Annotated in this window: 53 protein-coding genes and 1 tRNA gene; 27 read left to right on the forward strand and 27 right to left on the reverse strand. The window is 66.5% G+C overall.

The window, feature by feature from the left end; translation table 11 throughout:
* The 6 genes from H5T74_09715 to H5T74_09740 form a co-directional block, all read left to right on the forward strand.
* Positions 1-176, forward strand: a 176-nt coding sequence (locus H5T74_09715) for a transposase (GenBank protein ID MBC7230650.1), incomplete at its 5' end; no start/stop codon positions are given.
* A 190-nt stretch (positions 177-366) separates the two neighbouring features.
* A complete protein-coding gene (locus tag H5T74_09720) occupies positions 367-1,566 on the forward strand; it encodes an alpha/beta fold hydrolase (GenBank protein ID MBC7230651.1) in 1,200 nt (399 codons plus the stop codon).
* Positions 1,567-1,899: 333 nt separating this feature from the next.
* Positions 1,900-2,064 (forward strand): hypothetical protein, encoded by a 165-nt coding sequence (locus tag H5T74_09725; protein MBC7230652.1) that lies wholly within the window; start codon positions 1,900-1,902, stop codon positions 2,062-2,064.
* Between the two features lie 28 nt (positions 2,065-2,092).
* The gene (locus H5T74_09730) at positions 2,093-2,206 is read left to right on the forward strand and encodes a hypothetical protein (protein MBC7230653.1); all 114 of its coding nucleotides are present in this window, start codon (positions 2,093-2,095) and stop codon (positions 2,204-2,206) included.
* On the forward strand, positions 2,190-2,813 hold the full coding sequence (locus tag H5T74_09735; protein MBC7230654.1) for an ATP-binding protein: 624 nt from the start codon (positions 2,190-2,192) through the stop codon (positions 2,811-2,813). The genes H5T74_09730 and H5T74_09735 overlap by 17 nt, the downstream gene beginning before the upstream one ends.
* Before the next feature lie 165 nt (positions 2,814-2,978).
* Positions 2,979-3,230: a hypothetical protein gene (locus H5T74_09740; GenBank protein ID MBC7230655.1), complete on the forward strand. Its 252-nt coding sequence runs from the start codon at positions 2,979-2,981 to the stop codon at positions 3,228-3,230.
* 230 nt (positions 3,231-3,460) lie between these two features.
* Here the strand turns inward: H5T74_09740 and H5T74_09745 are convergent, their stop codons facing one another.
* The 7 genes from H5T74_09745 to xth all read right to left on the reverse strand — a co-directional run bounded on the left by H5T74_09745 (position 3,461) and on the right by xth (position 10,164).
* Positions 3,461-4,648, reverse strand: coding sequence for an FAD-dependent monooxygenase (locus tag H5T74_09745; protein MBC7230656.1), 1,188 nt, complete (start codon positions 4,646-4,648; stop codon positions 3,461-3,463).
* A 387-nt stretch (positions 4,649-5,035) separates the two neighbouring features.
* A complete protein-coding gene (locus H5T74_09750) occupies positions 5,036-6,169 on the reverse strand; it encodes a hypothetical protein (GenBank protein ID MBC7230657.1) in 1,134 nt (377 codons plus the stop codon).
* 185 nt (positions 6,170-6,354) lie between these two features.
* Positions 6,355-6,981 (reverse strand): cobalamin B12-binding domain-containing protein, encoded by a 627-nt coding sequence (locus H5T74_09755; GenBank protein ID MBC7230658.1) that lies wholly within the window; start codon positions 6,979-6,981, stop codon positions 6,355-6,357.
* 136 nt (positions 6,982-7,117) lie between these two features.
* Positions 7,118-7,816 (reverse strand): cobalamin B12-binding domain-containing protein, encoded by a 699-nt coding sequence (locus tag H5T74_09760; GenBank protein MBC7230659.1) that lies wholly within the window; start codon positions 7,814-7,816, stop codon positions 7,118-7,120.
* A gap of 36 nt (positions 7,817-7,852) precedes the next feature.
* On the reverse strand, positions 7,853-8,599 hold the full coding sequence (locus H5T74_09765) for a GntR family transcriptional regulator (protein ID MBC7230660.1): 747 nt from the start codon (positions 8,597-8,599) through the stop codon (positions 7,853-7,855).
* 457 nt (positions 8,600-9,056) lie between these two features.
* On the reverse strand, positions 9,057-9,374 hold the full coding sequence (locus H5T74_09770) for a hypothetical protein (protein ID MBC7230661.1): 318 nt from the start codon (positions 9,372-9,374) through the stop codon (positions 9,057-9,059).
* A 16-nt stretch (positions 9,375-9,390) separates the two neighbouring features.
* The gene (xth, locus tag H5T74_09775) at positions 9,391-10,164 is read right to left on the reverse strand and encodes an exodeoxyribonuclease III (GenBank protein MBC7230662.1); all 774 of its coding nucleotides are present in this window, start codon (positions 10,162-10,164) and stop codon (positions 9,391-9,393) included.
* Between the two features lie 783 nt (positions 10,165-10,947).
* Between xth and H5T74_09780 the strand changes: the two genes are divergently transcribed.
* From H5T74_09780 to galK, 5 genes are all read left to right on the forward strand, one after another.
* On the forward strand, positions 10,948-12,939 hold the full coding sequence (locus tag H5T74_09780) for a PAS domain S-box protein (GenBank protein ID MBC7230663.1): 1,992 nt from the start codon (positions 10,948-10,950) through the stop codon (positions 12,937-12,939).
* 166 nt (positions 12,940-13,105) lie between these two features.
* Positions 13,106-13,855 carry a flavodoxin family protein gene (locus H5T74_09785; GenBank protein MBC7230664.1) on the forward strand — a complete coding sequence of 250 codons (750 nt, stop codon included), beginning with the start codon at positions 13,106-13,108 and terminating at the stop codon, positions 13,853-13,855.
* A 176-nt stretch (positions 13,856-14,031) separates the two neighbouring features.
* On the forward strand, positions 14,032-14,718 hold the full coding sequence (sfsA, locus tag H5T74_09790; GenBank protein ID MBC7230665.1) for a DNA/RNA nuclease SfsA: 687 nt from the start codon (positions 14,032-14,034) through the stop codon (positions 14,716-14,718).
* Between the two features lie 302 nt (positions 14,719-15,020).
* Positions 15,021-16,022, forward strand: a complete 1,002-nt coding sequence (gene galT / locus H5T74_09795) for a galactose-1-phosphate uridylyltransferase (GenBank protein ID MBC7230666.1) — start codon at positions 15,021-15,023, stop codon at positions 16,020-16,022.
* Positions 15,991-17,235 carry a galactokinase gene (gene galK, locus H5T74_09800; GenBank protein MBC7230667.1) on the forward strand — a complete coding sequence of 415 codons (1,245 nt, stop codon included), beginning with the start codon at positions 15,991-15,993 and terminating at the stop codon, positions 17,233-17,235. Before galT ends, galK begins: the two co-directional genes overlap by 32 nt.
* Positions 17,236-17,302: 67 nt before the next feature.
* Here the strand turns inward: galK and H5T74_09805 are convergent, their stop codons facing one another.
* Complete coding sequence (locus H5T74_09805) at positions 17,303-18,667, reverse strand: B12-binding domain-containing radical SAM protein (protein ID MBC7230668.1); 1,365 nt, start codon at positions 18,665-18,667, stop codon at positions 17,303-17,305.
* 401 nt (positions 18,668-19,068) lie between these two features.
* Between H5T74_09805 and H5T74_09810 the strand changes: the two genes are divergently transcribed.
* The 3 genes from H5T74_09810 to H5T74_09820 all read left to right on the forward strand — a co-directional run bounded on the left by H5T74_09810 (position 19,069) and on the right by H5T74_09820 (position 21,164).
* Positions 19,069-19,512 (forward strand): hypothetical protein, encoded by a 444-nt coding sequence (locus H5T74_09810; protein MBC7230669.1) that lies wholly within the window; start codon positions 19,069-19,071, stop codon positions 19,510-19,512.
* Positions 19,513-19,737: 225 nt separating this feature from the next.
* Entirely contained in the window at positions 19,738-20,019 is a 282-nt protein-coding gene (locus tag H5T74_09815) for a hypothetical protein (protein ID MBC7230670.1), read from the forward strand.
* Between the two features lie 59 nt (positions 20,020-20,078).
* On the forward strand, positions 20,079-21,164 hold the full coding sequence (locus H5T74_09820) for a 6-phosphofructokinase (protein MBC7230671.1): 1,086 nt from the start codon (positions 20,079-20,081) through the stop codon (positions 21,162-21,164).
* 51 nt (positions 21,165-21,215) lie between these two features.
* Here the strand turns inward: H5T74_09820 and H5T74_09825 are convergent, their stop codons facing one another.
* On the reverse strand, positions 21,216-22,775 hold the full coding sequence (locus H5T74_09825; protein MBC7230672.1) for an acyl-CoA dehydrogenase: 1,560 nt from the start codon (positions 22,773-22,775) through the stop codon (positions 21,216-21,218).
* A 45-nt stretch (positions 22,776-22,820) separates the two neighbouring features.
* Positions 22,821-23,210, reverse strand: coding sequence for a helix-turn-helix transcriptional regulator (locus H5T74_09830; protein ID MBC7230673.1), 390 nt, complete (start codon positions 23,208-23,210; stop codon positions 22,821-22,823).
* Between the two features lie 284 nt (positions 23,211-23,494).
* Between H5T74_09830 and H5T74_09835 the strand changes: the two genes are divergently transcribed.
* The gene (locus tag H5T74_09835) at positions 23,495-23,833 is read left to right on the forward strand and encodes a cupin domain-containing protein (protein MBC7230674.1); all 339 of its coding nucleotides are present in this window, start codon (positions 23,495-23,497) and stop codon (positions 23,831-23,833) included.
* A 237-nt stretch (positions 23,834-24,070) separates the two neighbouring features.
* Positions 24,071-25,978 carry an anaerobic carbon-monoxide dehydrogenase catalytic subunit gene (gene cooS / locus H5T74_09840; GenBank protein ID MBC7230675.1) on the forward strand — a complete coding sequence of 636 codons (1,908 nt, stop codon included), beginning with the start codon at positions 24,071-24,073 and terminating at the stop codon, positions 25,976-25,978.
* A 228-nt stretch (positions 25,979-26,206) separates the two neighbouring features.
* On the opposite strand, the gene H5T74_09845 is transcribed toward cooS, so the two are convergent.
* Positions 26,207-26,398, reverse strand: coding sequence for a hypothetical protein (locus tag H5T74_09845; GenBank protein MBC7230676.1), 192 nt, complete (start codon positions 26,396-26,398; stop codon positions 26,207-26,209).
* A gap of 411 nt (positions 26,399-26,809) precedes the next feature.
* Between H5T74_09845 and H5T74_09850 the strand changes: the two genes are divergently transcribed.
* Positions 26,810-27,871: a 4Fe-4S binding protein gene (locus H5T74_09850; GenBank protein MBC7230677.1), complete on the forward strand. Its 1,062-nt coding sequence runs from the start codon at positions 26,810-26,812 to the stop codon at positions 27,869-27,871.
* Positions 27,872-27,956: 85 nt separating this feature from the next.
* Here H5T74_09850 and H5T74_09855 read toward each other — a convergent pair.
* Positions 27,957-28,032 (reverse strand) — tRNA-Arg (locus H5T74_09855).
* A gap of 1,271 nt (positions 28,033-29,303) precedes the next feature.
* On the opposite strand from H5T74_09855, the gene H5T74_09860 reads away from it, so the two are divergent.
* The 4 genes from H5T74_09860 (at position 29,304) to H5T74_09875 (ending at position 32,171) form a co-directional block, all read left to right on the forward strand.
* Positions 29,304-29,984, forward strand: coding sequence for an energy-coupling factor ABC transporter permease (locus H5T74_09860; protein ID MBC7230678.1), 681 nt, complete (start codon positions 29,304-29,306; stop codon positions 29,982-29,984).
* A complete protein-coding gene (locus H5T74_09865; GenBank protein MBC7230679.1) occupies positions 29,984-30,376 on the forward strand; it encodes a PDGLE domain-containing protein in 393 nt (130 codons plus the stop codon). Before H5T74_09860 ends, H5T74_09865 begins: the two co-directional genes overlap by 1 nt.
* Before the next feature lie 81 nt (positions 30,377-30,457).
* Complete coding sequence (cbiQ, locus tag H5T74_09870) at positions 30,458-31,213, forward strand: cobalt ECF transporter T component CbiQ (GenBank protein MBC7230680.1); 756 nt, start codon at positions 30,458-30,460, stop codon at positions 31,211-31,213.
* 178 nt (positions 31,214-31,391) lie between these two features.
* Positions 31,392-32,171: an ABC transporter ATP-binding protein gene (locus tag H5T74_09875; protein MBC7230681.1), complete on the forward strand. Its 780-nt coding sequence runs from the start codon at positions 31,392-31,394 to the stop codon at positions 32,169-32,171.
* 130 nt (positions 32,172-32,301) lie between these two features.
* Here H5T74_09875 and H5T74_09880 read toward each other — a convergent pair whose 3' ends face one another.
* Positions 32,302-32,583 carry a hypothetical protein gene (locus H5T74_09880; GenBank protein MBC7230682.1) on the reverse strand — a complete coding sequence of 94 codons (282 nt, stop codon included), beginning with the start codon at positions 32,581-32,583 and terminating at the stop codon, positions 32,302-32,304.
* Between the two features lie 330 nt (positions 32,584-32,913).
* Positions 32,914-33,987 (reverse strand): radical SAM protein, encoded by a 1,074-nt coding sequence (locus tag H5T74_09885; protein MBC7230683.1) that lies wholly within the window; start codon positions 33,985-33,987, stop codon positions 32,914-32,916.
* 563 nt (positions 33,988-34,550) lie between these two features.
* Here H5T74_09885 and H5T74_09890 point away from each other — a divergent pair.
* Together H5T74_09890 and H5T74_09895 are read left to right on the forward strand one after the other, a co-directional pair.
* The gene (locus H5T74_09890; protein MBC7230684.1) at positions 34,551-35,102 is read left to right on the forward strand and encodes a hypothetical protein; all 552 of its coding nucleotides are present in this window, start codon (positions 34,551-34,553) and stop codon (positions 35,100-35,102) included.
* Between the two features lie 196 nt (positions 35,103-35,298).
* Positions 35,299-35,754 carry a hypothetical protein gene (locus H5T74_09895; GenBank protein ID MBC7230685.1) on the forward strand — a complete coding sequence of 152 codons (456 nt, stop codon included), beginning with the start codon at positions 35,299-35,301 and terminating at the stop codon, positions 35,752-35,754.
* Between the two features lie 203 nt (positions 35,755-35,957).
* Here H5T74_09895 and lon read toward each other — a convergent pair whose 3' ends face one another.
* The 7 genes from lon to xseA form a co-directional block, all read right to left on the reverse strand.
* Positions 35,958-38,474, reverse strand: a complete 2,517-nt coding sequence (gene lon / locus H5T74_09900) for an endopeptidase La (protein ID MBC7230686.1) — start codon at positions 38,472-38,474, stop codon at positions 35,958-35,960.
* A gap of 55 nt (positions 38,475-38,529) precedes the next feature.
* On the reverse strand, positions 38,530-38,979 hold the full coding sequence (locus H5T74_09905) for an Hsp20/alpha crystallin family protein (GenBank protein MBC7230687.1): 450 nt from the start codon (positions 38,977-38,979) through the stop codon (positions 38,530-38,532).
* A gap of 675 nt (positions 38,980-39,654) precedes the next feature.
* Positions 39,655-40,683, reverse strand: coding sequence for a BMP family ABC transporter substrate-binding protein (locus tag H5T74_09910; protein ID MBC7230688.1), 1,029 nt, complete (start codon positions 40,681-40,683; stop codon positions 39,655-39,657).
* Positions 40,684-40,756: 73 nt separating this feature from the next.
* On the reverse strand, positions 40,757-41,716 hold the full coding sequence (locus H5T74_09915) for a DMT family transporter (protein ID MBC7230689.1): 960 nt from the start codon (positions 41,714-41,716) through the stop codon (positions 40,757-40,759).
* Between the two features lie 75 nt (positions 41,717-41,791).
* Positions 41,792-43,132 (reverse strand): LCP family protein, encoded by a 1,341-nt coding sequence (locus H5T74_09920; protein ID MBC7230690.1) that lies wholly within the window; start codon positions 43,130-43,132, stop codon positions 41,792-41,794.
* Between the two features lie 210 nt (positions 43,133-43,342).
* Positions 43,343-43,567 carry an exodeoxyribonuclease VII small subunit gene (xseB, locus tag H5T74_09925; protein ID MBC7230691.1) on the reverse strand — a complete coding sequence of 75 codons (225 nt, stop codon included), beginning with the start codon at positions 43,565-43,567 and terminating at the stop codon, positions 43,343-43,345.
* Positions 43,568-43,867: 300 nt separating this feature from the next.
* On the reverse strand, positions 43,868-45,295 hold the full coding sequence (xseA, locus tag H5T74_09930; protein ID MBC7230692.1) for an exodeoxyribonuclease VII large subunit: 1,428 nt from the start codon (positions 45,293-45,295) through the stop codon (positions 43,868-43,870).
* 187 nt (positions 45,296-45,482) lie between these two features.
* On the opposite strand from xseA, the gene H5T74_09935 reads away from it, so the two are divergent.
* Positions 45,483-45,998, forward strand: coding sequence for a hypothetical protein (locus H5T74_09935; protein MBC7230693.1), 516 nt, complete (start codon positions 45,483-45,485; stop codon positions 45,996-45,998).
* A 257-nt stretch (positions 45,999-46,255) separates the two neighbouring features.
* On the opposite strand, the gene H5T74_09940 is transcribed toward H5T74_09935, so the two are convergent.
* From H5T74_09940 to H5T74_09950, 3 genes are read right to left on the reverse strand one after another with little or no spacing between them, the layout of a single operon-like run.
* On the reverse strand, positions 46,256-46,543 hold the full coding sequence (locus H5T74_09940; GenBank protein MBC7230694.1) for a hypothetical protein: 288 nt from the start codon (positions 46,541-46,543) through the stop codon (positions 46,256-46,258).
* A 5-nt stretch (positions 46,544-46,548) separates the two neighbouring features.
* Positions 46,549-48,486, reverse strand: coding sequence for a M23 family metallopeptidase (locus tag H5T74_09945; GenBank protein MBC7230695.1), 1,938 nt, complete (start codon positions 48,484-48,486; stop codon positions 46,549-46,551).
* A complete protein-coding gene (locus H5T74_09950; GenBank protein ID MBC7230696.1) occupies positions 48,487-50,133 on the reverse strand; it encodes a PASTA domain-containing protein in 1,647 nt (548 codons plus the stop codon). It abuts the gene before it with no gap.
* Between the two features lie 346 nt (positions 50,134-50,479).
* On the opposite strand from H5T74_09950, the gene H5T74_09955 reads away from it, so the two are divergent.
* Together H5T74_09955 and H5T74_09960 are read left to right on the forward strand one after the other, a co-directional pair.
* Complete coding sequence (locus H5T74_09955; protein MBC7230697.1) at positions 50,480-50,683, forward strand: hypothetical protein; 204 nt, start codon at positions 50,480-50,482, stop codon at positions 50,681-50,683.
* Positions 50,684-50,751: 68 nt separating this feature from the next.
* Positions 50,752-51,615, forward strand: coding sequence for an aminotransferase class IV (locus H5T74_09960; protein MBC7230698.1), 864 nt, complete (start codon positions 50,752-50,754; stop codon positions 51,613-51,615).
* Positions 51,616-52,411: 796 nt separating this feature from the next.
* Here the strand turns inward: H5T74_09960 and H5T74_09965 are convergent.
* The 3 genes from H5T74_09965 to H5T74_09975 all read right to left on the reverse strand — a co-directional run bounded on the left by H5T74_09965 (position 52,412) and on the right by H5T74_09975 (position 55,133).
* Positions 52,412-52,567 carry a hypothetical protein gene (locus tag H5T74_09965; GenBank protein MBC7230699.1) on the reverse strand — a complete coding sequence of 52 codons (156 nt, stop codon included), beginning with the start codon at positions 52,565-52,567 and terminating at the stop codon, positions 52,412-52,414.
* A gap of 510 nt (positions 52,568-53,077) precedes the next feature.
* Positions 53,078-54,478 (reverse strand): aminodeoxychorismate synthase component I, encoded by a 1,401-nt coding sequence (pabB, locus tag H5T74_09970; GenBank protein MBC7230700.1) that lies wholly within the window; start codon positions 54,476-54,478, stop codon positions 53,078-53,080.
* A 76-nt stretch (positions 54,479-54,554) separates the two neighbouring features.
* On the reverse strand, positions 54,555-55,133 hold the full coding sequence (locus H5T74_09975) for an aminodeoxychorismate/anthranilate synthase component II (protein MBC7230701.1): 579 nt from the start codon (positions 55,131-55,133) through the stop codon (positions 54,555-54,557).
* A 324-nt stretch (positions 55,134-55,457) separates the two neighbouring features.
* On the opposite strand from H5T74_09975, the gene H5T74_09980 reads away from it, so the two are divergent.
* Positions 55,458-57,056, forward strand: a complete 1,599-nt coding sequence (locus H5T74_09980; GenBank protein ID MBC7230702.1) for a carboxylesterase family protein — start codon at positions 55,458-55,460, stop codon at positions 57,054-57,056.
* Positions 57,057-57,099: the final 43 nt, after the last annotated feature.

The following is a 57,099-nucleotide window of genomic DNA, read 5'->3' on the forward strand; positions in this document are numbered from 1 at the left end:
TCTGGGCCTTCCGGGAGGGTTACACCGTAGAGGAGTTGAACGAGATCCTCGATGAGTGGAATCACCTGTACAATTACGAAAGACCCCACCAGAGCTTGGGGTATCTTACGCCCATGGAATTTCTCAAAAGATGGAGTGAAGGAAGCGAGGATAGGGCTTATGTGTCCACGATGTAGTGAACCAGCACATGGTCTTGAGATTCCGGAGATGAAGGAGTAGATTATCAATACGTCTCAAGTTGGCCGGTTTTCAAGTGGTGATTCGTGGCCGGTTTTAAGTGCCGAGTGACAGTGCGCGGGGGCGGGGGAGATGTCCCATGTCCGGGGCTGACCCCATGTCTGGTACGGGGATGAGAAGGAGGTAAAGATGGCTTACCGCGTTACGATGCGAAGGTTTTTTCTGCTCGCGGTACCCACCCTGGGGGGCGCGGCGCTGTGGCGCATAGCCGTTGAGCCCATGCCACGCGAGGACACAGGCTGCACGGCCTCTCTGGACACGCGGACGGAGACAGCGGTGACCGCCGACGGCATCGAGCTGAGGATGAAGCGCTACGCCAGGGAGGGAGCGCAGCCGGTACTCCTGGTCCACGGCTTCTTCGGGAACGGGCTGGAGTTCGATGTGCCCCACCGCGGGCACAACCTGGCCCTCTATCTGGCCGAGCACGGTTATGACGTCTGGATCTCCAGCTTCCGGGGATGCGGGAGAGAGCCCTACCGCTGCGGGGTGGGCGACTGGCGCCACAGCGTGGACCACCTCGCCGCCCTGGACGCCCCCGCCCTGGTGGACAGGATCAGGGAGTCCACGGGACGGCGCCCGATATGGATAGGCCACAGCATGGGAGGCATGGTCCTCTACATGTACCTGCAGGGTGTGAAATCCGCGGGAGGGGGCGGTGAGCTGCGCGTGTCCCTCGACCCCGAGGTGGCGGAGGAGCGCAACCGGGCCGTCCTGGGAGGGATAACCATCGGCAGCCCGCCCGGACTGCACCGCGGCGGCGGGGACTGGATAAGGGACCTCGAGCGAATGCCCTTCTTTCGCGCCCTCGCCGGGGCCCTCCTGCGCTGGCTCGCCGTCCAGGACCGGCTGTCCCCTCGCGTGCCGGCCAGCCGCATCGGAGAGATGGTGACCCGCTTCCCGCGCCTGGGGAGGGTGCTGGCGGTGCGGGGACCCGTCGCACGTTTCCTCTACAACGCGGACAACGTGGACCCCGACGCGGGATGGAGCCTGCTGAAGTGGGCCTCCGACAACGTGACCGCGCGCATGGCCGCGCAGATCGTCGCCCTCGCCAGGGACCCCGATTTCCGCGACTTCCACCGCGAGGTGAACTACACCGCCCACATGCAGGCCATCACCGCCCCCCTCTTCTTCATCACCGGCACGAAAGATTTCGTGGGGGACGAGAACGTGCGCCTGGACGCCTATGAGAAGGTGTCGTCTCAACCCAGGCGCTTCCAGTGCTACCGGGACTACGGGCACACCGACCTGGTGATGGGGAAACGCGTATGCGAAGAGGTCTACCCGGACATACTCTCCTGGATCGAGGAGCTATGCTCCCGGGGGAGGTAGCGTGCCCGGCCTCGATTCCGCTTTCTCCTCTCGCAGCCCGGAGTGTTCGGCCACCAGGATAGGGCGATGGAGGATTCCCTTCCTTGAGGGCATCAGACTCGGCTCAGGGAGATGATGCCCCACATCCCGACCGGCTCCACCACGCTGCAGAGCCCAGCCATTTCGAATACAATTACGTCATATTGTCATTATATTAAGAAAAACAATTACAGCGCGATGTCGCCGTGAGATCGCTCAACGGCCGTCCCGGGGCGCACCCCGACCTGGCGCCGGTCAGATAGGGGTCGCTTTGGTCATATGCACCTTCGAGCGGTGATCGGCTCAGGGTCCGAGTTGAGCGTTGTTAGGCTGGCGGGGGGATACGCGTTGGATATCTATTCCTTCAACCCCTGGTGGAGGACGGGCGGGGTGGATGCAGCCCTGGCCGGAAGAAGACGCCGGATCCTGAAAGATGTCCTCTCCTTCCTAGACCTCCGCCAGATGCAGATCCTTTTTTAGTCCACGCAGGGCCGGAAAGACGACCTTGATGTTCCAGCTCATCGACGAGCTGTTGAAGAGGAAGGTCCCTCCCTTCCACATCCTCTATTTTTTCCTTCGACGAGAGCAAGAGCAGCATCGAGGACTTGCTGGGCGCACATGAAGAGAGCGTGCTCGGCAGCCGCTTGTCCGAAGCGGGGCGCATATTCCTTTTCCTCGACGAGATACAGAAGCTCCCCGAATGGGCGGAAAAGATGAAAGTCCTCTATGATATGCATCCCCGGGTGAAGGTCTTCCTTTCGGGCTCCGCTTCTCCGGCCCTGGCCAGAGGAAGCAAGGAAAGCCTGGTCGGACGCTTCTTTGAATTCCGCATCGAGCCGCTTGATTTCGATGAATACCTGGGATTCACGGGCCTGGAGATCGACCGCAGGCGGGAGAAGGTATATGAGATGGAAATCAAGCGGGGCCTTCGGCACCATGCCCTCACCGGGGGTTTTATCGAAGCCCTGAGACTCGACGACCTGCAGAGGAGAAGATATTTCCGCGAAAGCCTGCTGGAACGCGTGATATTCAGGGATATTCCCGAGCAGTTTTCCGTGAGATCCACGGACTTGCCTTATCGCATGATGTCCATCTTCTGCGAGCACCCGGGGTTGCTGCTGGATTACAAAAACCTGGCAAGCGACCTGGGATACGACCAGAGGACCATCGCAGCACATGTTTCCTGCCTGGAGTATTCCCTTCTGGTGAAAAAGCTGTTCAATTATTAACCCGATCGTCTTACCAGTGAGAAGAAAGCCAGGAAACTCTATCCAACCAGTACCGCCTTCACGGCTGCCCTGTCGGGAGAAAGCGGTTTCGCAAGGCTAGCGGAGCAGTACTTCGCGAATACGCTCAAGGCGCATTTTTTCTGGCGTTCGCCTCAGAAAGACGAGGTGGACCTGGTGCTATCCCTGGACGATGAGGTCATTCCCGTAGAGATAAAGATGCGTGCGGACATCAAGGCAAGAGACGCCAGGTCCCTTTTCAAGTTCATGGCCAGATACGGAATCCCCAGGGGGCTTATGATTTCCCTCGATTCGGAGACGAGCTTCGACGACGGTGTAAGAAAGGTGGAGGTGATTCCTTACTGGAGGTATTGGACCATCAGAAGATGGATCGGCCACCTGCTGACACGCGGTACATGAAGCCATTTCGCATGGTAAATTCCCATGCAGGGAGCATGAATCCCGCACGAGGCACGAGTCCGTCTCGGACGCTTCCGTCGCTATCCAGCGCGCGACACGCCAAGCCTGGATGTGGCGGACGATATTCGAACCGGCCCGCCGTTGCGCGAGGTTCGTACGAGGAAATGACCGGGGTCCTCTCCTCGGTATGAAAACGCGGCGTGAGCGGGCAGCCGTCCGGATGCTGCATGTCAGGCGCGGAAATCGTAGGATCCACGCAGGAGGCGGCGCAGGGCGGTCTCCAGCGCCTCCCGGTTGAGGCCGGGCGCCACGCCCCCTCCCCGCTGCCAGGCCAGCACTCCCCGCAGGAAGCGTGCCTTCTCACCCAGCGAAAGGCGCCCCAGGGCGCGCCTGAGTTCGGGCCTCACTCCCCCGCGCAGCAGGGTGAGAAGGGACCACTCCCGCGCCGTGCGCTCCCGGTCGGCCGCGGTGGCCGCGCGGTAGAGGGCGCCGGGCGCCGACCTCCCGCACTCCGCCGCGGCCAGCCCCGCCAGCCGGCCTGTGGAGAGGGCGGAGGAGATGCCCTCCCCCAGGGAGTTCATGAACCCGGCCGCCTCCCCAGCCACCAGAACGCGCCCGGTCCCCAGGCAGAAGCGGTTGATGGCGGCGGGGAAGACGGCGCGGCACCCCAGGGTCATGACCGCCTCGCGGGAGCGGAACCCGAAATCCCTGCGCAGCATGGCCAGGAAGGCCGCGCGGGTGGGGCCGATCCGCTCCCCCCGCCGCACGGAGGTGTCCACCACCATGAGGTCGTCCTTGAAATAGCAGGCGGGGTAGACGCCGTACGCCGCGTCCATGAAGACGTGAAACACCCCTGGCTCCAGTTCCGTCTCGCAGCGGTGGTACTCGTGGCGGACGCAGATGTAGGGAGCGCCTTCGGGGAACCAGGGGTCGATCCTCCTCGTCACCATGGAGAGGCCTCCGTCCGCGGCGACGAGCGCCCTGGCGGTCAGCCTGCTCTGCCGGCCGTCCCGGACGCAGAGCACCTCCACCCGGTCGGACCATTCGCAGAAATCGACCAGCCTGGCCCCGTCCCATACCTCCGCTCCCGACGACTCGCACAGCCAGCGGTCGAAACGGTCGCGCCAAACGCTGAGCCCGTTCTCCTCCACCTCCAGGCGGAAGCCGCGATCGAGGTAGAGATTGATCCCGCGCACCTCGGAGGGGCGGCACATGACCTCCGCGGGGACGGGGGGGTAATGGGCTTGCAGGAACTCCCTCGCCTCCTTGAAGAGATACCCGGCGCAGGGCTTCAGGCGCGGCATCCTCTTCTTCTCCAGCAGGAGCACGCGCAGCCCGCCCTCCTTCGCAGCCTTCGCCGCCGCCGCTCCTGCGGGCCCACCTCCCACCACTACCAGGTCATAGTCGAATCCCCTCATCAAGGCTCCCTCCCCTCGCTGCGGAGCCCGCCCGGCGGCGCGCCCCGGGAAAGGCCGTGTATCGAGATGGCCGGCCGCTACCTCTGCCCCCGGCTTCCCCCGAACCGCACTGGGACACGCCGGCGGCCGGCCTTTTTTCGCGGGGAAACGTTTTCGCGCCCGGCTGCATGAAGCCACCTCAATCTACCACATCGCGGCGTGGCGCGTCTCCTCTTCCGCCCGCCGCCACGGAAGACCCCTCGGTGTTCTCCGGCCATGGCGCGCCCCCTTTCGAAACGCGGTGCCGGCCCCGGCGCTCCAGGGGACTCGTCCCCGCCCGTGAGCTGCAGAGGCCGCAAGCCCGCGCTCTCTGCCTTCTCCTCCACGGTCGCCGTCATGACCCGTGCCTCAGGGGCGGTACCTGTGCACCGACGCCAGCATGGTCCTGACGTTCTCCGGCCTGGCGTCCGCGGGTATGGTGCACCCGGAGCTGAGGATGAATCCCCCGTCCGCGCCCACCTCGGTGATCAGCCTGCGGCAATACTCGTCCACCTCCTCCGGGTCGCCCAGCTTGAGCAAGGCGGCGGGGACGTCCCCCATGATGCACATGTGGTCCCCCAGGACCTCCTTGGCCTTGAAGATGTCCGAGGCGCCGTCGAGGTTGAGGATGCACTTTCCCCGGGGCAGGTTCTTGAGGTAGGGGAAGAAGGCCGTCCAGTCGCTGTCGAAATGCAGCAGCGGGGTCACTCCCCTGCGCACCCAGAACTCGCACATCTCCTGCCACTCCGGGAGGGCGAATTCCTCGAACTGCCGGGGGCTGAGGCAGGAGGCGCTGGTGCGGGTGCCTCCCATGAACACCCGCTTGAGGCCGCTCATCCTCACCATCGCCGCTCCCTGCATCTGCATGGTCTTCATGAGGGCGCGGCTGGCGGCCTTGACCTCCTCGGGACGGCGGAACAGATCGAGGACGAAGTCGTTGAAGGAGCGCATGAAGAGGGAGATGTATTCCATGGGGGTGAAGACGATGTTGAAGGCCACCATGGACTCCACCCCCCTGCGCTGCCAGCGCCTCATGGACGACCGCACCTTCATGATGTCCGTCCCCGCCTGAGCGAAGACCTTGAGCATCCCTACGGGGTTCCCCAGCTCCGGGGTGCTTAGCTTCATCTTGTCCAGGATCCAGCGCAGGGGGCCGCGCTCCGCGATGAGGCGGTATTCCTCGGGCTCCATCACCGCCTTCTCCACGAACTGGAACTGCGCGTCCGCGGGCACTCCCCGCACGCCGGGCATGACTGGCGGGTTGGGGAAGATGAGCTGCATGATGCGCCCCAGTCCCGCGTAGGAGAGGTTCTGTCCGTCCACGCCGCCCAGGTCCCGCAGGGTCCTCTCCAGCGCCGCGTCCGCCTTCCCGATGTCGAAGAGCATCTCGTGCTGGGTGATGCCCGCGTAACGGGCGGCAAAAAAGTCCAGGATGGGAACCACCGGCACGCGATCCGGCTTCCCCAGGCGAACGGCGGTCTCGATGCGTTCGCGCGCGTCCATCTTCAACATCCTTCCTCTCTTGCCAGCCGGGCCTCGGCCGCCCGGCACCGCTTGACGTCTCGAACCGCTCACGGTCGACTTCCAGGACCTGCCATCACCTCGCGCCGCCCCCGCCTTGGTCCTGCCCGGCGGCAGCGAAAGGGAGGGTGCGCTCGCGAGCCCGCTTTCCTTGATGCTCGGCTAGCTCATGCTCCCAGGTAGAGGCTCGCTAGCCTCACCGCCTGGGCGGCGTCCGCGCCGAAGGCGTCGGCCCCAGCGTATTCCACCACCTTCTCGTTCACCGGGCCGCCGCCGAGGATGACCTTCACCCCGTCGCGCAGGCCGGCCTCCGCCACCGCCTCCACCGTCTCCTTCATGGAATCGAAGGCCAGGGTGAGCAGCCCCGAGAGCGCCAGCAGGCGCGCGCCCGTCTCCTCGAGCTTCCGCACGAAGGCGGCGGGCTCGACATCGACCCCCAGGTCGTGGACCTCGAACCCCTCGCAGCGCAGCAGGGTGGAGACGATGTTCTTCCCTATGTCGTGGATGTCACCCTTCACGGTGCCGATGACCACCGCGCCTTTTCCCGCCTCCTTGCCCGCCTGCAGGTGGGGCTCGATGAGCGCCACCGCCTCCTTGAAGATCTCGGCGGACATGATCAGCTCGGAGAGAAAGTACTCGCCGGCCTCGAAACGCCTTCCCACCTCGGACATCCCCTCCCTCAGGCCTTCCACCAGGGAGAGAGGATCGCCGCCCTCCTCCAGGGCCGCGCGTACCTCCGCCAGCGCCTCATCCTCCCTGAGCTCCGCCAGCAACACAGCGAGGGTCTCGCCCATGCGTTCACTCCTTTCCTTGCTCTCCTCACCCGTGCCCGCACACCCTGTACCCCGCGGAGCAGCGGGAGTGATGGCCGCTTCCTCTCGTCCTCGTCGCCGTGTCGTGACCGGACGCGCCGCCGGGGCGCGCCGGGGCTCACCTCGCCTCGGACGCTACGCCGTAGAAGGCCCTCGCGAACTCCAGCGCATCGCACGCCTCCCGTCCCCAGGCGTCGGCGCCCGCGAACTCGCATACCTTTCCCGTCACCGCCCCGCCCCCCAGCATGATCCTCACCCTCTCCCTGCAGCCGGCGCGCTCGAAGCCCCACACCGTCTCGCGCATGGCCTCGTAGGCGGGCGTGATGAGGGCGCTCATCCCCACCACCCGGGCTCCGCTCTTCTCCGCCGCCTCCACGAAACGCCAGGGCGCGACGTTCACCCCCAGGTCGATGACCTCGAAACCCGAGCAGCGCAGGAGGGAGCACACGATGTCCTTGCCGATATCGTGGACGTCCCCCAGCGGCGTCCCCATGACCACCCTGAGGTCCGACCCCCGCGCCCGCGTGCCCTGCAGGGCCCGGTCGACGAGGGCACCTATCTCGCTGAAGATCTCGCCCGACATGATCAGCCCGCTCAGGTAGTACTCATGCCTCTGGTAACGCCTCCCGACCTCGTCCATGCCCCGGCGGGCGGCCTCGACCACCCGCAACGGGTCCGCGCCCGCCGCCAGCATCTCCTCCGCCGCAGCCAGGGCCTCCTCCTCCCTCAGGCCAGATATGGCGAGGAGGAGCCTCTCCTCGGCGCAGCTTTCCCCGGCTTCCGCCCCGGGCGCCTGGATTTCCTTCACCAGGCGCAAGGCACGCCTCCTTCTCTCCATCCCTTCCTCACATCCTCACGTAGAACGGCACAGGGAACGGAATACGAACCTGTCTCCCCGGTAGATCATCCATCCCCATGCCACCCTGCGGTCATTGGCCGTCCACACCAGCTGTTCCATGCAGAAGGCGGGGGTCCCTTTCCGCGACGCCAGGACCTCCGCCTCGCGCGGGCCGAGCACGGTGGCGGAGAGGCTCAGCTCCGCCCTGACCGGCATCAGCGCGGGACAGCGTGAGAAGAGGTCGGCGGTGGTCCCCTGCCCGAGTTCCGCTTCCAGCAGGGGCAAAGATGGGTCGTAGAGGAGGTATTTACGGTCGAAGGCCAGGGGCTCTCCCGCGTCCTCGAGGATCCTCTCCAGATAGACGACCCGCTCCCCTTCCTCGATGCCCAGCCTCGCGGCCGGCGTCTTCCCGGCCTCTACCAGCGCGGCTTTGAGCAGGCGCACGGACGCGGAGACCCCCCGGTTCCGCATCTCCTCCTGAAAATCGGGGATGAGGAAAACGCCTCCGTCCGTCCTGGGGCCGACGACGAAAGTGCCCCTGCCCCTCTCGCGGCGGAGCATCCCTTCCTCCACCAGCAGGGCGATGGCCCGCCGCACGGTCATACGGCTGAGGTTGAACCTCTCGCACAGCTCGACCTCCGGGTCCAGGCGGTCGCCGGGTCGAAGTTCGCCGTCTATGATCCGGCCGCGCAGGATACGTGCGAGCCGGAAATAGGCGGGGGCTTCAGCGTCATCGACCGCCTTTTCCCATGCCATGCCCATGCCAGTTCCCATCCTCAGGTCAATAGACAGTTTATAGTATATATGTTCATTTAATGTCTATACATTTATACTACGAGGGGTTAGGGGGGTCAATACCTCCGCGGGGACTCCCGAAGATGCTCCTTCCCCGACGGGCGCGGGCGATCCATACGGGCACCGCGAAAGGGTCTCCGGGGAATCGGTTACGGCGGAACCGAACCTTCCGCCCGGGGTCATCGACACGGCGAAAGACCGGCCCGGCCCTCCTCGAAACGGGCCGGTAGCGATGGCGGCGGCCGGATGCTGCGCCGGGGTGCGGATGCCCCGCAAGTCCGGCGGGAGCGTGAAGCGCAACGGGATATGGCGGCGGCCGGATGCGTTGTCGGGTCACGGATACGGCATGAGCTCCCCGTTCCTTGAACGCAATAACGCGATGCACCCGCGACGCCGGTTGATGGGGTACCGCGTCATGGGCTCCCTATTCCCCGGCGTCTCCTTTTGTTTCCGCCTCCGCATCCGCTATCCAGGCGGAGAGGGCCTCCACGATCCTTTTCGCCTGCTCCACGCTGGAGATGTTGAACTTGGCCTGCTGGCGGTACTCGTCGTTCATCTTGCGGTAACGCCGGATGGTGAAACGGTCCGGGCCGTAGTCGCCCTTTGTTTGCTCCCACTGGCGGTAGCGGAAGATCACCGTGGCCCAGGCGCCGCGCGAGAGCACCACCCTATCCAGCTCCCGCACCACCTGGACCCCTTCCTCCTCGTAGTTGATGGTGATGTCGTCGATGTCCGAGAACAAGCCCTCCTCCTTCCGCTCACCATGCCAGCTCGATGCCGATGGGGCAGTGGTCGGAGCCCGTGACCTCCGGCAGGATGCAGGCGGCCTTCACCCTGTCCCGCAGCTCGTCGCTGACGAAGAAATAGTCTATCCTCCAGCCGATGTTCCTCTCCCTCGCCCTGGTCTTAAGGTCCCACCAGGTGTAATGCCCCGGCTCCCGGTTGAACATGCGGAAGGTGTCAGAGTAACCATGCGCCACGAACTTGTCCAGCCAGGCCCTCTCCTCGGGAAGGAAGCCCGACACCTTGCTGTTCTCTTTGGGCCGCGCCAGGTCGATCTCCCGGTGCGCGGTGTTAAAATCGCCGCAGGCTATGATCCCCTTTCCCTTTCTCCTCAGCGCCTCGGCGTGGTCCAGGAAAGCGTCGTAGAACTCCATCTTGAACCTGAGGCGTTCCCTGGACTGCTTGCCGTTGGGGAAATAGACGTTGAAGAGGATGAATTCGCCGTAGTCGGCGATGAGCGTTCGGCCTTCGGCGTCGAACCTGGGGATGCCGAAGCCGCTCCTCACCGCGAGGGGCTCGGGCCTGGAGTACAGGGCCACGCCGCTGTAACCCCTGCGCTCAGCGGCGGAAAAGAAGACGTGGTAGCCGTCCACCTCGCGCAGCTCCCGCGGCACCTGTTCCTCCGCCGCCTTGGTCTCCTGAACGCAGAGGATGTCCGGCCTGCGGGAGAGGAACCAGTCGAGAAAACCCTTGGAGTGGGCCGCTCGCAGCCCGTTCACGTTCCAAGAGAAAAGGGTCATCCTGCCCATACCGCCTGCCTTACCGCACCCATCGCCGGCGCCTCCCGGCCCACCGGACCGGTTCGGAAGCGGAGCCCGGCCCTGCCCGGCCCTGCCGCGGGTGGACCGGCGCGAGCGCGCCGCCATGGGCGTTCGCCGGCGCTCACCCGCCGCCGCTTACCGTGATATTTCCTATGATATTCCACTGCTCCCCGCGGGGAAACCCGCCGCCGGCCCGCACGCTTCTTCCGGCGTCCCGGCTCCCGGCATGCCCGCCCGGAAATCCCGCTGGAAACCCTTCACGGGCAAGCCCTCACCCGCGCACGGGACCTTCCCATCCGTCCCGGAGGTCTTCGTTTTCCGCCTGCTCCTCTCCTTCCCCCCGCCGCGGCGCCGGGACGGCGGCGAGAAGAGGGGTAGCGGGCGGGACAAGGGGGTAGAATCATGATTGAGGGTCAAAACCGCGGCTTCGCGTCGGGGCTGCGGCGGCGGAACACGGTGCGGGGGATGTATGTCCGGCCGGCATGGGGGACACGGGGCACGTCGATCCCCGGCATGATGGCAGCCGGTGCGGGAGAGCCTCATATCGGGGCCCGGACGGTGAGCGGACTCCGCCGCAGCGGGGACGAGCGGTCGCGGGCGGAGACCCCGGACTGGAGCGCGGCCCATGGAGGAAATACCCGGAAGAGAAGACGCGCGGCCGGACGGGGCGAGACACTCGCCCAGAGAGGGCTCCGGCAAGAGGAGCGGAACGGGACCGCCGCGCGGGGGACATCCGGGACACGATGTCTCCAGGGCAAGGGGGGCGACACGGTGTTGCGTAACGCGGACGGAGAGGCGGGATCCGAGGGCGGCGGCGGGCTTTTCCGGGCCATCGCGGACGGAGCGAAGGACGCCTTTATCTTAGTGGACGACCGGGGAGCCATCGTCTACATGAACCCCTCGGGAGAGGAGCTCCTCGGTTACGCCGCGGAAGAGGTGAAGGGCCGTTCCCTGCACGAGCTGCTCATCCCGGAAAGGTACCGCGAAGGCGCCGCGAAGGCCTTCGAGGCCATGGCAAGGGGCGGCGGCGAGGGCGTCTCGGGCGGCGTGCGCGAGTTCACCGCCCTGCGCAGGAACGGCGTCGAGTTCCCCCTGGAGGTGTCCGTGTCCTCCTGCTCCCTGGAGGGGCGCAGGTATTATTTCGCCATCTGCCGCGACCTGAGCGAGCGCAAGCGCCTGGAGAAGGAACTCCACGGCTATCGCGACCACCTGGAGGCGCTGGTGAAGAGCCGCACCCAGCGCCTGCGGGAGATGGCCGAGCATTACCGCTCCCTGGTGGAGACCTCACCGGACTGCATCGTCCTCACCGACCTGGGGGGCGAGATCCTCATGATCAATCGCTCCGGAGTGCGGCTCTTCGGGTACGAAAAGGCCGAGGAGATGCTGGGGAGGAGCGTGCTGGACTTATTCCCCCCCGAGGAAAGGCAGCGGGCCAGGGCCTCCATGCGCACGCGGGCGGAGGGGGAGTCGGTGAGGAACGACGTCTACGAGCTTCTGCGCAGGGACGGCTCGCGTTTCCACGCCGAGGTCAGCGCCTCGCTGATGCGGGACGCGGAGGGAAAGCCGGTGGGGTTCGTGAGCGTGACGCGCGACATCAGCGACCGCAGGCGCGCCGAGGAACGGCTGCGGAAGATAAACCGCTGTTTCCTGGGACTGGGCCCCGATCCGCTGGAGAACATGCAGCGCCTCGCGCAGACCGCCCGTGAGGTACTGGAGGCCGATATGGCAAGATATACCAGGAAATACGAAGAGGGCGTTCTGTCCTTCTCTACCCTCCGCCCCGGGGAAGGGTTCGCCGCCGTGGATGGTCCGGCGGACCACCTCTGTTCCCGGCTCCTCTCCACCGGCATGGCGGGCCCTCTGACCACCGCGGACCTGGACCCGGAAGCCCTGGCGGGAGACCCCGACGTGAGGGAGCGCGGCCTGCGCTCCTGCCTGCTGCACCCTGTGCGCGCGCACGGGGAGACGGTGGGCTGCCTGACCGTGATGTGCGCCGGGGAACGCGCCTTCTCTTCTCTGGAAAAAGATACCATAGCCGCCATCTCCCGCGCGCTGGGCATCGAGGAGGAGCGCTTCGCCTACGAGGAGAGCCTGCGCGACTTCGTGGACGTCGCCTCCCACGAGCTGAGGCACCCGGTGGCGCTGCTGGCGGGGTTCGCCGAGACCCTGGCGGAGAGCGGCGAGGAGATGGACGGCGCCACGCGCCGGGAGGTGGCCGGGGCCATCAGTCAGGCCTCCCAGCGCCACACCGCCATCGCCAGGGACCTGCTGGAGGTATCCCTCGCGGAACGGGACCGCTTCTCCATCCACAGGTCGCAGGGGAACCTGGCCGCGCTGGTGGAGGCCGCGGCACGGGAGATGCGGGAACGCCTGCCGTGCGCCGCGGTGACCACGAGGTCCGCGGAAGACCTCGGTCCTCTCTCCTTCGACGCGGAGAGGATACGGAGCCTGCTGGTCATCCTCGTGGAGAACGCCCATAAGTTCGCTCCCCCGGGGTCGGACATCGAGGTGAGCGTGGAGGCGGGGGATGGGGGCGCCCTGGTATCGGTCATGGACCGGGGAGTGGGGATAGCGGAGGAGCACCGGCAACGCATCTTCGAGCGTTTCTACCAGGTGGAGGAGGCGCAGCACCATTCCCGCCCCGGCCTGGGGCTGGGCCTTTACCTCGCCCGGCGCATCGTGGAGGCCCACGGCGGCCGCATCTGGCACGAACCCCGGGACGGAGGGGGTTCCGTCTTCCGCTTCACCCTCCCCGCGCCGTAGCCCCGACGGCGCTCGCGCGCCGCGGGGACGTTCTTCTGGGCGAGGCCGCGGGCCGGCACGGGGCGCCCGGCCCCCCCCGCCCCATGACCCGGAACCCCGCCGGGAAGTATAATCACGCCCGTGGAGACCCTGTCGCAAAAAGAGGGGGCCGAGAGAGGGAGGTCACATGGTGGACGGCTCGGTTAAGTACGTGCTGGCGTTCAATTCCAGCCCTCGCAGGGAGAAGGGCTTCACCGCCATGGTGCTGGAGCGCTTTATGTCCGGAGCCGCATCGGCGGGGGCGGAGACGGAGACGGTGTACCTGGCGGAGAAGAAGATAGCCGACTGTCTGGGGTGTACCTGGTGCTGGTTCAAGACCCCCGAGGTATGCCGCCACAAGGACGATGTGCCGGAGCTGCACCGCAAGATGCTCCGCGCCGACGTGCTGGTATACGCCACCCCGCTCTACATCTGCACTATGAGCGCGGTCATGAAACGCTTCCTGGACCGTATCATGCCCCTGGCCGAACCCTACCAGGAATACCGCGACGGCGTGTGCAGCCACCCCCACGAACACCGGCGCGACCGGGAGACGCGCACCGTCCTCGTCTCCACCTGCGGCTTCCCGGGACTGAGGAACTTCGACCCCCTGGTCTTCACCTTTGAACGCATAGCGGAGGTGGGGGGAGGCACCCTGCACGCCTCCATCCTCTTCCCCTCCTCGGTGCTGCTGGCGCGCGACCCCTGCCCTGCCGCGGAGCAGCTCGAATACGTCTTCCGCGCCGGCCGGGAGGTGGTGGGGGAGGGCATCCGCGAGGAGACCGTGGAAGGCTACAGCCGCCCCTTCGTGGACCCCGGGGAATACGTGGACGAGCTCAACGCCGTATTCCGTACGCTGCGCGAGAACGCGGCCCGCCGGGGGAAGGACGCGACCTGAGCGAGGCGCCGGGGATAGCGGGGGCGATTCCCCGTGGAAGCCTGGGGCGGGCCGAGGAGTCTCCGCGGCAGGCCATGCCCCCTGGGAACAGGCGCCGGCGGCGCTCCCGGGGAGGAAGGCGGCACGGAGAGGACGGCGAGGCCGGGGCCTGGTAAGGAAGAGAGGTTCGCGCGGCCGTGGACATCGGAGAGTTCGTGGAAGCCCGTTTCCTGGAGCGGCCCAACCGCTTCCTGGCCCTGGTGGAGCGGGACGGCCGCCGGGAGGAGGCCCACGTGCCCGATCCCGGTCGTCTCTCGGAGCTGCTCCTGCCCGGGGCGAGGGTGAGGCTGCGGCGGTCGGCGGGGAAGGGGAGACGGACCGCCTGGGACATGATCGGCGTGGAGTGCCCGCAGGGCTGGGTCAACATCGACTCCCGGCTCCCCAACCTCCTCTTTGCGGAGGCGCTCAAGGAGGGGCGCCTGGCGGAATTCCCCCCGCCGTGCGAGCTGCACCCCGAATACCCCTTCGGTGCCAGCCGGCTTGATTTCCTGGTGGAGTGCGGCGGCCCTCCCTGCCTGGTGGAGGTGAAGGGTTGCACCTTGGTGGTGGAGGGCACGGCGCTCTTCCCGGACGCCCCCACCGCGAGGGGCTCACGCCACCTGGAAGAGCTTTCCGGCTCCCTTTCACGGGGCTACCGGGCTTGCGTGGTGCTGGTGGTGAAGCACCCCGGTGGGGAGGTCTTCAGGCCCAACCACGAGACGGACCCTCTCTTCGCCTCCACGCTGCGGCGCGCGGCCGCCGCGGGCGTCGAGGTGCTGGCCTACCTCGCTCCCTGGAGGGGAAGGGAGATTAGCATCGAGAGGCGCCTGCCGGTCATCACCTGAAGCGGTCCGGCCGGAGAGAAGGCGAGCCGCATCTCGCGGCCTGTTCCGTGCCGGGCGCCTCCGCCGTCATGCGGCCCGCGGCGCAAGGCGCGCCTGTCTCATCGTACTTCGAGCCCGCGGATAAGCCGTGCTTCCGCCGCAGGCGAGGATCGAGGGCACCGTCCCCTCACGACCTTCTCTCACCATATATAATCAAGGCGGCATCGGCGGGACGAGGCTTTTAGGAGAGGCGGGACAGCCATGGAGTCGAGGCGGGACCCGTTGTGGACGGACCCGAGGGTTTCCGGCGAGGTGACACGGTCATGGAATTGAGGTGGGACCCTCTGCTCAGGACCTGGGTGATGATGGCGGCGAGCCGCCAGGAGAGGCCGTTTCTGCCCGAGGGGCAGTGCCCCTTCTGCCCCGGTTCCGGGAAGGTGCCCGACTCCTACGACATCCTGGCCTACGACAACGATTTCCCCGCCCTGGTCCTGGATCCCCCCGCCCCCGATATCGCGGGCGACGACCTGATCCCGGTGCGGCCCAGCCTCGGGAAATGCGAGGTGACCCTGTATTCCCCCCGCCACGAGGTCACCCTCCCGGGACTGCCACCGGAAAACGTGGTGCGCCTGGTGGAACACTGGCGGGAGCGCTACCGCGAGCTGGGGGAGATCCCGGGCGTGGAGTACGTGTTCATCTTCGAGAACCGGGGGGAGGCGGTGGGGGTGACCATCCATCACCCTCACGGCCAGATATACGCCTATCCCTTCGTCCCCCTGCGCGTGCGGGCGGAGTTGGAGTCGTCCCTGGCTCACCGCGAGGAACGGGGCAGTTGCCTCATCTGCGACATCCTCCGGCACGAAAGCGCGGATGGCCGGCGCATGGTGCACCGGGGAGACGGGTTCACCGCCTTCGTGCCGCCGTGGGCGCAGTACGGCTACGACGTCATGGTGGTCTCCGACCGCCACCTAGGGTCCCTCACCGACCTCGACGCGGGCGAGGTAAGGGGGCTAGCGGAGGCCATAAGGTGCGTGGCCGGCGGATACGACTCCCTCTTCGGCTTCACCTTCCCCTACATGATGTGCATGCACCAGGTCCCCACCGACGGCGGGGACCATTCCCACTATCATTTCCACGTGGAGTTCTATCCTCCCATGCGCGACCGCGACAAGCTCAAATACAGCGCCTCCTCCGAGACCGGCGCCTGGGCGCACATCAACACCACCGTACCCGAGGAGAAGGCCGCCGAGCTCAGGGCGGCGGTGGAGCGCTACCGCTCGGGGCAGGGGAGGGATGAAAGGGCGGAGAGCGGGAAGGGGCGCTGAGGCGGAAGGCGGAGGCGGCATCGAGGGAAGCAGGGGGAAGATGCTGGACGAGCGCGATATCCAGGAACGCCGCGAGGAGTTCGCGTCGCTCTTCGGCCCCGGTGAGCCGCCGCGCCTCTACTTCGCTCCTGGCCGCGTCAACCTCATCGGAGAGCACACCGACTACAACGGCGGCCTGGTGCTCCCCTTGGCCATCGAGCAGGGGACCTACATGCTGATGCGCCGCGTGGAGGCTCCGCCGGCGCGGCTGCGCTCCGCCGCGGGCGGAGGGGACGCCGCGGTGGACTTCGACCCCGCGTCCATCGCCAGACGCGGAGACTGGGCCGATTACGTCCTCGGGGTCTTCGCCGTGCTCTCGCGCGAGGGGCGCACTCCCCCTCCATTCGAGGCCCTGGTCTTCGGCGACCTCCCCCGCGAGGCCGGCCTTTCCTCCTCCGCCTCCCTGGAGGTGGTAAGCGCCCTGGCCGCGACAGGCCTGGGATACCCCCTGGGTCGCGAGGAGGCGGCGCGCGTCGCCTGGAGGGCCGAGAACGAGTTCGTGGGGGTGCCCTGCGGCATCATGGACCAGTTCGCGGCGGCCCTGGCCGAGGACGGCCACGCCCTGCTGCTGGACTGCCGGAGCGAGGAGTACCGGCAGGTCCCCTTCAACCTGCCGGGCGCCGCGCTGGTGATCGGGCACACGGGGGTGGGACGCACACTCGCGGGCTCCGCCTACCGGGAGCGGAGGGAGGAATGCCGCGCCGCCCTGGCCCTCATCTCCAGGAGGGTGGGCACCAGGGAATACCTGGCGGATGTCACCATGGAGGAGCTGGAGGCGGCGCGCGGCGTGCTTCCCGACACCCTGTACGCGCGCGCAAGGCACGTGGTGGAGGAGCAACGGCGCGTCGTGGAGGCGGCGGCCTGCCTGCGGGAGGGCGATCCCGAGAGGCTGGGCGCCCTGCTCAACGCCTCCCACGCCTCGCTGCGTGACCTCTACCGGGTATCCTCGCCCGAGCTGGACGCCTTGCAGGAGACCTCGCTGCGACGACCCGGGGTGTGGGGATGCCGCATGACCGGGGCGGGCTTCGGGGGATGCGTGGTGGCTCTTTTGGAGAGAGACGCCCTGCCCGCCTACCTCGAAGCGGTGCCGGGACTCTACCGCCGGGCCGCGGGGCGCGAGCCTTTCTTCCTGGTGCTGGAGAGGCCTGCCGCGGGCGCCCGCGCTATCTCCTGACCCCCCGTTCCCCGCAGCTCAAAGAGGCCGGACGTCGCGGCTCAGGATGTTTACCATATTATGGATATCAATTCCGGAGGGGAGGCCCGTCCTCCTGGGCGCGCGCCGGCGACGGCCGCGGTTCCCCGCGGTCCTCCAGATGGTGCGACCTGCCGTTGCGCAGCGACTGGCGGTAGAGGAAGTTGAAGGCGAACCAGTAGGACCAGTGCCGGTGGGGGTACATGCGCCTGAGTATGGAAGGGTAGGAATAGAACTCGCGCTGCACCGCGTGGGTCCTGTCCGCCAGCTCCCGGGGGCTGAAGTTCGCCGGCCTGTACACCACGCGGGCGTCCCACCGGGGACGGGACCAGAAGCCCTCCTCCACCCTGCCCTGTTCCAGAAGCTCGCGGTAGAGGCGCGTCCCGGGATAGGGTACAAGGTGGGCGAACTGCGCCACCTGGATCCGGTTGCGCATGGCGAATCCCAAGGTGTCCGAGAACACCGTCTCGTCGTCGGAGTCGAATCCGAACACGAACGCCCCCATGACGTGGATGCCATGCCTGCGCAGGAGGCGCAGCGCGTCATGGTATTCCTCCACGCGGTTCTGCGCCTTCCCCGCCTCCGCCAAGGCCCTGCGGGACAGGGTCTCGATGCCGATGAAGAGGAAGTGGCAGCCGCTCTCCGCCGCCAAGGCCACCAGCTCCTCGTCCCTGGCGATGGTGATGGAAGCCTGGGACCCCCACCTTATCCCCAAGGGTATGAGCCCCTTGAAGAGCTCCTTGGCGCGCCGGGGAACGGCGGCGATGTTGTCGTCAACGAAGGGGACCACCTTGCGGCGCAGCAGGTTGGTGCGGGGCAGGGATTCCACCTCCGCCAGCACGTCGTCCACCTCGCGCATACGCAGGCGCCTGCCGTTGAAGGCGGTGACGGAGCAGAAGCTGCAGGCGTGGGGACAGCCCCGCGCCGTCTGCACCCCGTTGGCGCTCCAATACCTCCGGGGGTCGAGGAGGCCCCTGCGCGGGGGCAGGGGGCGCCGGAAATCGTCGAATCCCTCCGCGCGGTAGAGCGGCTCCAGGCGTCCCGCCGCGGCGTCGGAGAGCACCCGCGGCCAGACGGCCTCCGCCTCCCCCACCACCACCGCGTCCGCGTGCTCCAGCGCTTCCTCCGGGAGCATGGAGGCGTGGATGCCGCCCAGCACCACCCTGGTCCCCAGGGCGCGGTAGCGGTCGGCGATCTCGTAGGCCCGGGATGCGGTGGCGGTCATGGTGGAGATGCCGGCCAGGTCGGGCACCTCCCTGAAATCGATGCGCTCGGTGTTCTCGTCGATGATGCGTACTTCCATCCCCGGTGGGGTGTGGGCCGCCAGGTACATGAGCCCGAGGGGCGCCAGCAGGCCGCGGTTGAAGAGATAGGTCTCGCCCGCCTTGGTGGGAGCGATAAGGTGTATTCTCAAACTGTCAGGCTTCTTTCTTTTTTTCTCCGCCACGCTCTTTTTCTCTGCCTTGAGATTGCATTATACGCGCCCCGTCCCGCCCCGCCAATGACGTGGGCCATGGGGACCGGCCTGACCATATGCGTATCGGCTGCAAAGTGGAGCGGCTTGACGGCCGCGCGTCGCGGGCGTTTCCCGCGCCCCGGAGACCCGCTGCCACGCGCGGCACGTCTCCGCCTGCCGGCGACGTTATCCACGTACAGTCGGATGTGGGTTTCTTTATGCCGCGATCCCCGCGCTTCAGCCCTTCGACCGCCTGACCCCGGAGCGCCGACCACGGCGGCCATCGGGCGACCGAAGATTGTTATCACGTTAGGGTGGGAATATGATGGGGGAACGCGCGGGAAAGAAAGGGGAGTGCCATGTGGGAGTTCTTCAAGGACCTCAAGCGCTGGGCCCAGGTCGGGGCGGTCATCGGTCTGATGGGAGGCCTGGCCGGAGCCGGGGCGGAGGTGCCGACGGCGGGGTTCGGCCTCATGGCCCCGGACATGTGCGAGGCGGAGAAGATCCGCATGGCCGGGGAGTTCCTGACGGAACAGGACAAGCGCGGTCAGGAGATCCGGGCCACGGGCAAGCCGGCCAAGGCGAAGATACTCAACGCCATGAGCCTGGGCATCAACGTCAACGGCAACAATCCCGCCATGACCTTCCTGCTCGAGGTGCAGCCGGAGGGCGAGCCGCCCTTCCGGGGGCAGGCCACCGGGGTGATCGCCGAGGCCTCCGTCCCCAAATACCAGGTGGGGAAGGAGATCTTCGTGAAGTACGACCCCGGCGACAAGTCCAGGGTGGCCCTCGACCACTCCTGAGGGAGGATGCGGCGTGGCCGGAGGCGAGCAGGATGGCAAACGACCCGGCATGAGCCCGCCCCCTTCGCTCCCTTCCCGTCTGCGGCGCCAAGGGATATGCTACCCCTGCTCTCAACGGCGCGTTTACATTTATTTCCTCCGACCCCCGGAGTCCGCATGTCGGAGGGGCCGCGATCGTAGCGGCCGGTAAGGGCGCGGTGCCCGACGCTGGGGTAGAATAAGCTCGTGGGCACGGTAGATCTACTGGCGGAGACTCGCGAGGCGGAGAAGCGGCGGTCAGGCGGCCTGGGATTCGGCGCGCTTCCGGTCACCGTCATCCTGGCGTTCCTGGCGCTGGCGGCATGCGCCCTCCTCCAGGGCTGCGAGGGCAGGGGGGTCTCCCTGCAATATGAACACCGCGCCGACCTTGCCGAGGAGAACCGCGGTCTGTACCTGCGGCAGCCGGATCCTATCCTCATCATCTCTCCCGTCTATGAGCCGCGCTTCGCCAGGAAGGCGGGAGGATGACGGTGGGGGTCACGGCAGCCACATCCAACAGACGTTCTTGAGTGGAGGGGGAAAGCGAGATGGCATCCATCAGGCGTATAGGCATCCTCACGGGAGGAGGCGACTGCCCGGGCCTCAACGCCGTCATCCGGGCGGTGACCAAGTCCGCCATCTTCGAACACGGGCTGGAGGTGGCGGGCATCAGCGAGGGATTCGGGGGACTCATCGAGAACAACTGGCGGCTGCTGGGGGACGAGGACGTGTCGGGCATCCTCCCCCGCGGGGGGACCATCCTGGGGGCCAACAACCGCGATAACCCCTTCATGTTCCGCACCGTCACCGCGGGAGGCGAGGTCACCTACGAGGACAACTCCGGCACCGCCATCGCCAATCTGGAGGGGATGGGGGTGGAGGCGCTCATCGTGGCGGGCGGCGACGGGACCCTTTCCATCGCCCGTAAGCTGCACGAGAGGGGCGTGTCCGTGGTGGGCATCCCCAAGACCATCGACAACGACCTCCACGGCACCGACGTGTCCTTCGGCTTCGACTCCGCCCTGCACACCGCCACCGACGCCGTGGACAAGCTGCACACCACCGCCGCCTCCCACCACCGGGGCATGGTCCTGGAGGTGATGGGGCGCAACGCGGGGTGGCTCGCCCTCTGCGCGGGCATCGCGGGGGGAGGGGATATCATCCTCATCCCGGAGATACCCTACACCTTCGAGAATGTGGTGCGGGCCATCGAGGAGCGGCGGCGGCGCGGCAAGCGCTTCAGCATCATCGTGGTGGCCGAGGGCGCCCCCCTGCCGGGAGGGGAGCAGGTGACCCGGGATACCGGGGGCGGTGAGCGGGTGCTGGGCGGCATCGGAGAACGGGTGGCGGAGGCCATACAGGAGATGGCGGACATGGAGACGCGGGTCACCATCCTCGGCCACCTGCAGAGGGGCGGCAGCCCCTCGCCCCTGGACCGCATCCTCGCCACCGGTTTCGGGACCACCGCGGTGGAGCTGGCGGCGGCGGGGAGGAGCGGGGTCATGGTAGCCCTGCGCGACATGCGCATCGAGGCGGTGCCCCTCGAAGAGGTGGTCCCCGGTCAGAGAAGGGTGCCCACGGACGGCAACCTGGTGAACTTCGCCCGCAGCGTGGGCACTTCCTTCGGGGACTGAGGGCGACCGCCGCGCGTCCCGTCAGGCTTCCGGGCCGCTCCCCTGGCTCCCTCAGTCGTTCATCCGGAAGGCACCCGCGGTGGCGAAGACGCATTTCTCCCAGACCCTCTCGAACCTGTCGTGGTCGACGATCGGCTTGCGGATCATGCGCAGGCAGAGGTCCATCTGCTCCGGGGTACTCGAGGTCTTGGAGTACAGCTGCAGGGCGTAGCGGGAGAAATCCCTCGCCATGAAGTCGAACATCTGCTCCACGAGGCCGTCCTCGACCCCGTAGATGGGCCGGTTCTCGAGCAGGAGCTGCCCATAGGCGACCAGGGTGAAGAGCTCGCCCAGGGTGAGCAAAAAGTCGATTTCCTTTCGCTGCCCCTCCGTGGGGGGAGCCTTGAGCGACAGCTCCCTCAGCACCTCGACCTGCCCCTTGAAGATGTTCACGTTGGGGAGATCGACGGTGTCGTACACCAGGTAGTCGTGGAACTGGATACCGCCCAGCCCTTTGGTGGGTCCCTGCCGGAACAGGAGCTCGTCGTCCACGGCATCGTCGCGCCGCGGTATCGCGGGGAAGGAAGCGGGGTTGAAGAAGTAGTTGGGCATGAACTTGATCATCAGCGCCATGTTCACGTGCACCGTGCCCTCCAGCTTCGGCAGGGCGCGGATATCCCGGGCGGCCATCTCGAAATAGGTGTCCTTCTCGAAACCCTTCGCGGCGATGACGCCCCACAGGAGATCGATCACCTCCTCGCCCCGGGTGGTCACCTTCATCTTCACTATGGGGTTGTACGGCAGGTACCTGCGGTCCTGCGGGGAAGCGGAGCGCATGTAGTCCGCGGCGCGCAGGGCGAAGAGCTTCATGGCCACCAGCCGCGTATAGGCATCGGTGAGGAGCTGGCGGATGTGGGGGAAATCGGTGACGTGCTTTCCGTAAAGCACCCGGTTAGCGGCGTGATCCACCGCCTCGTAGAGGGCGTGGGTGCAGATACCGATGGAGGCCCATCCCAGGTTGAACTTCCCCACGTTGACGGTGTTCAGGGCCGCGTCCCAGGCATCCCGGCCGACGGAAAGGATGTCCGATTCGAATATGGGGTAATCGTTCAGGGCATGCTCGGCCACGAAGTTCTGCGAGGCCGCCACGTTCTTCACCACCTCGCAGCCGCCGTGCCTGGAGCTGACCGCGAAGAAGACGCGGTCTCCCGTGTCCGCCATCTTCCCCAAGGTGGAGACCAGCGCCGCCTCGTTGCCGTTGCCGATATAATACTTGCGCCCGTTGGCCCGGTATTCACCGCCGCCAAGCGGCTTCAGGGACATCTCGGTGGAAGGATCAAGGCCTTCCCTCCCTCGTGTCCGGTGCCCGCTCCCCGCACGCCGGAAACGGGCACAGCCCGCCGTCATATCTTTTATACCCTTCACGCCCGGCGGCCTATCCGCATCCCCGGAAGGGAGCTCCATGCCGCGCTCTCGCGCTCTGCGCGTCAGCGCCGGGCGGCCACGGATATCCGGCGCAGGCAGCGTTTCTCCAGGCCGCGGCCTCCATGAAACACATTCCAGTACCGTGTAGAGCATGGACACGGCAGGCCGCCCAACGGAGGCGCGTTCGTGGCGAGAAGGCATCTCCATTCCGGCTTCGACCTCTCTCCTGGAGGCCGCGCCCCCGGGACGCCGTCAGTGGGCACCGGTCGTCTCGTACAGGTCGAGGAAGCGCTGGAGGATGTGCATCCTCTCCCGCATGGCCGTCACCCAAAGCTCCAGGCGTCTCCTGCCCTCGCGGGTTATGCGGTACACCCTGCGGCGGGGTCCGGAGCCACGGTCGTCCCAGTCCGAGACCACCAGCCCCCTGCCCTCCATGTCGCGCAACTTGCGGTATACCGCCCCCGCGTCCGGGAGCGGACCGGGCATGGGCACTTCTTCCATGCGCCCTAGCAGCTCGTAGCCGTGGGCCGGGCCCTGCAGGAGGAGAAAGAGGATGCGCGGCTCTATGAAGCGTTTACCGGGGCCCTCGCGAATGTAGAAACCCACGTCCGAGGGGGCTCCGCCTGAGCTCTTATTCTGCAACGGCTTTCCCTCCGGAAGACGATCCTTCCCGCAACAGCTTTCCCTCCACGAAACGTTTTCCATTCAAGGGCGTTCTTCCCGGGAAAGGCCCTCCACCCCATACTAATATATGTTATTGACATATAAATATTATCAACATATAATAGCGCCCGTCAAGGTCCCGCGAAGGCGCCGGTGCAGCGCGCCACCGCCTGAAGGCCGGAGGGGCGGAAAGCCCCGCCGCAGGGAAAAGCCAGGGCGGGCGGCGCCCTGCGGCGCTGCAGCGCAACGAGGAGGTGCTGGCCATGCGCATCGTCTACGCCAGGTCGGCGAAGGTCTCCCCGAATCCACACGGGGTCCAGGCGGCAAGGATATACGACAGCGAACACGCCCAGGCGATACACATCCTGCTCAAGCCGGGGGAGAGCCTGAAGAAGCACATCACTCCCGTGGACGTCTTCTTCTATGTCCTGGAGGGAGAGGGGGTGGTGGAGATCGGAGACGAACGGGAGACGGTGGGCCCGGACACCCTCATCGAGAGCCCGGCCCGCATCCCCCACCGCTGGATGAACGAGAGCGAGGGCGACTTCAGGGTGCTGGTGGTGAAGGTGCCCCGGCCCACGGAAGAGACGCGCCTTCTCTGACCCGCTGCCGCCCGGGCCGAGAAGCGGCGGGAACCCTTTGGTGCCGCGGCATTTTGGGGATGGACGTTTCCGTTAGACATCCCTGCCGCGGGGGAACCATACTACTTAACAAGGGCCAAACGGCGAGGTGATGGGGGCATCGCGCCCGCCCGCCGCCTCACCAGAACATGCCAATAGCGCAGTCATCACCGCGCAGGGCACGGCCGGTCCAGGTCAACGAGGTAAAGGAGGAGGAAGATGGAAGACGAGCGTATTTCCTACCACGAGTCCGTGCGGCGCGCGTACCGCCGCATCAAGGAAGACGGCATGACCAACATCTGGGACCGCTACGAGGCCCAGGGATTGAGCAAGGACGACCCGGACAAGAGATGCCCCTTCTGCCAGGCGGGGGCGAGGTGCGACCTCTGCTCCAACGGGCCCTGTCGCGCCGACGCGGAGAAGGACAAGCGCGGGGTGTGCGGCATCACCGCCGACGGCATGGCCATGCGCATGATGGCCCTGCGCAACGTCATGGGCACCTCCACCTACCACTACCACACCGAGCAGACCATCAAGACCCTGCGCGCCACCGCCGAGGGCAGGACCCCCTTCGAGATCAGGGAGCCCGGCAAGCTGCGCGACTTCGCCGCCCGCCTGGGCGTGGATACCTCCGGCTCCGACGCCGAGGTGGCCCTGCGGCTGTGCGACTTCGCCGAGGCCGACTTCAACCGCAAGGCCGACCAGCCCAGCCGCATCGTGGAGGCGCTGGCCACTCCCGAGCGCAGGGAGACATGGAAGAAGCTGGATATCTTTCCCGGGGGCGTCTACGGCGAGATGCTCAGGGTGACCTCCTCCTGCCTCACCAACGTGGACGGCTACTACCAGAGCTTGGCGCTGAAGGCCATGCGCATGGGCATCGCCATGGCCTATCAGAGCCAGATCGTCAACGAATACTGCCAGGACATCCTCTTCGGCATCCCGCGCCCCCACCCCATGCGCGTGGACCTCGGGGTGCTGGATCCCGACTACGTCAACGCGCTCCCCAACGGGCACGAACCCTTCCTGGGCTTCGCCATGGTGCAGCTGGCCCGCAGGCCGGAGTGGCAGGAGAAGGCGAGGGCCGCGGGGGCCAAGGGGCTGCGGGTGATCGCCAACATCGAGACCGGGCAGGAGATGATCCAGCGCTGGGAGTCCGACGACGTCTTCTACGGCTTCACCGGCAACTGGATCATGCAGGAGGCGGTGCTCGCCTCGGGTTGCGTGGACCTCTTCGCCTGCGACATGAACTGCTCCATGCCCATCGACCCCGCCTACGCAGAGCGTTACCGGTTCAAGCTCATCCCCGTGAGCGACCTGGTGGCCTTCGAGGGGGTGACCGACCGCCTCGACTACGTGCCCGAGGAGGCCGAGCGGCAGGCCGCCAAGCTCTTAGAGATGGCCATCGCCAACTTCAAGGAGCGGCGCGCCTCCGTGGAGCCCCTGGCTGGCCTGCCACAGGGCGAGGCGGTGGTGGGGTTCTCCACCGAGAGCATCCTGGAGGCTCTGGGCGGGAGCCTGGACCCCCTCCTCGGCGCGGTGAAGTCGGGGGCCATCCGGGGCATCGCGGGGCTGGTGTCCTGCACCACCCTCCGGGACAGCGGTCAGGACGTGCACAGCGTGGCGGTGGCCAAAGAGCTCATCGCGCGGGACATCCTCATCCTCTCCATGGGCTGCGGCAACGGCGCCATGCAGGTGGCCGGCCTCTGCCTGCCCGAGGCGGCGCGGATGGCGGGCGAAGGCCTGCGAGGGGTGTGCGAGAAGCTGGGGGTGCCGCCGGTGCTCTCCTACGGCACCTGCACCGACACCGGGCGCATCGCCGACCTGCTCGCCGCGGTCTCGAGCGCCCTGGGAGACGTGCCCATCCCCGACCTGCCGGTGGTGGCCGCGGCCCCCGAGTACATGGAGCAGAAGGCGACCATGGACGCCGTCTTCGCCTTGGCGTTGGGCCTCTACACCTACGTCAACCCGGTGCCCACGGTAACCGGGGGGCCGAAGCTGGTCAAGCTGCTCACCGAGGACTGCGCCGAGGTGACCGGCGGGGTGTTACACCTGGAGAAGGACGCGGCCGAGGCGGCCGAGAACATGCTCGCCCACATCGAGTCCAAGCGCCGAATGCTCGGCCTCTGAAGAATGGGGGTCAGGTCTTGAACATGTGATTACTTACCAATATATGGATACATTCTCAAGATTCAAGACCTGCTCTGAAAACAGCTTTCAATAAACAATATATAGTTATAGTGCCTTGGTGGCGAAGGGTGATCTTCATCCTCGGTGGTGTCGCGTCCGCGCGACATGAACGACTGACCCCTTGAATGCAACGCCGGGCGCCACTGCGGTGCCCGGCTCCGTGCGCGCTCAGGACAGGGGCTTGGGCGATCTCTTCGCGCGGCCCGCCCTGTTCCTCAGAAAGGGTTGGATCTTGCGGATGATATACGTCGCCTCCATCCAGCCAAGATATCTCGCGGCCGTCTTGGCCTCCAGACGCGCGTCCCGCACTAGGCCGGCGATGTTGAGGAGCTGCGCGGTGCGCATAGCGGCCAGCTTCATCAGGTCCTTGAAACCGAGTATGTTCTCGACGCCGGCGACATCGCGCAGGTATCTCTCCAGGTTTACGACATCATATGTCCTAGATATAGAATAATGCGCCCTTGTTTAAACCCCAGTGATGCGCATGTCCCCTTGCAGGCAGCCCCGGTGCCGGACACCGCTATAATACCCCGGGCCGTACCGTCTCGGCAGGCACTCTCCGAGTTGAAAAGGGAGCAGGCAGCCCGACCGCCATGGTAAACCGGGCAAATCGATGTTGTAAGGTTTCTTCAGGTGCTCTCCGGGTTGAAACAGATCGAGGGACCAACCTGCCGTCCCGATAAACCGGACGGATTCGATGAACGGCAAGAGGTGACGGCTTTCTGGTATCCTTACCTTTGACCCATGAGAGCGAGGGAAAGGGAGAAAGCCGTGTCGGGTAAGGAAGACTACGCGAGGCTGCGGGAGCTGCTGCACGGTATGCCGGGGGGATTCCCCGCCACCGAGAGCGGGGTGGAGATGCGCATCCTCGCGAAGCTCTTCTCCCCCGAGGACGCGGAGACGGCCGTGTGCCTCGAGCGAGAGCCGCTCCCTCCTTCCGAGATCGCGCGCCGGCTGGGGACAGGCGAGGCGGAGGCGGCGGAGAGGCTCGCCTCCATGGCCTCCCGGGGCCTGATCTACCGGGAGGGAGAGGTAGGAGAGGCCCGCTACCGGCTGGAGCAGTTCATCGTGGGCATCTACGAGTACAACCTCGGCTCCATGGACCGCGAGCTGGCGGAGATGGTCGAGGAGTACATACCCCATATCGGTCTGGCCATGGCCGGGGCCGAGACCCTGCAGACGCGCTTCGTGCCCGTGGGCTCGGCGGTGGAGGTCGGCCACGCCGTGGCCACCCACGACCACATCCGGGAGCTGGTGCGCGGGCACGATACCCTCGGGGTCAAGGAATGCATCTGCCGCAAGCAGCAGCGCTTGCTGGGCCGTGGATGCCATAACCCCCCGGAGATATGCCTCATGTTCGGGGACTTCGCCCGCTACCATCTGGAGAACGGCTGGCCGGGCCGCCGCATCGACGTGGGCGAGGCACTGCGCCTGCTTGACCGCTCGGAGGAACTGGGGCTGGTGCTCCTGGCCGAGAATGCCCGCGATATCAGGTTCGTCTGTTCCTGCTGCACCTGCTGCTGCTCGGGTCTGAGGATCATGAAGGCTCTCCCCAACCCGGGAGAGATCCTGCACTCCAACTACCGTCCCCTGCTCGACGAGCGCCCGTGCGACGGCTGCGGCGCATGCGTGGAGCGCTGTCCCATGGAAGCTGTGACCGTGGACAGCGGATCAGCGGCCATCGAACTCAAGAGGTGCATCGGCTGCGGGCTGTGCGTCGCGAGCTGCCCGCGAGGGGCCATTTCCCTGGCACAGAGGGAGGATTTCAAGGCGCCTCCCCCGGACACGCGGGAGACCATGCGCCGCATCCTCGTCGAGCGTGGGATTATCTGAGGGGTCCTGCAGCGCCTCCCGGCCGCGATACTCCCGTGCCCGCCGCCCCGAGAGGGAAGCCCGTCGGTACGCCACCGAAAATATATGGAGCCCCTGGCCGGAATCGAACCGGCGACACATGGATTAGGAATCCATTGCTCTGTCCGCTGAGCTACAGGGGCCCGTGCGCGGGGGCGTTGAACGCCGCCCACGCCAAGAATTATAGCCCGCGACCCGGGCCCCTTCAATTCCGTAACCTCCAGGCCTTGGCCGCCGCGGCGTGTGCACCGCCGGCACATGCATCGACAGAGCGAGGGCAGGGATCCGATCTTAGACGGCCTATGGTCCTGGCATCGATCCAGCCAGGGCATATGCATCAACAGAGCGGCGGCAGGGATGCGGAGGCCCGGGCGGGAGCTCCACGGGCGATTCCTGCGTTGACCGCAGGGGGTTCCCACCGACGGCATACCGGGAACGAACGAGGCCCGGGCGACCATGCCGAACACATGTTTATCGCACGCTCCTAGCACCATGGCAACATGCTCGCTGGCGACGCATGGCTGCATGGCTGCATATCGGATAGGATCTGAGGTAGGGTGGTAGTGCCCGTGCGGCCGGCAATCCTGTTGCGCAGAGGATCGCCTTCTCCGGTGATGGCCGGAGACGCACGAGGGGCTGCATGCGAATACCTCGGACAGGAGGACATCGGCCCGTAGGGACGGTTGGCCGGCTCGATGGTCCCCGGCAGGAAAGGGGGTGCTCAAGGCAGAAAGGACGGGTATTCGCATGTTCGCGATCATCCTGCTGATCGCCTCCCTTGCGGCGGTGCCGGAAAGGACGGAGGAACCGGGATACACCGACAAGGCATGTGATTCCCGTGCATCCGCCTTTCCCGCACTGAGGGCGTGCGCGCGCCCGCATGCGCGCGATGGCATGCCGGAGCGGGGCCCGTTTCCGGGGAGGGGCGTCATCGTAAGGCGGAGGTATGGAGCATCTTCTCGGCAAGCTGCTCTTGACCAAAAAATCCCGGAGGTCGTCCTGTCATCCCGCAGGACCGGGCCGATTCGAGAAGAGCGGTGGATGGTGGACATCCGGGGACGCAGTCCATGCTACTCCTTGCGAGACCGGTCTCCCGGAAGACCTTTGCCTGGTGGATGGTGAACCTCCATGGACGCGATCCATGCTATATTAATAACGGCACCTGGATGATCGCGCCGCGGTCACGAAGGCCGGGGCGGTTGGCATATCGTCAGCGCGCCACGAAGGCACGGCGGCGAGAAACCGCGGAGATCTCGTGGCGTTTGCGTTATCGTCGCTCGGGAATAATAGGCACGCGGCCACGAAGGCCGGGGCGTAACCGGCGCGGGGAGCCACGGAGGCTCTGGCGACGCGAAGTCGCTTGCTACCGTGGTTTTTCTTTTGCCCCGCGAGGAGCAGCGGGAGGTCAGAACAGATGCATATTCCGGACGGCTTCCTCAACACCGGCGTGAGCGTGGTCACCGGGGTGGCGGCGGCGGGGGCCGTGGGCTACGGGCTGCACAAAGCCCGTGAGGAGCTCGACGAGAGGTCCGTGCCCATGCTGGCGCTCTGCGCCGCCTTCATCTTCGCGGCCCAGATGCTCAACTTCCCCATCGCGGGAGGGACCAGCGGACACTTCCTGGGAGGCGCCCTGGCGGCGGTGCTGCTCGGGCCGTGGCTGGGAGGGCTGGTCATAGCCCTGGTGCTGCTGGTGCAGTGCCTGGGGTTCGCGGACGGCGGACTCACGGCCCTGGGCGCCAACATCTTCAACATGGCCCTCATCGGAACCATCCTCATCTACTACGTCTTTTACGGTTTGAAATCCCTGCTCCCCAGGGGAAGGACCTATTTTCTGGCCGCCACCGGGTTCTCGGCGTGGCTGTCGGTGGTCCTCGCATCTGGAGCATGCGCCATCCAGCTGGCCATCTCCGGTACCTCGCCCCTGAGCGTGGCTCTCCCCGCCATGCTGGGCATCCACGCCCTCATCGGCATCGTGGAGGGAGCGATAACCGTGCTCGTGGTCGGAGTGGTGCTGGCGGTGCGGCCCGACCTCGTGAGGACGCACGATTACCGGCCCGTTGCGGCAAGCTACAGCGAAGCGGAGGTGAGCCGGTGATGAAAGCACGCGACAAGAGCATCCTCGTTTTCACCCTTGCGGGTCTGGCGCTGGCGGTGGCCCTGGCGCTCATCGTGTCCCCCTGGGCCTCATCCTCTCCGGACGGTCTGGAGAAGGTCGCCGAGGACAAGGGGTTCCTGGAGAAGGCCGAGGAGACCGACCCGGCGTGGGAGGGCGCTCCCATCCCGGATTACGCCTTTCCCGGCTTCACGCAAAAGTCGGTGGACGAGGAGACCGGCGAGGTGGTCGAGGAACCCACCCGGCTCGCCACCGCGCTGGCCGGCCTGGTGGGCACGGTGGGCATCTTCCTCCTCGCCTGGGGGCTTGCCCTGGCGCTGAAGAAGAAGGGCGGAGCGGGAGCGCGGAGCGTCGGCGGTCCCGCCCTGGAATGAGCTTGCATGGAGACGAGGCCCTGAACGCCGTGGCCGGCACAAGGGGCGTCGGTAAAAGGACAACGGGGTGGTAGGCGCCGCGTGAAACACGTTTTCCTTGACGAGTACAGCGACCTGCGCAGTCCCGTCCACCGGCTCGACCCCCGGGCCAAGCTGGTGGGCTTCATCGCGCTCATCGTCATCTGCGTCTCCACCCCTCCCGACCGCTACGCCGCCTTCGCTGCCTACCTGGGTCTGGAGCTGGCCCTGGTGGCGCTCTCTCGCCTGCCCTGGAGGCACGTGCTCAAGCGCGCCCTCGTCGTGCTCCCCTTCATCCTGGTGGTGGCCCTTTTCCTCCCCTTCTTCAGCAGGGGAGGCGGCAGCTACAACCTGGGGCCCCTCACCGTCTCCGCCCACGGCCTGCTGGTGCTGTGGAACGTGGCCGCCAAATCCACGGTGAGCGTGTTGGCGGTGATCCTGCTCTCCTCCACCACCCCCTTTCCGGACCTCATTAAGGGAATGGAGAGACTCAAGGTCCCGTCCCTTATCACCGCCACCCTCAGCTTCATGTACCGCTACGTCTTCGTGCTCATGGACGAGCTGCAGCGCATGCGGCGCGCCCGCGACTCGCGGGGCTGGAGCGGGAGGTGGTTCTGGCAGTCCAGGGTCATAGGACATATGATCGCCGCCCTCTTCCTGCGTTCCTATGAGCGGGGAGAGAGGGTTTACGCCGCCATGCTCGCGAGGGGATACGACGGGAAAACGCGCACCGTCTATCTTTACGCCCTCGGGGCCATGGAGGTCGGCTTCGTATCCATGCTGGTGCTCTTCCCCCTGGGGGCGAGACTGATATCATAGGGGGCGGCACGGGGAGGTCCGCAAGCGACGCGCCTGCCGTCGGCCCGCTTGGATGACGGCACGGCAGCGATAGGGCCGGGCCGGGGCGGGGAAGAATGATGCCGGGCGGTCGCGGGCGGACGGGACCCCGGCCGGGCCGGTCCACACGGCACCGGGAGACGGAGAAGGAGACGGCAAGATGCATCACCGACCGGCGGTGGAGATAACGAACCTGCGCTACTCCTACCCCGACGGCACGGTGGCCTTACGGGGAGTGGACCTGCTCATCGAGGAAGGCGAATCGGTGGGCATCGTGGGTCCAAACGGGGCGGGGAAATCCACCCTCCTGTTGCACCTCAACGGCATCCTGGTCGGGGAGGGCGAGGTGCGCATCTTCGGCCTGCCGGTGGAGAAGAAGAACCTGCGGGAGATCAGGCGCCGGGTCGGTCTGGTCTTCCAGGACCCCGACGACCAGCTCTTCTCCCCCACCGTGTTCGACGACGTGGCCTTCGGCCCCATGAACATGGGGCTCTCGAAGGAAGAGGTGGCGGCGGCCGTCTCCCGGGCACTGGAAGAGGTGGGCATCGCGGGCATGGAGAGGCGTTCCGCCTACCACCTGAGCTACGGCCAGAAAAAACGCGCCGCCATCGCCACCGTGCTCTCCATGAACCCCGACCTCCTGGTGCTGGATGAGCCCTCCAGTAACCTGGACCCCCGGGCGCGCAACGAGTTCTCGCAGCTCCTGCAGGGGATGAGGATCACCAAGATCCTGGTCACCCACGACCTTCCCTTCGTCTTCGAGAACTGCGAGCGCGTGGTGGTGATGAGCAAGGGGATGATCATGGCGGACGGCGACGCCTTTTCCGTCTTCTCCGACGAAACCCTGCTCGCAGAGTACGGGCTGGAGCTGCCGTACGGGTTCTATCCCGTGCCGCGGGGGAAGGAAAGCGAGGCGGGGCGGCGCGAGGCGGAGGGGTAAGACGGACAGAGGCCGCGCGGGCATCGGCGCCGCGGGAAAGGGCCGGGCGGTCTGCTCGAGGCGGCCTTTTCGGCCCGGAACCCTGCCCTCAAGGCCTTTTAAGAAGGGGTCCCCGCGCCCGCGGCACGGGTCAGGTGGTCTTCTCGTATTCCGCGAGCTTCCCCAGAAGCCGCTTGATCTCCGCCTTGCAGCGCTTGACCTCCTCGACCTTGGCTTCCGCATCGTCGGTATGGGGGTTGAACCTGCAAAAACCGAACTCGAACTCCGTACCGGTGAGGTCCCTGAGCCTTTCCGCCAGCTCGTTCAGCTTCTGCTCGTAATAACGCATCTCCTCGTCGAGAACCTCGAGCATGGGGTCTTCCACCGCCGCCTCCTTGTCCGTTCCGCTCCCGGGCGGACGCAGCTTGGTCATGCTCCCCGCCGAGCGGAGAGGGAAAGCCCGGGCCGCCGCCGCGGGTCCCGTCTTTCAAGACCACCATAGAACAACCTCCGGGCGCCGTCAAAGGGGTGGTGTACCGTCTTCGGCCGCCATGAAACAGGGCGTTCCGACCGGACTTGTCGACACGGCGGGATCGTACCCACTCCACGGTTGATCACCATATTCATCCATGTCGCACGGATGAGTAACCGTTCGCAGTATGGAGCCCTTCCCGGAGAAACGATGCCCTCTCCCCGCGCCGCGGTGCGCTTTCGAGCGCGGGGCGGGTGGCGCGGGCGAGGCCCGCTCATAACCGCGCCTCGTTCAGCGCAGCAGGTGCAGGTTGCCGATGTGCACCCGCGTGAGCCCGGCTGCGCGTGCGGCGGCCAGGCATTCCTCCGCCTGGCGGCGGCCCGTCACCGGCAGGTCGCGCATGGCGTGCTGGGGGTGGAATGCCAGCAGGGAGTAGGGTATGTCCCGGTCCAGCCCCGCGATGAAGGCGGCGATGCGCCCCACCTCGTCGGCCTCCACATATCCCGGCACCATGAGGGTGCTCGCGACCAGGGGCGGGGGATGCGGGCGTTCCCGCACGCGCGAGGCGGCAGCGGCGAAATTCTCCAGGGTCCTGCGGTTGGACGCCCCGCACAGGGCGCGGTGCAGCGAGGGGTCGAAGGCCTTGAGGTCGAACTTGACGCAGCCCCCGCTGGCCAGGCTCATGTCCATGGCCCGGCGCAGGAAGGCGGGGTGCATGGAGCCGTTGGTCTCCCAGCAGATGTGCACCTCCCCCCGCCTGCGGTCGAGGATGAGCTCCGAGGCGCGGAGGGCGAAGGGCATCTGGGCGGAGGGATCGCCCCCGAACCAGCAGACACAGCCCGTGGTCTCGTCGGCCGCGTCCGCCAGGTCCCGCGGCGCGTGTGCGGGAGCCAGGCAGGCCGTGAGCATGCGGTACTGCGCGTTCTGGCAGAACAGGCAGTCGAAGGTGCAGGCCCCGAGGAAGACCGCGAGGTTGTTCCTGCCCCTGTCGCCGTTCCCCGCACACACCCAGTCCGCCACGCAGTTGGTCGGCAGGGGATCGTGATAGTATTCGACCACCCCGCTCCGCGCCGTCCCCGCGAGGTGGGCTATCCTGCCATTCCTTACCAGGCGCAGCCCACAGTATCCCCTCTCCCCTTCCCACATCGCGCAGGCGTTCCCGCACATGTGGCACGACGCTCCCCCGGGGGAGACGGGGGGAAGCGCGGGCATCCCGAAGGCGGCACGCGCGCCCGCGTGCGCCCGCTCTATCATCTCCTCGACGGCCTCGCCGCCGGCGCGCGCGCAGTCGGCACACATCCCCAGGGCTCCCGCCACGGGACGGTTTCCCTCTCCGCAGAGCGGACAGCCCTTCATCCCGCCCATCCTCTCCGCTCACCGTTGACCATGACACCCCTCATGACCGCTTCATATCCCCGGCGAAGGGGTGAAGTCAAGGGGGCAGGTTGCCATGCGCGGCGGCGTAATGCCCGGACCTCCTCACCCAGTGCGGCGGCGAGAGCGGGCAGCCTGGCGGGGTTATCAGGTCATATCCGTGGGACCGCGAGAAGGCGCCCTCCCGTGTTGCCATGCGCGGCGGCGGGATGCCCGGACCCCCTCACCCGGTGCGGCGGCGAGAGCGGGCAGCCTGGCGGGGTTATCAGGTCATATCCGTGGGACCGCGAGAAGGCGCCCTCCCTTACTCCGAAGCGCAGCGGCGGGAAGAGATATCCTCGAAGACACCTTGAGTGGCCCCTATGCTCGCCGCTCCGGCCTTTCGGGCCGCCGCGCGCACCTCTATACTGGTTGAAGGGCGACGGCATCGCCGTCGGGGCGGAGCCCGCGATGTCGGAGAGGGGTCAAACGGGTCAGCCTGTGCTGATGGGCGGCGGCATCGCTGAAGGGGGCGGCTCAGGTCACGCGGAGGAGAAGGCGGAAAGGCGCGGGTGATGGGATCACGCATACCGAGCGAAGCCCGGGAGGATACGGCCTCGCGGGCGGGCCAGGCGGCAAAGTGGGCCTTTGTGATCATCCTGGCCGCAACGGCGGGCACGGTGGGGTTGCTGCAGCTCTTCCGCACCCATCCGGCCCAGAAAGCCGTGGGGGAGTTCTTCGCCCGCCTGCAGGAGGGGGACCTGGAGGGCTGCCTGGAGCTGGTGGACCCCCGGGGCCAGCTGGGCTCCCTCTGGGAGGAGGATACCGCCGGCGTGCGGGACACCGTGGGCTCCCTACTCTCGCGCTACCGCCTGCAGTTCTCCGACCTCTCCTTTTCCACGCGGGCGGAGAGAGACGCCGCGGAGGTCGCGCTGAAGGGAGGGCGTGTTTCTCTTTACCCGCGCGGCGGGGAGGGGCCGCCGGACCTCTCCTTCGACCTGGAGGGCTCGGACCTCGTCTTCTATGTGGAGAGGAGAGAGGGGGAGTGGATGATCGAAGGGATCAACTACGACGTGGCGGAGCTGCTCGCAGAGGGAAAGGAGCTCCTGCCCCTGCCCCTGCCGTGATGATGACCACAGGCGGGTTCGCGAGGGGGAGGGCGCATCCTGCCCCGCGCCGCGGGCCCCGCGGGTCCACGAAGCCGAGAAAGCGGCGGCATCAACTTGCCGCCCGCAGCGAGGAGGTGGAGGTGTCCGGAAAGACCGTCATATCCGCGCGGCGTTGTCCACTCCGATGTCCACCCGTGTCAGCAAAGGGGTAGGGGTGTCCGGGAAGCCTGCTCTATCCGGTCACGTCCCGGCGGCGCGGGGCCGTGACGCGGTGGCGGGGTTCTGCCTCGTCTTGCTGCTGCTGTCGCTCGCCGTGCATGGCTACGGCTGTTCTTCATCCACGCCGGAACGTGCGGTGTGGGATTTCGTGGCCGCCCGCATGGCGGGAAACGACCGCCGCGCCGCGGAGCTTACCGTAGAGGGCGACCTGGGAGAATATCCCGGGGGAGAACCGTACCTGGGAGGCTCGGGATTCTCCTACCGCGTGAGTGAGGTGCAGGTGGAGGGGGACGGCGCCCGGGTAACGGTGGCCTTCCGCTGGGACGACCAGGAGGTGGAGGTGCCCTACGTGACGCGTCGCGTGGGGTCCAGGTGGAAGGTGTCCCTGGAGGAGACGCTCGAGGGCTGGCTCCCCTCCCCCCGGGTCGAAGATGAGTCCCGGGGCGACTGATCGGCCCTCTTCCATCACGGCCTGATGGCCCCGCGGACGGCGATATCGCAGCTCAAGTCAAAATGCCGTTGGCGCACCACGTTCGGAGATGTCCCTGAAAAGGGATGAGGGTTGCCGCCGTGTACGGAAAGGCTGGCCTGCCGCCCCCGCATCTCGCATCACGGGCCGGCGGCTTTCCCAAACCTCCCGCGGCCCCTGACCCTTCAGGAAGACCTTCCCGCCCCGCTCCTCCCGTACTTCTTGGCCGCCGGGCGGGGTTTCTTCTTCGCCGCTTTCGCCGCCTTCGTCGCCCTCTTGGAGGCTGCCTTCTTGAGGGCGGGTTTCACCTTCTTCCTCGCGGCCGGCTTCGTCGCCGTCGCCGTTCCCGCCGACTTCCCGTGTTTGGCCGCCCTTCTGCCGTCGGGGTAGAGGGCGGCCTTGAAGACCTCCTCGATGTGGGACACGGGGATGAACTTGAGGTCCTTGCGGATAAAGGAGGGTATCTCCTCCAGGTATTTCTCGTTCTCCTCCGGGATGACGATCTTCTTCACCCCCGCGCGGTGGGCGGCGAGCACCTTCTCCTTCAGCCCCCCTATGGGGAGGACCTTGCCCCGCAGGGTTATCTCGCCCGTCATGCCCACTTCCTTTCGCACCTTGCGCCCGGTCACCGAGGACATCAAGGCGGTGGCCATGGTGACCCCGGCGCTGGGGCCGTCCTTGGGGATGGCGCCTGCCGGCACGTGCACGTGCATGTCATGCTTGCGGAAGAACTCGGGGTCCACCCCGTAATCCTCCGCCACGCTGCGGCAGTAGGTCAGCGCCGCCCGGGCGGACTCCTGCATCACGTCGCCCAGCTTGCCGGTGAGGATGAGGTTGCCCTCGCCCGGCATGACCTGGCACTCCACGAAGAGCACATCCCCGCCGGATTCCGTCCAGGCCAGCCCCGTGGCCACCCCCACCTCGTCCTCCTCCTCCAGCACCTCGAAGCGGTATTTGGTGGGGCCCAGGAGCTCGTGCAGTTCCTTATCGGTGACCTTCCTGCTCTTGCGCTTGCCCGCGGCGATGTCCCTTGCCACCTTGCGGCAGATGGTCGCCAGCTCCCGCTCCAGGTTGCGCACCCCCGCCTCGCGCGTGTAGTTGCGGATCACCGCGCGCAGCGCCTCCTCCGTAACCGTGATCTGGCTCTTCTTCAGCCCGTGGGCCTCCAGCTGCCGGGGCAGGAGGTGGTCCTTCGCGATGTGCAGCTTCTCCACCTCGGTGTAGCCGGGCAGTTCCAGCACCTCCATGCGGTCGAGGAGGGCGGGATGTATGGGTATGGGCGTGTTGGCGGTGGTGATGAACATCACCTTCGAGAGGTCGAAGTCCACGTCCAGATAGTGGTCGGAGAAGGAGTGGTTCTGCTCGGGGTCCAGAACCTCCAGGAGGGCCGACGCGGGGTCGCCCCGGAAGTCGGCCCCGATCTTGTCCACCTCGTCGAGCATGAACACGGGATTGTTGGAACCCGCCCTCTGGATGCCCCGGATGATGCGGCCGGGCAGGGCGCCGATGTAGGTGCGGCGGTGCCCTCTGATCTCCGCCTCGTCGTGCATGCCCCCCAGGGATATGCGCACGAACTTGCGCCCCAGGGCGCGGGCGATGGACTGGCCGAGGGAGGTCTTGCCCACCCCGGGCGGCCCCACGAAACAGAGGATGGGGCCCTTCATGTCCTCCTTCAGCTTGCGCACCGCCAGGTACTCGATGATGCGGTCCTTGACCTTGTCCAGGTCGTAATGGTCCTCGTCGAGGACCTGGCGTGCGCGCTTGATGTCCAGGTTGTCCTCGGTGCTCACGTTCCAGGGCAGGCTGGTAAGCCATTCCAGGTAGGTGCGGGCCACGGTGTATTCCGCCGCGGCCACGGGCATCTTGGAGAGCCGGTCAAGCTCGCGTTCCGCCTCCTTGCGCGCCGCCTCCGGCATCCCGCTCTGCTCTATCTTCTCCCGGAACTCGTTGATCTCCATGGTGCGCTCGTCGAACTCACCCAGTTCCTTCTGGATGGCCTTGAGCTGTTCGCGAAGGAAGTATTCGCGCTGGCTCTTGGACATCTCCGTCTGCACCTCGGACTGGATCTTGGAGCCGATCTCCAGGATCTCGATCTCCTTGTTGAGGAACACGGTGAGCTTTTCCAGGCGCACCTTAACGTCCAACGCTTCCAGCAGCTCCTGCTTCTCCTCCAGGCTGATGTTGATGTTGGAGGCGATGAAGTCGGCCAGGTTGTTGGGCTCGCCGATGTTCATGGCGGCGATGAAGATCTCGTTGGGGAGGTAGGGCGCCAGGGAGACCATCTTCTTGAACTGGGTGAGCACGTTGCGCGCCAGACCCTCGAGTTCCACCGACTCCTCGATGACCTCCCTCACCTTCTCCACCCTCGCCTTGAGGTAGGGCTGCCGCTGCACGTACTCCACCAGGCGGATGCGCTGCACCCCCTGGACGAAGAGCTGCATGGAGCCGTCGGGGAGCTTGAGCATGCGGATGATGGCGGCGGCAGTGCCGATGTCGTATATCTGCTCCGGCTGGGGGGTCTCGACCTCCTCCCTGCTGGCCACCGCCGCCACCAGGCGGTCGGCGGTGAGGGCGTCGTCTATGAGCCTGACGTATTCCTCCCTGGTGATGAGCAGGGGGACGATGATGTGCGGATAGATGACCGTGTCCTTCAGCGGCAGCACGGGCAGCACCTCGGGGATGTACGGCTCCGCCATGCCCATGGGAAAACTGTTGTCCGGCAAGGTCTACCTCCTGTTGTCGTGATCGGAGACCGCTCTACTCGCTGCGGATGTCCACGCCCCGCAGCCGGTTGCGCTTCAGCTTGGGCAGGGTGATCTCCAGGAAACCGCGACGGTAAATGGCGCGGGTGGCGTCGGCGTCGATGTCCACCGGGAGCTCGAGCTTCCTCTCGAACTCGCCGTAGTTGATCTCCAGCATGTGGGCGGTGCTCATGTCCTGGGGCTTGAACTGCCGACGCTTTCCCCTCACGGTGAGTACCCTGCCGTGCAGCACCACCTCCACCTCCGCCTCGTCCACCCAGGCCAGCTCCAGGACCACCGTGAAGTGGTCAGGGCACTCATAGACGTCGCAGAGCGGTTTCCACGCCTTCTCGAAGACCGCGGAGGGCTTTTTCCAGCGCGGCATGTGGCTGAAAAAGCGCTCCATCTCGCTGCGCATGTTCAGCAGCTCGTCGATCTCGTCTCCATCCCAGAAAGCCTCAGTCAAGACACAACCTCCTTATGCGGCACACATGCCCTAAACTTTTTAATTATACCCAAATCTCCGCCTGCCGAACCCCGAGGGGGATGAGCCGCGCGCCGGGCTCGGGAATACGCCTCCGCCCGCGATGCGTGTCGCCCGCCCTCGGCGACAGCAGCCCGGCCCGGGAAAGGGCATCCCGGGGCGGCCCTCGGCGGCGAGCCGCGGGGTAGCCAAGACCTTCCCGATGGCGGCGAGCACGAGGAGAACGGGGTGTCCTTCCCCCGTCATGCGGCGCATGGCGGCGGGGAGTTGGCGGAGACCTGAAGCCCCTTTTGCCTGCAAACACCGCTGAGGGAACAGGGAGTCGGTGGGATACCTGGGGCGATGAAGTGAGGAAATATTAACCGGCTTTAGCGGGGTCGGGCGGCGGCCGCCGGGATGACGGTGCGAAGCATGCCATCATCGCGACATGAGGTCGACCCTTGCGTCTCGAAGAGTCCGACCCGCGTCCACGGCATCGGGCTTCCCGCTGCTCCCAACGGGGACGCCCGGTTCCCCCCACGCCGGGGGCGGGCGAGGCCTCAGGGCGACGGGGCGGAAAAATCCATGTCGCGGGCCTTGAGCATCTGCTCCGCGAGGGCTTCCCGCAGCTCCCAACGGGGACGCCCGGTTACCCCCACGCCGGGGGCCGGCGAGGCCTCAGGGCGACGGGGCGGAAAAATCCATGTCGCGGGCCTTGAGCATCTGCTCCGCGAGGGCTTCCCGCAGCTCCCTCCCGATGTAGCCGTCATGGGCATGATAGGGGGCGAGGCTCCAGGTGCCCTGCTCGCCTCCCCACACCGCCTTCCCGGGCGAGAGCTCCCCGTCCATGGCCTCCCTTACCGCCTCGAAGATCGCGTTGTCGTCGCGGAACACCAGGGAGGTGAGGACGTGCCCAGGCGATTCTCCTGAGCGGTCGGGGCCCGAAAGGATGACCAGCACCCCCTTCTCGGCGGCCACCTTCAGGACCTCGGTGTTGAAATCGCCGGGGGAGCAGAAGATCACGTCCGCTCCCTTCTTGATCGCCTCCTCGGCCAGGGCTCTCGCCGCCTTCGTATCATCCCCGCGCTCTAGGTAATAGTCGAGGTAGTCAGCATTGGTCGCCCCCGCCTTCACGCCGCGGTCGAACCCTCTGGTAAAGTATGACAGCAGGGGATAGTCGCGGGAGCCGATGAAAGCGACCAGGGGCTTGGCGTTGGTGAGGGGGTGGCTGCCGCGCGCGCTCAGCCAGGCCGCAAGGTAGCCACAGAGGTACGTACCTTCCTCCACCCGGTAGCGCACCACGGTCACCTCGCCCTCTCCCGTCACGGGCTCGGAAGGCTCGAAGTCCAGTGCCACCACCGCGCCCCCCCAAACCTGCGGCCGCGCCTCCAGCACTGCCCGGGAGGAGGAGCCCAGCGATATCACCAGGTCGTAGGGCTCGCCCTCCGCGTCGAAGAGGTAACCCAGGTCCCCCCCCTCCTCCGGAAGGATGAAATCGACGCCGGCGCCCAGCACGCCCTCCGCCCTGCGCGCTCCGTACTCGGCGATAAGGTTGCGCCCCTCCTCCCAGCCGCCGGCGGGGAATCCCACCACCGCCACGCGGAATCCGGGCTCCGGCCGGGAACATGAGCTGGCGGCCAGCGCGGCCGTTAAGATGAGAAGGCAGGCGAACGCCGCCCGGCCCAGACGCTCCAGCGCCGCCCTCATGAGGATTCCTTATATATATGAAGGACGCGTTCCGTTGCTCGCATTTGGCGTTTATTATACCAGCATCCGCGCGTCATCCGGCACCGCCGCCCGGGCCGTCCACGGCGGCGCCCGGCGAGGTCTGCCGGCGCTCGCGGGTCAGGGCGACGAGGAGGATGCCCGCGGCGACCAGCAGCGAGGCCGCCAGCAGCCGGTAGGATACCGGCTCTCCCAGGAAGAGATGGGCACAGAGCAACGCCAGCACCGGCTTGAGATAGAACAGGCTCGCTCCCCGCGAGGCGGGCACCCGGCGCAGGCCCTCGAAATAGAGGAGGTAGCCCAGGCCCACGGTCACCGCCCCCAGATAGAGCAGCCACCACCAAGCGAGGGCTCCGTACGAGGCCATCTCTCCCCAGCCTCCCGTCACGGTGAGCAGCGCGGCGAGCAGAAAGGAGCCCGCCGCCATGGTGAGGAAGGAGACGGCGAGGCCGCCGAAGCGCTCCGAGTACCTCTTGCCGTAAACGCTGTAGACGGACCAGGTTAGGGCGGAGCCCAGGACCATCATCCCGCCCAGGAAATCCCCCCGCGCGAAGAGGCCCGCGAAATGAAAATCGGTGACCGCGGCGAACGCTCCCAGCAGGCCTAGAAGCACCCCCAGCCAACCCGCTGCCCCCAGCCTCTCTCGCAGCGCCAACGCCGCCACCAGGGCCGTGAACACCGGGTTCATGGAGAAGATGACCGCCGCCACGGAAGCGCTGGTCCTGTCTATGCCCTCGTGCAGGAGGAAAAAGGTGAGGAAGACGCCCACCGCTCCCAGTGCCGCGATTCGCATACCGCTCTCGCGCAGAGCGGAGAGCACCAGGCGCTGCTGTCCGCGCAGGGGCAGGAGCAGGAACATGAACGCTGCACCGATGAGGAAACGCAGCGCCGCCACCTGGGTGGATCCGACGGGAGCTTGCCCCGCAGGCCCGGACTGGAGATATTTGGAAACCACCTCGATGGTGCTGAAGAGCACGATTGCTCCCGCCACCAGGAGATATCCTGCGCGCCTCATCTACACGCCCCCGTTCCGGCGCGCAGCCGGGACCGTGCGGGTGACGTCGTCGCGGCAGGCGGGGCGCATGGGCTCTCAGGGGCTGACGTAATCCTTGCCGATGACCAGGATGACATCGGCGTCATAGGTGATGGCCACGTCTTCGTCTTCCTCTATCACGTATGCCGCGTTGGGGTTGAGATCGCGAGCCACCACCCTCGCCTCCGCCTCGTGCCCGGAGGAATAATAGACCGTGGTGGCCTGGTAGGGGTTGACGGTGTTTCCAACGGTGATGTCGGCATAGCCCTTGTCCTTCAGCCTCTCGGCGACCTTCGAGGCCATGCCCTCCCAGCGTACGCCGTTGAGCACCGCCAGGTTGACGCGGGAGCGTTCCACCTCGGACTCGGGGATGTTCGTCGCCTTCTGCTCGTTCGCCGCCAGCTGTTCTTCGGGGGTCATGCTGCTGCAGTAGAGCTCGATGTTGCGGAAGATACGCGCGGTCTCCTGCTGGTCGAGGATATAATACCAGGGCTGGCCGGCCGCGGGCACGGGATCGTCTCCCGGCAGGGTCACGAACTCCACGTCCTCCACCCGCATACCCTGCAGCGCCTCGGCCAGGGTGAAGATGAGATCCGGCTCCAGGGTTGTGTCCAGGTATCTCACCGCCGCGTCAAGGATCCTCAGCAGGGACTGCAGGTCCTTTACCTCCACCACCTTCTTCATCATCGCCGAGAGGAACCTCTTCTGGTTCTCGATGCGGTCGAGGTCCCCCCGCGGCAGGTTGCGGCTGCGCACCAGGATGAGGGCGCTCTCGCCGTTGAGGAATACGTCCCCTTTGGGCAGGGTGCCCACCTTGGGGTCGAGGATGGGGTAGTCGAGGTGGAGCACCACTCCCCCCACGGCATCCACGATGTTCTTGAAGGCCTCGAAATCCACCTCCGCGTAGCCATTGATCTGCAGGCCCGAGATCTCCTCCACGACATCTATGGCCCCCGCGGGGCCCTTGAGGGAATGGGCGGCGTTTATCTTCTCCGTGCCGTATCCGGGGATGGTGACGCGGGTGTCGCGCGGTATGGAGACCAGCACCGCCTTCTTCTTCTCCACGTTGACCGAGGCGAGGATCATGACGTCCGAGCGCGTATATCCCTCTTCGCCGGGGACGCTGCCGCGGTCGATGCCGATGATAAGGACGTTCAGGTTCTTGGAAGGGTCGATCCATTTCTTGATGCGCTCGCTGACGCCCGGTGCCTGCTCCTCGGTGATGGTGGTCTCCTTCCAGCGCATCCTGAAATAATGCTTGCCCGCCCATATCTTCACCACGTCGAGGTTGAGGATGCCGACCACCAGGCCCCCCACCAGCAGCAGGCAGGCGAGCACCTTGATGACGGCCTGCCTCTTGCGGCGTTTCCTTATCTTCAGCCTTTCCTGTCTCTTCATTTGAAGGTTTGACGCCCTCCCGCCTCCGGCTGTTCCGAACGCGACATGCGTATCATCCGTATTATATAGGCATCGCGGCCGCGCGCGGAAACCACCCGCACCTTTCCGAGAAGGCGCAGAAGAGCTCCGCGGCTCACGGGCCGCGAGCCTTACGGCTTGAAGACCTTTCCATGACAAGGCCTCCGATGGAAAGCGCTGGTCCCGCGCGCCCTACCGTGGGTCCTCCAGGTCGAACTCCTCAGTTGCCAGCCCTTCCTCAAGGGAGCCGATGAGCTTCTCCACCCTGGAGCTCGCCTCCGCCAGCCGCTGCCTGGCCTCCCGGATGAGCCCCACCCCCTCCTCGAAGAGGCGCAGTCCCTCCTCCAGCTCCAGGTCCTCCTTCTCGAGAGTGGCGGTTATGCGCTCAAGCCTGTCCATCATCTCTTTGAAGGTCATCTCACCCATATCATCCTCACCCCGCGATCCCTCATCTCATCCTCGCTTATCCGTCATCCCGCAACGCCGCATATACGTCCGCGCCGCGGGGCAATGCCCAGGCGGCGCCCGCTCTCCAGCAGTACCCCGGCGCTCGCGCCCCTCGCCCACCTCGCGATCCGGTTTGCCGGTCCGCGGAACGCAGGTATCCCGGATGCCGGATTTGCCGGCTCCGCCGCCCCGTGCCCCGGCTCCAGGCCGCCCGCCATATTTTCCCCGCCGCTTCCATATGCCTCGCGGGGCACAAGGCCGGCGCGGCGCTCATCCCTCCGGCGATCTCTCCTCCGCGACCTCGGGCCTCACCTCCCTCACCTCGCCGCGTATGCGCCCGTGGTGCAGGCGGATATCCAGGCCGTCGCCGATCTCCACCGCCGCGCTGTCCGTGAGCGGCCTCGTCTCTCCTTCCCTGGTGACGATGGCGTAGCCACGGGAAAGCACCGCCAGTGGGCTGAGGTCGTCGAGGCGGGAGCCGACGAGGCGCAGTCTTCCCTCGGTGCGGGAGATCATGTCCACAGCCGCGGCCTTCAGTTCGCCGGCCCGCCGTGAGGGCTCCGTTTCCCGCCACCGCACCCAGGCACGCAAGGCGGCGGAGAGCTTGCGACATGCATCCTCGATCCTCGAGGGCAGGGCGCGGTACTCCCGCGGGAAGCGCGCCAGTGAGAGCGCCGCCGCCTCCACCGCGCGTTCCCTTCTCTCAAGACATGAGCGAGCCGACGAGATCAAGCCTTCCTCCGCCTCCGCGAGCCGCTGTGCCGCCTGGTTCACCAGCATGGCCGGGTCGGAGAAAGGGCGCCTGGTGAGCAGGGAACCCAGGCCGCGTTCCAGCCGGTGCAGCCCCCGCCTCAGGCCGGAGGCCAGGGCCAGCTCCCTCTGCCGGAGCAGGGCCAGCACCTCCTCCCGCGAGGGCACCACCGCCTCCGCCGCCCCCGTGGGCGTGCTGGCCCGGAAATCCGCCGCCAGGTCGCTCAGGGTGATGTCCGGCTCGTGCCCCACCCCGGTGACCACGGGGATGTGGGAGGCCCTTATGGCCCGCGCCACCTCCTCGCTGTTGAAGGGTTTGAGGTCCTCCAGGGAGCCGCCGCCCCGCGCCAGGATGAGCACCTCGGCGGCCTGGGCCCGGTTGAAGAGGTCGATGGCCCCCACGATGTCCCCGACCGCCTCGTCTCCCTGCACCCTTACCCCGCGGATGAGCAACCTCGTGCCCGGAAAGCGCCGCTTGAGGTTGATCACCACGTCGCGCACCGCCGCTCCCTCCAGGGAGGTGATGAGCCCCACGGTGTGGGGATAGGCGGGGAGCGGCCTCTTCAGGGCCTCGTCGAAAAGCCCTTCCGCGGCGAGCTTGCGCATGAGGAGGAGGAACTCCCTGCGCAGCCTTCCCTCTCCTGACTCCCTGGCCTCCAGGACGTTGAGCCGGAACTGGCCCCGCCGCACATAGACGCCCAGCCGCCCCCTGGCGAGGAGCGACATCCCCTCCCGCAGCTCGCAGTCCATCCCCGCCAGGGCCTCGCGGAAGATGATGCAGGAGAGGGAGGCATCCTCGTCGGAGAGGCTGAAGAAACTGTAATTGGGATAGGGACGCAGGTTGGAGACCTCGCCCTCCACCCACAGGACCAGCCCCTGCAGCAGGCCGTCCGCCAGGCGGTTGACCTCCCCCACCGTGTAGACGCGCTCTTCCTCTTTCGTGCCCATGACAGGGACATTATATCCGGCGGCGGTGCCATCTCCTCTCCTACGCCCGCCGAGAAGACCCCGGGAAGGAAAAACAACCGTGAGGTTGAAATACATGATATAGAGTGCGAGAAGGCCAGAAGAGACCATATGTAGTGTTTACGTCCCCCGGCAGGGTGCCGTGGGCTTGCGATAAAGGGGGTTCGGCTTGGAGATACTGGCCTTGCTCCTCCTGGGCCTCATAGCCATGCTCGCCATCGTCCCCCCCATCATCCGCGGCAAGATCGAGGAGTCGCCCCTGGCCACCACCCAGAGCTTCCAGCGCAGCATGGAGGAGATCGCCCATTCCATAGAGTCGGGAAGTCTGCGTTCCGCCCGAGCTTATGAGGCCAGGTTCGGCGGAGGCAGCCGCGCGTATGCTGAGGATACGGAGCGCAAGCCCTTTCCCCGCCCCGCTCCTGGCCGGCGCAGGGCGAGCGCCGCTACGAGGAGAAACCGCGTCTTTTCCCTGCTCACTCTGCTGGCCTTCTCGTGGGGCGCCGCCACCCTCTTCAGCGGCAAAGCATGGTGCCTGGCCCTTTTCGTCTCCTCCTCCATCATGCTCATAGTGTTCTGGCTGCTCACCATCATCGTCCCCTACCTCGCCGCCCCCGCCCGCACCCGCCGCCGCGAAGGCGGCAGGGGGCGCCATCTCGAGCGTCACCCCGACCGCCGTGCCGTATAGGTGCCTGCCGAGCGCGCGCTTTCCGGCGCGGTTCCAGATATAACATCCGTTGGTAACGTCATAGATTTTTCTCGTATAGGTGCCTGCCGGGCGCGCGCTTTCCGGCGCGGGCAAGCCGTGGAAGCAGATCACGGGACCTGGTCGCGAGCACGCGTCCCGCATCCTCTCCCGGACGTTCACCGAGGCCGCCGCGGAACCCCCCTGCCCGCGACCGCCGCTCCTCGCCCCGGATCCCGGCCGGTGAGGATAACTGCGCATCAGCGTATCACGCCGATCCTCATCAGCAGGAGCACCATGAAAAGATGGAACAGGAAAAAAGCCGCCATGGCCCCAAAGGACTTTCTCCCGTAGCGGGGACGGAAATAGAGAAAGAACATGGCCGACACGAACCCCATGACCCCCAGGACAAACAGGACCGTGATGGCGGCGGGAACCCGTTCTCCGTGTGCACGCATATGCGCGAACATGTACCCCGGAACGATGGCGGTGGCCGCGGAAGAGACGATGACCAGCATCTGCGGCCAGGTGGGCAGTTTGTCCTTCATATCCTTCACCTCCTGTACATGCCATCCCCCATGCGCGGGGGGCGGACCTCCAGATTCCACAAGCTCTCCCGTACCTCGCCGCGCCTGCCGAGCAGGCGCGGCAGTAGGCGTGAGCAGCCCTCCTTAAACCCCTTGCTCAATGACTTCCCGAGCAGCGCCTTGAGGAACTCGCTGTTCAGGGCCAGCCTGCCTCCGCTGGCGCGAGAGAGGACCCCGACCAGCCCCTGTCCGTTTCCGGCCAGGTTGATGGCGCCGACCAGGGCTCCGCCTCCGAAACAGAGGAGCGACTCCGCCAGGGAAGGCAGGTTCCCCGTCGCCATGCGCACGGCCGCGTCGCCCAGGGTAGCGGTGCATCCGCACATGCACACGTAGGCCAGACGGTGGCTCAGCGACACCGCCATCTCTCCCGCGTATGCCGCGGCCGCCGCCGCCTCGCCGGAGACAAGAGACCCTCCCGAGGAGAGGAATCCCGCCGCCAGCGCCTGGGCCGCCTCGGAGGAGAGAAAGCCGGTGGTCACCAGCTTTCCCAGGCCTCCCGTCAGCCCGCCCACTAAGAAGGAAGCCAGCAGACCAAGGGGATGGATGTCTTTTCCTGTGGCGGCACAGAAAACGACATAGATGGCGGCCTCCGCGCAACCGTAGGACAGAAAGGTCTTGCCGAATCCCAGCAGGCCGACCTGGCTCCAACCACTGGCGATGAAGGGAGCCAGGTATGAGGCCGTCAGGCAGGTCCCGGCGGCGGCCATCCCGATGGTCAGCGAGCCAAGAAAACATCCCAGGAAGGAGAAAGAATCGCCCGATGCGAAGGTGTAGTACACCGCGTAACCGATGGCCGCGACGCTTCCCACCACCGCGGCCGTCACCGCCGCGGCCAGGGACAGGCCCAGGATGACGGCTATGCCCGCCACCGCCAGGCACACGATGGCTGCCGCCGCCAGCGCGGCCAGCACCGCTTGCACCACGCGATTGGACAGAGCTGCCCTGGCGACCTCGGCCACGCCCCGGCAGAAAGGGACCAGCCAGGGCTCCACGCAGGCGCGGTAGAAAGCCTGCACGGCTCGTCCCAGGGGTCCGGCGACCCGGCAGGCCAGCCTCCAGGCGGCACCTCCCGCCTTCCCCGCCGCGTGCCATACGGCCTTGAAGGCCCCGCCCAAGGCCCTTCCCCCCGCGGAAAACCCCCTCCCGAGCCATTCGAAGTAGCCTCCCGCCCCGTGGCGCCGCATGAAAGTCCGCAGCGCTTCCACATCTTCCCAGGGCCCGAGGAAAAGACATTCAGAGGGGTCGAGCACGCGTCCCTCGAGAAAGGGCAGGGGATCCACGGCGATGCCGTTCATGAACAACCCGAAATGCAGGTGGGATCCCTGGCTGGAGCGGTCCCTTGAGCCGTCGCTGGTCCCCAGCACCTGACCCGCGGCAAGGCGCTGTCCCCTCCGCACCAGGATGGCGCCCAGGGACACGTAGGTGGTCTTGATGCACGCCCCGTGGGCGACGCTCACGCAGGGGCCCACCGGGGTGCCGCCGGCGAAGGTGACCGTGCCCGCGGCGGCGGACCGCACCTCGCTCCCCCTTGCGAGGGCTATGTCTATCCCGGAATGTCCACCCGCTCCGTAAGGTCCGGCGGCGGGGGCGAAGGGGCAGGTGATCTCCCCCCTCGCCGGCCAGTCAAAGGAGGGTGCCTCCTCCCCGGCCGCCACGGCCGGGGAGGGCGGCGGTTGGAAGGAGAAAAAGAGGATGGTAAGGAGGGTGATGATGAGGAGGGTAAGGGCAGACGCCCGGCTTACGAAGGGTGCCTTGCCGCCCCGCGTGCCGAGGGCACGGGTGGAAACGGGTCCGGAGGCGGCGTCGCGCCACTCCCGCGAGATAACGCGCTTGGCCGGGGTCATGCGCGATACACCGCCGCTTTCCGTCCCCTCGGGGCGGTTCTCCTTCCCTGTGGAAACCAATCAATATACCTCCAACGTGACCGAGGCGGTGGAGCTCGATCCCCTGGAATCGAAAACCTCCAGGACCACCTGAAAACGGGCGGGTATGACGGGGGGGTCGAAGACGTGCTGCGCGGTCATCCCCTCGAGGACCGTCCCGTCACCGCACCGCCAGACGTAGCGGACGATATCTCCGTCGGGGTCGAAAGAGCGCCCTGCATCCATGCTCACGCAGAGGGGAGCCGCGCCGCTGCGCGGAGAAACGGCGAGCACGGCGTGAGGAGGAGAGGGAGCGCGCTCGGGGGCGTCCGGCATGCGCATCCCCTGCGGGGTGGAGGTAGGGGCCTGCTCCACGGAAGGTCCGGAACGGGAGGCGGTGGGGTCCCCTCCCGGGGGCGGCGCGCCGGGAGATCCCTCCTCCATGCCGGATGAGGAGGGACCGGCGGTGCCGTCCGCCTCGCTGCCCCCCGTCTGGTTGCCCTCCCTGCCGGCGCTCACCACCAGCACCACCTTCTCCCCCCGCGTCAGCAGCGATCCCTCGGCTGGCTCCTGCGCCGCCACCCGCCCCGCGGACCACAGGCGCGACGGCGCGCTGCGGCACTCGTATTCCAGGCCCAGCGAATCCAGGAGCCCCCGGGCCTCCTCCAGGGCCATGCCCTGCAGGTCGGGGAGGGTCACCTTTTCCTCTTCCTCCACGGGCGCGGCATTTTCCCGCTCCCCTCTTCCGGAGAGCATCCCGGCCGCGGCCGCAAAGCACACCCATAGAGCGACTCCCCCCAGGACGACCAGGAAGAGGTTGCGCAACACGCTGCTTCTCTTCCTCTCTTCGCCGGGTACGAGGGGCCGCGCCACCATCCCCTCCTTGAGAAAGGAAAGCCCGCCGGGGGCCGGGGTCTCGCCCGTCCCGCCCTCCTCTTTAGAACCGCTGCCCTGAAGACCGCGCAGCACGCTCGCCTCCAGCTCCTCCAGGAGAAGGCGCGGCGAGGAAGGCCGGTTCCTCGGAAGGGGGTCCGTGGCGGTATCGAGCAGGCTTCGCAAGCGTTCCGAGACCGCTTCGCGCGGCAGTATGCCGCGGATCATGGCCGCCAGGGCATAGACGTCCGAGGTCCTCAGCCCCTCCACGCCGCCGTCCGTCTCGGGAGCGCGGTAGAGGGATACGCGCTGTGCGAGGCGCGGCTCGCTCTCCTCCAGTATCCAGCCGTATCCCACCCGGACGAGCTTCACAGCTCCCCCATCGCATACCACCACCTGGCCGGGGTTGAGGCCGAGGTAGAAGAGCCCCCTGCCGTAGGACTCCGCCAGCGCCTCCACCGCCGCGCGCGCTATCTCCACCACCTGCGAGGGCGGCAGCTCGCCGCAGTCATCCAGAACATCGAGGAGTGGCGCCCCCTCCACGTTCTCGCCCACCATGAAAAAGGGACCGCCCTCTCCTATTCGCCCCCATGCATAGAGGACCGCGATATGCGCGCCGCGCACCGAGACGGCGGCCTCGAGGATCTCCTCCACCCGTTCCGCGGCCAGCCCAGCGGGCAGACCCTCCGCCTCCAGGACGTCCACCGAGACCAGAGTCCCCAGCTCCGCGTCCTCGGCCTCGTAGGTCGAAAGATACCGGCCCGAGGCCAGCCTTCTCTTCACCACATACCTCTCCGCGAGCATCTCTCCGATCATCGCCCACCTCGCGTTAAATTAATCATGTGCATTAACTTAATAAAGTTATATTACTTTGTCAAGACATATCTTAAGCCTCTTCTCCCGCCTGCCGCAGACGCCGGCGGAGCCATACCGCCGGAAGTGCGATATGGCGCGGTACCTCGGGCGTGGGAATGAGGAAACGGGCTGGATGGGAGACGGGATGGGAGATGCATGGGACATGGATGGGGTCAGGGCCGGATGGGGTCTCGTGAGGTCTGCGGGACGGGGAGAGGTCGGGCGAGCGGGGAGATCTGCTTCCCTTTCTTCGCCCACGGGCCCGGAAAAGGTTGCCCGCGGGCGTCACCGGTGCGATGCTTGGGTCATGAAGTGGGACGAGATCATCATGGGGGCCGCGGCGATCATCTGGGGTCCGTTGCTCCTCCTCATGCGCGGGGAGCTCCTGGGCTTCGCGCGCGAGGGCGGCAGGGGTCTGCGCGACCGCAGGGTGATCAACGCCCTGGTGATCTCCGCCGCCGTCCTGCTTCCCGCGGGAGGTGTTGCGCTCATCCTGTGGCGGGGGATATAAACGGATAGGACGGCGTGCGGCACCCGGGCGAGAAGGCCGGGGAAAGACCGCGAAACCGGGGGAGCGCGATGAAGGTCTGTCTCAACGGCGCGATAGTGGATGAGCGGGAGGCCTCGCTGCCCGTGAACGACCGCGGCACCCTCTTCGGAGACGGCCTCTTCGAGACCCTGCGCGCCTACCGGGGAAAGCCCTTCCGGCTGGAGCGCCACCTGCAACGGCTGCGGGAGGGATGCCGCCATCTGCGCCTCTCTTACGACGCGCCGCCACAGGAGATCGGCGAGGCCATCGGCGAGCTCTACCGCATCAACGTGGTGAGCGGCGACGCCTACGTGCGCGTCACCGTGACCGGCGGCCGTTTCGACGGCTCCCGGACGCTGGAGAGATCCTCCCGCCCCAACGTCTTCATCCTGGTCAAGCCCTTCGAGGGCTATCCCGAGGAGTTCTACCAGCGCGGAATGCGCGTGATCATCAGCCGCATAAGGGTCAACGAGACCTCTCCGCTGAGCGGTATCAAGAGCTGCAACTACCTGGACAACATCCTGCGCAAGCAGGAGGCGCGGGATCGCGGCGCGGACGATGCCGTCACCCTGAACGGCGCCGGCTTCCTGGCGGAGGGGACATCCGCCAACCTCTTCCTGGTCAAGCGAGGCAAGGTGCTGACCCCCGAGCTCTCCTGCGGCATCCTGCCCGGTATCACCCGCGAGGTGGTGCTGGAGCTGTGCGAGGACTACGGCATCCCGTGCGAAACGGGCACCTATCCTCCCGAGGAGTTGATGGCCGCGGACGAGGCCTTCTTCAGCGTGAGCACCGGGGAGATAGTCCCCATCGCGGAAGTGGACGGGAGCGCGATAGGGTTCCGCTGTCCCGGCCCCCTGACCGCGCGCATCGCGGACGCCTACCGCGCCCTGGTAGCCCGAGAACTCTCCCTCTGATGGGGTCAGCCCCGGACATGGGACATCTTCCGCCAGAAAAGATCCTCGAACTCCACTTATTAGAGTCGATGGGTCGTCTCCGGCATCGGAAGATCCCCCACACACGGTAGAACGCCATTCGGAAGGCGGCAACCGTCCCGCACCCATAGGCCTTCTGGCTCACCACCTTGGCTTTGGGGTTCATCCCCTCGATCCAGGCGTCGGTGATCTTCTCCTTGAAGTGGTTGAACATCTCTTCCTTCCGTCTCTTAATCATCCAGGCGAAGTCCCGTATCGGTTTCAGCCTCGCGTGGGCACCTACCTGAGCCGGAGGTCAAGGTACTTCTCGGCGTTCCTCTTGTAGGTGTAATCCCAAAAGCGGCGGGCCGCCTGCTTCAGGATGTAGGCAAGGCCGATCTTCAGGTTCAGCTTCTCTGAGTCGGACAATCTCCCCCTCTGCCCAGGGGTGAGGTTCCCCCGGGTTCTTGAGTCAGGCACAGCGCGTCTTTACCAAAATCTCCAGGGCTGTCTTTTTGAGCTCCCGCGCCTTCTCGTGCCTCACCCGGTCCACCGCGTCCATGAGATGGGCTATGCCATGAGGCGGAACTTCTGGGGAGCTTCTAGAAGACCATGACCGCCTGAGGCAGCCTTTCCTTTTCTATCGCCACTATGCAGGGCCGCCACATGTAAAGTCAGACCGCTCTTATCACCAGGCGTCGCTTCTGTCCCCATTCCTCGAGGAAGGCCCGCAAGGCCGCCTTGTCCCTGCACTTCCCGCGCCACAGGAGCCTCGCCCGAGCAAGGTCGTAGATCATGGTCATGTACTTATGCCTTTTATTCTGGTTATCTCGTCTATGCCTGTGGCGATCGAGGAGGCGGCATCGCGGCGTTCGAGCCCTAGCCCACCGCGCTCCTCAAGGCCGCCCTGACCGTTTCCCAGTGGACCGGGAAAAGCCTCGCCACCTCCTACCATGCGAGGGTCCTCGCGAAGGCGGCCAGCAGGACCGTGAACGGCATGGAAAGAGGGCTCTTGCCTTGAGACCAGGGCACGGCCTCCACCTAGATGCCGCACTTCTTGCATAAGCCCCTCCTGGGGCTCTAGGTAAGGGTCGCCGGCATGCCCCATATCTGCACGTGGCGCCGGCTTCTCCCCTTGAGGGTTTCGTATCCATCGTTTTCCCGGGAAATCCCCTTGCTCTTTCCAGGGATTTTTTGGGCGTACGAAGAACAGCGATTTCCGCAACCATCCCGCCGCCTTTCTCCCTGACCCCTTCCGCCCCGTGACCTTTGAGCCCCGGCGTCCGGCGCATCAGATGGGGTATGCGCATTTCTCCCTCCTGGATGCTGGCGCGATTACGACAAGCAGAATCAACGGTGAGAATGCCTTACGGCAAGGCTTTTTCGGGTTCACCTACTTATGGGTTTGTGAGGACCAGATTCTCGGAGGTGATCGCGAGATGTCCCATGTCCGGGGCTGACCCCATCAGGAGAGGGTGGCGAAGATGGCCTTGCCCTTGTCCAGGGTCTCCTGGTACTCGTCCTCGGGGACGGAATCGGCCACGATGCCCCCGCCCACCTGGAAGTAGGCGGCATCGCCCTTGACGATGACGGTGCGTATGGCGATGTTGAGGTCGAAATCGCCATTGTATCCCAGGTAACCGATGCTCCCCGTGTACACGCTGCGCGCCGTGGGCTCCAGCTCGTCGATGATCTCCATGGAGCGTATCTTGGGGGCCCCGGTGATGGAGCCGCCGGGGAAGCTCGCTTTGAGCAGGTCCACCACGTCCCGGCCCTCGTGCAGTTCCCCCACCACCGTGGACACCAGGTGGTGCACGGTGGCGTAGTGCTCGATCACCGCATGCTCTTCCACCTGCACGCTGCCGTACTCGCACACCCGGCCGAGGTCGTTGCGCTCCAGGTCCACGATCATGGAGAGCTCGGCGCGGTCCTTGGCGCTGGCCTGGAGCTCCTCCGCCAGCCTCCGGTCCTCCTCCGGGTCGGAGGAGCGGCGGCGGGTTCCCTTGATGGGGCGCGTCTCCACCCTCCTGCCGGTCCCCTTCAGGAAACGCTCCGGCGAGGAGGAGAGGACCTGGCCCTCCACCATGTTGAAGTAGGCGGCGAAGGGCGCGGCGTTCAGGCGGCGCAGGCGGCGGTAGAGCGTCCAGGGGTGCTCGCGCAGAGGGGCTCGGAAGCGCTGGGAGAGATTGGCCTGGTAAATATCGCCAGCAAGGATGTATTCCTTCACCCTGCGCACCGCCTCAAGGTACTCCTCGCGGGTGAAGTTGGAGACGAAGCTCGCCTCCCGCGCGCCGTGCGGGGAGGGATAGTCCGGCGGCTCGCTCTCCAGCGCCAGCCGCGCTTCCCGCAGCACCGCGCCGGGATCCTCGGGGTGGACGGCGGCCAGCCAGGTCCTCTCCTCGCGGTAGTCGTGGGCGAGCACGCGGTCATAGAAGGCGAAACACAGCTCCGGCAGCCCCAGGTCGTCCACGGCCGTCTCCGGCAGCTTCTCGATGTGCCGCCCCAACTCGTAGGCCAGGTACCCCATGCCCCCGCCCAGAAAAGGCGGGAGGCCCGGCGGCATCTCCTCGAGGCGGAACTCGGACAGGGCGGAACGCAGCGCCTCGAATGGGTTCTCCTCGCTATGCCGGACCTCTCTCCCCCTCCTCCACCAGGTGCACCTCCTGCCCCGCGTGGTCAGCACCAGATGCGGGTCGAAGCCGATGAAAGAGTAGCGTCCCAGCCGCTCCATGGCCAGGCTGGAATCCAGAAAACAGGCGTACGGCTTCGCCGCCAGCCGGTGGAAGACGGCCTCCATGGCCGGCGCGTCCTCCAGCTCGGCCACCTCAAGCCTCAAGGGTACTGCCTTCTCCCTTGCCCCGCTCATGGTCTCTCACTCCCCGGTATATAAAAGAACCCATGCCCGACCGGCTCTTCTCTCTCCAGCCTTCCGGCAACCGCCTTCATCTGCACACCTCCAGAAAATTACGGAGCAGGAACAGTCCCTCCGGGGTCATGAAAGACTCGGGATGGAACTGGATCCCCTCCACCGGATACTCGCGGTGGCGCACCCCCATGATCAAGCCGTCCTCGGTACGGGCGCTCACCTCCAGGCAGGCGGGGAAGCCCTCCTCGAGGATGGCCAGGGAGTGGTAGCGGGCCGCCTCCATGGGGCTGGGCAGCCCGGCGAATACGCCGCGCCGGTCGTGGTATATGCGCGAGGTCTTGCCGTGCATGACATAGGGAGCGCGGTCCACCCTGCCCCCGTACACCTCCCCGATGCACTGGTGTCCCAGGCACACCCCCAGGACGGGTATGCGGGGGCCGAACTCGCGGATGATGTCCTTGGAGAGCCCGGCGTCGCGCGGCGCCTTGGGCCCGGGCGAGATGACGATGCCCGCCGGCCCCAGCCTCTCCACATCCTCCAGGGTGGTGTGGTCGTTGCGGAAGACCACCAGGTCCGCCCCGAGGATGCCCAGGAACTGCACCAGGTTATAGGTGAAGGAGTCGTAGTTGTCGATCATCAGGATCCTGCCGCCCATGGAACCTTCCTCTCCCTCAAACGAAAAGACCCAGCCTCTCCACGGCTGGGTGCCGGCCCCTCGCCCGGGCCGCCTGACATACCGATCGAGGGGATTATAGCACAGCGGGAAAGGGGGAGGCGCCCCGGTGGAGGAAGTGGCCGCAGGGAAGTCGTGACCTCGTCCGTGCCACCGCACCCGCAGAGGACCACCCGTGGCACCGGGTCGGGACCCGGGACGCGATCCCGCACGGGGTCCCGCGCACGCGATCCGTACCCTCTTATATGGTATGTTGATGATGGGCATGATGGAGGACGGCGGACGCACGGAGGGGAGGTAATGGAGATGGCAAGGAGATCCACCGCGCTTGGCTTGACGCTGCTGCTGTTCCTCGCCGCGTGCCTGCTCGCGGTGGGGTGCGGGGAGAAGGCGCAGCAGGTCACCTCCACCATGGAGGTGCCCCGCATCGCCTCGGGCCCCATAAGCGGCGAGCACGAGGACGGCGTGTGGTCGTACAAGGGCATCCCCTACGCGGCCCCGCCCGTGGACGAACTGCGCTGGAGGGAGCCGCAGCCCGTGGAGCCGTGGGAAGAGGTCCGCGCCTGCACGCGCTACGGCCCGGCCTGTCCCCAGCCGCATGACGACTGGACGGGGATGATGGACGTGGGCACCACCAGCGAGGACTGCCTCTACCTCAACGTATGGACCCCGGCGGAAAGACCCGGTGAGGGACTGCCGGTGATGGTCTGGATACACGGCGGCGCCTTCAAGAGCGGGGCGGGGTCCCTGCCCATCTACGACGGCAAAAACCTGGCACGGAAGGGCGTGGTGGTGGTCACCATCAACTACCGCCTGGGGGCTCTCGGGCTCATGGCCCATCCCCTGCTCTCGCAGGAATCCCCCCACGGGGTATCCGGGAACTATGGGCTGCTGGACCAGGTGGCGGCGCTGCGCTGGGTGCAGGAGAACATCGAGGCCTTCGGGGGAGACCCCGACAGGGTGACGGTGTTCGGGGAATCGGCGGGAGGGATGAGCATCCTCTCCCTTATGGCCAGCCCTCTCTCCAGAGGCCTTTTTCACCGCGCCATCGTGGAGAGCGGCCCCCTGCTGGAGCTGGGCCTGGCCGTCAACAAGACCCCCACACTGCGCGAGGCGGAGAAGACGGGTCAGGAGATCTCCAAAAAGCTGGGCTGCGACAAGGCCGAGGACGAACTCGCCGCCCTGAGGGAGGTGTCGCCCGAGAAGCTCATCGAGGCCTCCTCGTCGGAAAACGAGTTCTTCAGCCCCATAAACCTCAGCCCCAACATCGACGGCTACCTCCTGCCCCGGTCACCGCTGGAGACCTTTGCAGCCGGCGAGCAGCACGCCGTTCCCCTGCTCACCGGCATCAACGCCAACGAGGGCACCATCTTCATCCCCGAGGTCACCCTGCAGCAGTACCGCCTCATGGCAGGATACCTCTACGGCTCCCACGCCGAGGAGGTGATGGCCCTCTTCCCGGCCAGCGGCGAGGAGGAGGTCAAGAAGGCCCTGGACGGGGTCATAACCCAGATGGGTTTCGCATCCTCGGCGCGCTTCACCGTGGAGAGCATGGAGAAGGTGGGCCAGCCCGCCTACCTCTATCTCTTCACCCGCGCCACGCGGGACGAACGGACGGCGGCGCTGGGATCCTTCCACGGCTTGGAGATCATGTACGTCTTCGGGAACCTGGACAGGGTGCAGCTGCAGGGGGTGGACGAGGAGGACCGGGCCCTCTCCGAGACGATGATGACCTACTGGACCAACTTCGCCTCCGAGGGCGATCCCAACGGGCCGGGAACGCCGCCCTGGCCGGCCTTCGAGAGCGCATCCGCTCCTTACCAGGAACTAGGAACAAAAGTCAAGGCGGCTGCCGGCTTCTTCCAGGCAGCTTACGAACTGACGAAAAGGATAAGGTCCCTGTGAGCGGCGGGACGGCGGTGTCAGGGAACGCGTGAGAGCACGGCCG

The organism is Actinomycetota bacterium, from assembly GCA_014360645.1.
Classification (GTDB): Bacteria; Actinomycetota; Geothermincolia; order Geothermincolales; family RBG-13-55-18; genus Solincola_B.

What these genes read in the sequence shown, in the direction of transcription:
- H5T74_09720 (MBC7230651.1), top strand. Translation starts at nt 367, where the DNA reads ATGGCTTACCGCGTTACGATGCGAAGGTTTTTTCTGCTCGCGGTACCC.
- H5T74_09730 (MBC7230653.1), top strand. Translation starts at nt 2,093, where the DNA reads ATGTTCCAGCTCATCGACGAGCTGTTGAAGAGGAAGGTCCCTCCCTTC.
- H5T74_09745 (MBC7230656.1), bottom strand. Translation starts at nt 4,648, where the DNA reads ATGAGGGGATTCGACTATGACCTGGTAGTGGTGGGAGGTGGGCCCGCA.
- H5T74_09750 (MBC7230657.1), bottom strand. Translation starts at nt 6,169, where the DNA reads ATGGACGCGCGCGAACGCATCGAGACCGCCGTTCGCCTGGGGAAGCCG.
- H5T74_09755 (MBC7230658.1), bottom strand. Translation starts at nt 6,981, where the DNA reads ATGGGCGAGACCCTCGCTGTGTTGCTGGCGGAGCTCAGGGAGGATGAG.
- H5T74_09765 (MBC7230660.1), bottom strand. Translation starts at nt 8,599, where the DNA reads ATGGGCATGGCATGGGAAAAGGCGGTCGATGACGCTGAAGCCCCCGCC.
- xth (MBC7230662.1), bottom strand. Translation starts at nt 10,164, where the DNA reads ATGGGCAGGATGACCCTTTTCTCTTGGAACGTGAACGGGCTGCGAGCG.
- H5T74_09785 (MBC7230664.1), top strand. Translation starts at nt 13,106, where the DNA reads ATGGTGGACGGCTCGGTTAAGTACGTGCTGGCGTTCAATTCCAGCCCT.
- galT (MBC7230666.1), top strand. Translation starts at nt 15,021, where the DNA reads ATGGAATTGAGGTGGGACCCTCTGCTCAGGACCTGGGTGATGATGGCG.
- galK (MBC7230667.1), top strand. Translation starts at nt 15,991, where the DNA reads ATGAAAGGGCGGAGAGCGGGAAGGGGCGCTGAGGCGGAAGGCGGAGGC.
- H5T74_09810 (MBC7230669.1), top strand. Translation starts at nt 19,069, where the DNA reads ATGTGGGAGTTCTTCAAGGACCTCAAGCGCTGGGCCCAGGTCGGGGCG.
- H5T74_09820 (MBC7230671.1), top strand. Translation starts at nt 20,079, where the DNA reads ATGGCATCCATCAGGCGTATAGGCATCCTCACGGGAGGAGGCGACTGC.
- H5T74_09825 (MBC7230672.1), bottom strand. Translation starts at nt 22,775, where the DNA reads ATGGAGATGCCTTCTCGCCACGAACGCGCCTCCGTTGGGCGGCCTGCC.
- H5T74_09835 (MBC7230674.1), top strand. Translation starts at nt 23,495, where the DNA reads ATGCGCATCGTCTACGCCAGGTCGGCGAAGGTCTCCCCGAATCCACAC.
- cooS (MBC7230675.1), top strand. Translation starts at nt 24,071, where the DNA reads ATGGAAGACGAGCGTATTTCCTACCACGAGTCCGTGCGGCGCGCGTAC.
- H5T74_09845 (MBC7230676.1), bottom strand. Translation starts at nt 26,398, where the DNA reads ATGAAGCTGGCCGCTATGCGCACCGCGCAGCTCCTCAACATCGCCGGC.
- H5T74_09860 (MBC7230678.1), top strand. Translation starts at nt 29,304, where the DNA reads ATGCATATTCCGGACGGCTTCCTCAACACCGGCGTGAGCGTGGTCACC.
- H5T74_09865 (MBC7230679.1), top strand. Translation starts at nt 29,984, where the DNA reads ATGAAAGCACGCGACAAGAGCATCCTCGTTTTCACCCTTGCGGGTCTG.
- H5T74_09875 (MBC7230681.1), top strand. Translation starts at nt 31,392, where the DNA reads ATGCATCACCGACCGGCGGTGGAGATAACGAACCTGCGCTACTCCTAC.
- H5T74_09880 (MBC7230682.1), bottom strand. Translation starts at nt 32,583, where the DNA reads ATGACCAAGCTGCGTCCGCCCGGGAGCGGAACGGACAAGGAGGCGGCG.
- H5T74_09885 (MBC7230683.1), bottom strand. Translation starts at nt 33,987, where the DNA reads ATGGGCGGGATGAAGGGCTGTCCGCTCTGCGGAGAGGGAAACCGTCCC.
- H5T74_09890 (MBC7230684.1), top strand. Translation starts at nt 34,551, where the DNA reads ATGGGATCACGCATACCGAGCGAAGCCCGGGAGGATACGGCCTCGCGG.
- lon (MBC7230686.1), bottom strand. Translation starts at nt 38,474, where the DNA reads ATGGGCATGGCGGAGCCGTACATCCCCGAGGTGCTGCCCGTGCTGCCG.
- H5T74_09910 (MBC7230688.1), bottom strand. Translation starts at nt 40,683, where the DNA reads ATGAGGGCGGCGCTGGAGCGTCTGGGCCGGGCGGCGTTCGCCTGCCTT.
- H5T74_09915 (MBC7230689.1), bottom strand. Translation starts at nt 41,716, where the DNA reads ATGAGGCGCGCAGGATATCTCCTGGTGGCGGGAGCAATCGTGCTCTTC.
- H5T74_09920 (MBC7230690.1), bottom strand. Translation starts at nt 43,132, where the DNA reads ATGAAGAGACAGGAAAGGCTGAAGATAAGGAAACGCCGCAAGAGGCAG.
- xseB (MBC7230691.1), bottom strand. Translation starts at nt 43,567, where the DNA reads ATGACCTTCAAAGAGATGATGGACAGGCTTGAGCGCATAACCGCCACT.
- xseA (MBC7230692.1), bottom strand. Translation starts at nt 45,295, where the DNA reads ATGGGCACGAAAGAGGAAGAGCGCGTCTACACGGTGGGGGAGGTCAAC.
- H5T74_09940 (MBC7230694.1), bottom strand. Translation starts at nt 46,543, where the DNA reads ATGAAGGACAAACTGCCCACCTGGCCGCAGATGCTGGTCATCGTCTCT.
- H5T74_09950 (MBC7230696.1), bottom strand. Translation starts at nt 50,133, where the DNA reads ATGATCGGAGAGATGCTCGCGGAGAGGTATGTGGTGAAGAGAAGGCTG.
- H5T74_09955 (MBC7230697.1), top strand. Translation starts at nt 50,480, where the DNA reads ATGAAGTGGGACGAGATCATCATGGGGGCCGCGGCGATCATCTGGGGT.
- H5T74_09960 (MBC7230698.1), top strand. Translation starts at nt 50,752, where the DNA reads ATGAAGGTCTGTCTCAACGGCGCGATAGTGGATGAGCGGGAGGCCTCG.
- H5T74_09965 (MBC7230699.1), bottom strand. Translation starts at nt 52,567, where the DNA reads ATGGTAGGAGGTGGCGAGGCTTTTCCCGGTCCACTGGGAAACGGTCAG.
- pabB (MBC7230700.1), bottom strand. Translation starts at nt 54,478, where the DNA reads ATGAGCGGGGCAAGGGAGAAGGCAGTACCCTTGAGGCTTGAGGTGGCC.
- H5T74_09975 (MBC7230701.1), bottom strand. Translation starts at nt 55,133, where the DNA reads ATGGGCGGCAGGATCCTGATGATCGACAACTACGACTCCTTCACCTAT.
- H5T74_09980 (MBC7230702.1), top strand. Translation starts at nt 55,458, where the DNA reads ATGGCAAGGAGATCCACCGCGCTTGGCTTGACGCTGCTGCTGTTCCTC.